General features: G+C 63.9%; 37 protein-coding genes, 2 tRNA genes, 3 rRNA genes and 1 other RNA gene (2 of these 43 cut by a window edge). 14 read left to right on the top strand and 29 right to left on the bottom strand.

Features of this window, described 5'->3' with window-relative positions; genetic code table 11:
* The 7 genes from HLH45_RS04105 to HLH45_RS04135 form a co-directional block, all read right to left on the bottom strand.
* A protein-coding gene (locus HLH45_RS04105; protein WP_033478784.1) for an endo-1,4-beta-xylanase crosses the window boundary here: on the bottom strand, positions 1-485 show its 5' portion. The gene continues 700 nt to the left of window position 1, outside the view; only the first 485 of its 1,185 coding nucleotides appear in the window; the start codon lies at positions 483-485; its stop codon lies beyond the left edge, outside the window.
* 47 nt (positions 486-532) lie between these two features.
* Positions 533-3,304, bottom strand: a complete 2,772-nt coding sequence (gene galB, locus HLH45_RS04110; protein ID WP_008573843.1) for a beta-galactosidase GalB — start codon at positions 3,302-3,304, stop codon at positions 533-535.
* Positions 3,305-3,388: 84 nt separating this feature from the next.
* Positions 3,389-4,807 carry a glucuronate isomerase gene (gene uxaC, locus HLH45_RS04115; protein ID WP_008573841.1) on the bottom strand — a complete coding sequence of 473 codons (1,419 nt, stop codon included), beginning with the start codon at positions 4,805-4,807 and terminating at the stop codon, positions 3,389-3,391.
* A 40-nt stretch (positions 4,808-4,847) separates the two neighbouring features.
* Positions 4,848-5,825, bottom strand: coding sequence for an endo-1,4-beta-xylanase (locus tag HLH45_RS04120; protein WP_008573839.1), 978 nt, complete (start codon positions 5,823-5,825; stop codon positions 4,848-4,850).
* Positions 5,826-5,925: 100 nt separating this feature from the next.
* Positions 5,926-6,318 (bottom strand): hypothetical protein, encoded by a 393-nt coding sequence (locus HLH45_RS04125; protein WP_046932438.1) that lies wholly within the window; start codon positions 6,316-6,318, stop codon positions 5,926-5,928.
* Positions 6,315-7,307, bottom strand: coding sequence for an endo-1,4-beta-xylanase (locus HLH45_RS04130; RefSeq protein WP_008573837.1), 993 nt, complete (start codon positions 7,305-7,307; stop codon positions 6,315-6,317). The genes HLH45_RS04125 and HLH45_RS04130 overlap by 4 nt, the downstream gene beginning before the upstream one ends.
* A gap of 9 nt (positions 7,308-7,316) precedes the next feature.
* A complete protein-coding gene (locus HLH45_RS04135) occupies positions 7,317-8,630 on the bottom strand; it encodes an MFS transporter (protein WP_008573835.1) in 1,314 nt (437 codons plus the stop codon).
* Between the two features lie 460 nt (positions 8,631-9,090).
* On the opposite strand from HLH45_RS04135, the gene HLH45_RS04140 reads away from it, so the two are divergent.
* The 4 genes from HLH45_RS04140 (at position 9,091) to HLH45_RS04155 (ending at position 15,548) form a co-directional block, all read left to right on the top strand.
* The gene (locus tag HLH45_RS04140) at positions 9,091-12,024 is read left to right on the top strand and encodes a TonB-dependent receptor (protein ID WP_029820792.1); all 2,934 of its coding nucleotides are present in this window, start codon (positions 9,091-9,093) and stop codon (positions 12,022-12,024) included.
* Between the two features lie 98 nt (positions 12,025-12,122).
* On the top strand, positions 12,123-13,610 hold the full coding sequence (locus HLH45_RS04145; protein ID WP_008573831.1) for an MFS transporter: 1,488 nt from the start codon (positions 12,123-12,125) through the stop codon (positions 13,608-13,610).
* A gap of 32 nt (positions 13,611-13,642) precedes the next feature.
* Positions 13,643-14,677, top strand: coding sequence for a glycoside hydrolase family 43 protein (locus tag HLH45_RS04150; protein WP_008573829.1), 1,035 nt, complete (start codon positions 13,643-13,645; stop codon positions 14,675-14,677).
* Between the two features lie 337 nt (positions 14,678-15,014).
* Complete coding sequence (locus tag HLH45_RS04155) at positions 15,015-15,548, top strand: lipocalin family protein (protein ID WP_031424925.1); 534 nt, start codon at positions 15,015-15,017, stop codon at positions 15,546-15,548.
* 58 nt (positions 15,549-15,606) lie between these two features.
* On the opposite strand, the gene HLH45_RS04160 is transcribed toward HLH45_RS04155, so the two are convergent.
* The 3 genes from HLH45_RS04160 to HLH45_RS04170 all read right to left on the bottom strand — a co-directional run bounded on the left by HLH45_RS04160 (position 15,607) and on the right by HLH45_RS04170 (position 17,203).
* Complete coding sequence (locus tag HLH45_RS04160; RefSeq protein WP_008573825.1) at positions 15,607-15,960, bottom strand: ribonuclease E inhibitor RraB; 354 nt, start codon at positions 15,958-15,960, stop codon at positions 15,607-15,609.
* A 277-nt stretch (positions 15,961-16,237) separates the two neighbouring features.
* On the bottom strand, positions 16,238-16,474 hold the full coding sequence (locus tag HLH45_RS04165; RefSeq protein WP_008573824.1) for a DUF5076 domain-containing protein: 237 nt from the start codon (positions 16,472-16,474) through the stop codon (positions 16,238-16,240).
* Positions 16,475-16,630: 156 nt separating this feature from the next.
* Entirely contained in the window at positions 16,631-17,203 is a 573-nt protein-coding gene (locus tag HLH45_RS04170; RefSeq protein ID WP_008573822.1) for a hypothetical protein, read from the bottom strand.
* A gap of 152 nt (positions 17,204-17,355) precedes the next feature.
* On the opposite strand from HLH45_RS04170, the gene HLH45_RS04175 reads away from it, so the two are divergent.
* Positions 17,356-17,559, top strand: a complete 204-nt coding sequence (locus HLH45_RS04175; RefSeq protein WP_008573820.1) for a YdcH family protein — start codon at positions 17,356-17,358, stop codon at positions 17,557-17,559.
* 626 nt (positions 17,560-18,185) lie between these two features.
* Here the strand turns inward: HLH45_RS04175 and HLH45_RS04180 are convergent.
* Complete coding sequence (locus HLH45_RS04180) at positions 18,186-19,166, bottom strand: zinc-binding dehydrogenase (protein WP_008573818.1); 981 nt, start codon at positions 19,164-19,166, stop codon at positions 18,186-18,188.
* 260 nt (positions 19,167-19,426) lie between these two features.
* Here HLH45_RS04180 and HLH45_RS04185 point away from each other — a divergent pair.
* A non-coding RNA gene (locus HLH45_RS04185) (sX9 sRNA) lies at positions 19,427-19,502 on the top strand.
* Positions 19,503-19,506: 4 nt separating this feature from the next.
* On the opposite strand, the gene plsB is transcribed toward HLH45_RS04185, so the two are convergent.
* Positions 19,507-22,173 carry a glycerol-3-phosphate 1-O-acyltransferase PlsB gene (gene plsB, locus HLH45_RS04190; RefSeq protein WP_011349118.1) on the bottom strand — a complete coding sequence of 889 codons (2,667 nt, stop codon included), beginning with the start codon at positions 22,171-22,173 and terminating at the stop codon, positions 19,507-19,509.
* The gene (locus HLH45_RS04195) at positions 22,173-23,144 is read right to left on the bottom strand and encodes a hypothetical protein (RefSeq protein ID WP_008571907.1); all 972 of its coding nucleotides are present in this window, start codon (positions 23,142-23,144) and stop codon (positions 22,173-22,175) included. The genes plsB and HLH45_RS04195 overlap by 1 nt, the downstream gene beginning before the upstream one ends.
* Before the next feature lie 409 nt (positions 23,145-23,553).
* Here HLH45_RS04195 and HLH45_RS04200 point away from each other — a divergent pair, with 409 nt between their 5' ends.
* The 4 genes from HLH45_RS04200 to HLH45_RS04215 all read left to right on the top strand — a co-directional run bounded on the left by HLH45_RS04200 (position 23,554) and on the right by HLH45_RS04215 (position 32,790).
* Positions 23,554-24,606: a LacI family DNA-binding transcriptional regulator gene (locus HLH45_RS04200; RefSeq protein ID WP_008571910.1), complete on the top strand. Its 1,053-nt coding sequence runs from the start codon at positions 23,554-23,556 to the stop codon at positions 24,604-24,606.
* 167 nt (positions 24,607-24,773) lie between these two features.
* Positions 24,774-27,812, top strand: coding sequence for a TonB-dependent receptor (locus tag HLH45_RS04205; RefSeq protein WP_008571911.1), 3,039 nt, complete (start codon positions 24,774-24,776; stop codon positions 27,810-27,812).
* Between the two features lie 316 nt (positions 27,813-28,128).
* Positions 28,129-31,164: a TonB-dependent receptor domain-containing protein gene (locus tag HLH45_RS04210; RefSeq protein WP_008571912.1), complete on the top strand. Its 3,036-nt coding sequence runs from the start codon at positions 28,129-28,131 to the stop codon at positions 31,162-31,164.
* Between the two features lie 105 nt (positions 31,165-31,269).
* On the top strand, positions 31,270-32,790 hold the full coding sequence (locus HLH45_RS04215) for a tryptophan halogenase family protein (RefSeq protein WP_008571913.1): 1,521 nt from the start codon (positions 31,270-31,272) through the stop codon (positions 32,788-32,790).
* 409 nt (positions 32,791-33,199) lie between these two features.
* Here the strand turns inward: HLH45_RS04215 and pyrF are convergent, their stop codons facing one another.
* Together pyrF and HLH45_RS04225 are read right to left on the bottom strand one after the other, a co-directional pair.
* Positions 33,200-33,931, bottom strand: coding sequence for an orotidine-5'-phosphate decarboxylase (gene pyrF / locus HLH45_RS04220; RefSeq protein WP_008571914.1), 732 nt, complete (start codon positions 33,929-33,931; stop codon positions 33,200-33,202).
* Entirely contained in the window at positions 33,928-34,887 is a 960-nt protein-coding gene (locus tag HLH45_RS04225; RefSeq protein ID WP_029820805.1) for a 5'-nucleotidase, lipoprotein e(P4) family, read from the bottom strand. Before HLH45_RS04225 ends, pyrF begins: the two co-directional genes overlap by 4 nt.
* A 331-nt stretch (positions 34,888-35,218) precedes the next feature.
* Here HLH45_RS04225 and HLH45_RS04230 point away from each other — a divergent pair, with 331 nt between their 5' ends.
* The gene (locus HLH45_RS04230; protein ID WP_014091506.1) at positions 35,219-35,887 is read left to right on the top strand and encodes a YceH family protein; all 669 of its coding nucleotides are present in this window, start codon (positions 35,219-35,221) and stop codon (positions 35,885-35,887) included.
* A 277-nt stretch (positions 35,888-36,164) separates the two neighbouring features.
* Here HLH45_RS04230 and HLH45_RS04235 read toward each other — a convergent pair whose 3' ends face one another.
* The 3 genes from HLH45_RS04235 to rep all read right to left on the bottom strand — a co-directional run bounded on the left by HLH45_RS04235 (position 36,165) and on the right by rep (position 40,309).
* A complete protein-coding gene (locus tag HLH45_RS04235) occupies positions 36,165-37,199 on the bottom strand; it encodes a DUF4272 domain-containing protein (RefSeq protein ID WP_008571918.1) in 1,035 nt (344 codons plus the stop codon).
* A 51-nt stretch (positions 37,200-37,250) separates the two neighbouring features.
* Positions 37,251-37,787: a GNAT family N-acetyltransferase gene (locus tag HLH45_RS04240; protein WP_008571919.1), complete on the bottom strand. Its 537-nt coding sequence runs from the start codon at positions 37,785-37,787 to the stop codon at positions 37,251-37,253.
* Positions 37,788-38,332: 545 nt separating this feature from the next.
* Complete coding sequence (rep, locus tag HLH45_RS04245; RefSeq protein ID WP_007971162.1) at positions 38,333-40,309, bottom strand: DNA helicase Rep; 1,977 nt, start codon at positions 40,307-40,309, stop codon at positions 38,333-38,335.
* Between the two features lie 205 nt (positions 40,310-40,514).
* Here rep and HLH45_RS04250 point away from each other — a divergent pair, with 205 nt between their 5' ends.
* Together HLH45_RS04250 and HLH45_RS04255 are read left to right on the top strand one after the other, a co-directional pair.
* On the top strand, positions 40,515-41,144 hold the full coding sequence (locus HLH45_RS04250; RefSeq protein WP_008571920.1) for a thymidine kinase: 630 nt from the start codon (positions 40,515-40,517) through the stop codon (positions 41,142-41,144).
* A gap of 427 nt (positions 41,145-41,571) precedes the next feature.
* Positions 41,572-42,816: a GAF domain-containing sensor histidine kinase gene (locus HLH45_RS04255; RefSeq protein ID WP_008571921.1), complete on the top strand. Its 1,245-nt coding sequence runs from the start codon at positions 41,572-41,574 to the stop codon at positions 42,814-42,816.
* A gap of 130 nt (positions 42,817-42,946) precedes the next feature.
* Here HLH45_RS04255 and HLH45_RS04260 read toward each other — a convergent pair whose 3' ends face one another.
* From HLH45_RS04260 to HLH45_RS04295, 8 genes are all read right to left on the bottom strand, one after another.
* Positions 42,947-44,548, bottom strand: coding sequence for an OpgD/OpgG family glucan biosynthesis protein (locus tag HLH45_RS04260; RefSeq protein WP_033478583.1), 1,602 nt, complete (start codon positions 44,546-44,548; stop codon positions 42,947-42,949).
* Between the two features lie 68 nt (positions 44,549-44,616).
* Complete coding sequence (locus HLH45_RS04265; protein WP_267884179.1) at positions 44,617-45,639, bottom strand: DUF4380 domain-containing protein; 1,023 nt, start codon at positions 45,637-45,639, stop codon at positions 44,617-44,619.
* A 650-nt stretch (positions 45,640-46,289) separates the two neighbouring features.
* Positions 46,290-47,105: a bifunctional DNA-formamidopyrimidine glycosylase/DNA-(apurinic or apyrimidinic site) lyase gene (gene mutM / locus HLH45_RS04270; RefSeq protein WP_008571924.1), complete on the bottom strand. Its 816-nt coding sequence runs from the start codon at positions 47,103-47,105 to the stop codon at positions 46,290-46,292.
* 737 nt (positions 47,106-47,842) lie between these two features.
* Positions 47,843-47,957 (bottom strand): 5S ribosomal RNA (gene rrf, locus HLH45_RS04275).
* A 127-nt stretch (positions 47,958-48,084) separates the two neighbouring features.
* Positions 48,085-50,965 (bottom strand): 23S ribosomal RNA (locus tag HLH45_RS04280).
* Positions 50,966-51,192: 227 nt separating this feature from the next.
* Positions 51,193-51,269 (bottom strand) — tRNA-Ile (locus HLH45_RS04285).
* Between the two features lie 18 nt (positions 51,270-51,287).
* Positions 51,288-51,363 (bottom strand) — tRNA-Ala (locus tag HLH45_RS04290).
* A gap of 95 nt (positions 51,364-51,458) precedes the next feature.
* Positions 51,459-53,005 (bottom strand): 16S ribosomal RNA (locus tag HLH45_RS04295).
* Together the 16S, 23S and 5S rRNA genes with 2 tRNA genes alongside form the textbook arrangement of a ribosomal RNA operon.
* A 776-nt stretch (positions 53,006-53,781) precedes the next feature.
* Between HLH45_RS04295 and HLH45_RS04300 the strand changes: the two genes are divergently transcribed.
* Positions 53,782-54,963, top strand: a complete 1,182-nt coding sequence (locus HLH45_RS04300; RefSeq protein WP_033478882.1) for a benzoate/H(+) symporter BenE family transporter — start codon at positions 53,782-53,784, stop codon at positions 54,961-54,963.
* Between the two features lie 74 nt (positions 54,964-55,037).
* Here the strand turns inward: HLH45_RS04300 and bphP are convergent, their stop codons facing one another.
* The 3 genes from bphP to HLH45_RS04315 all read right to left on the bottom strand — a co-directional run.
* Positions 55,038-56,942: a bacteriophytochrome BphP gene (gene bphP / locus HLH45_RS04305; protein ID WP_033478880.1), complete on the bottom strand. Its 1,905-nt coding sequence runs from the start codon at positions 56,940-56,942 to the stop codon at positions 55,038-55,040.
* Positions 56,939-57,532, bottom strand: a complete 594-nt coding sequence (locus HLH45_RS04310) for a biliverdin-producing heme oxygenase (protein ID WP_008573226.1) — start codon at positions 57,530-57,532, stop codon at positions 56,939-56,941. Before HLH45_RS04310 ends, bphP begins: the two co-directional genes overlap by 4 nt.
* Positions 57,533-57,631: 99 nt before the next feature.
* Positions 57,632-57,671 carry the 3' portion of a TCR/Tet family MFS transporter gene (locus tag HLH45_RS04315; RefSeq protein ID WP_008573228.1) on the bottom strand. It continues 1,226 nt past the right edge of the window, so only the last 40 of its 1,266 coding nucleotides appear in the window; its start codon lies off the right edge, out of view; its stop codon occupies positions 57,632-57,634.

Raw genomic sequence — 57,671 nt, forward strand, 5'->3', positions numbered from 1 at the left:
GCTTGCACCTTGCCCGTGTAACGCCCGGCCACCGCCGCGATATGCGCACGCATGCGTTCCAGCTGCTGTGCCGGCGTATTGGGCCGACCATCGGCGGTAGTGAAGAACCACTCCGGTGTCTGGTTGTGCCAGACCAGGGTGTGACCGACCACGAACTGCCGATTGCGCTGTGCGTAGGCCACGAATGCATCGGCTGCACTGAAATCCTGCACCCCACGACGCGGCGCCACCACTTCGGCCTTCATCACGTTTTCCGCGGTCACCGCATTGAAGTGACAGGCCGCCAACGCAGCGGAGGCTGCGTCCTTGCCGGAGACGATATCGGCATTGACGGCAGTCCCCAGCAGAAACCCTTGCGCATACGCCTGCTTGAGCGAGGTGCCGGGCGTCCCGCATGCGGCCAAGGCCTGCAGCGTGCACACTGCACTGAGGCCGGCGATCAGCAATCCCAGGCGTTTGGTGAGGTTGGCGCGGTTGATGTGCATGGGCAGGTCCGTTGAGAGGTCACAGGTTTCGATTGCACTGGATCGCATCACTGCACCGCCACCTGGGTCTGTGCGGCTTGCAACGTGTCCGATTCCACATGCACGGTGATCGTGCCACGCGCCCCGGCCTTGGCACGCACGATCGCCAGGCACAGCCCATTGAAGGCATGACGTTGCGACGCAGCGAACGTTTCCAGATTGGTGGGGTCGCCGTTGTCGGTGGCCACCAACTCGCCAGGGCCTTCGATGCGGAAGCGCAGGCGGTCGCCCGCGGTCGGTGCGGGACGTCCGTCGCGATCGAGCAGGCGCACGGTGATGAAGCTCAGGTCTTGTCCGTCGCCGCGGATACTGCCCCGATCCGGCGTCAGCTGTATGCGCGCGGCGCGGCCTGCCGTCTGCACGCGCTCGCTGGCCCACGGCTTGCCGTCCTTGTACGCCTGCACCCGCAATTCGCCCGGCTGGTACACCACCGCGTCCCAGCGTAGCCGGTACTGCCGTGGCGCCTTGCGCTTGCGCCCCTGCGAAACGCCGTTGACGAAGAGTTCGGCCTCGTCGCCGGAGGTGAACACATGCACGGGCGTGACCTGTCCTTCGCGCCCTGGCCAGCTCCAATGCGGCAGCAGATGCGCCACCGGCAGTTCCGGACGCCAGCGCGACTGATAGAGCCAGTAACGGTCCTTCGGGAAGCCGGCCAGATCGAAGATGCCCGAGTAGGAACTGCGCGAGCTGTAATACGGGGTGGGCTCGCCCAGGTAATCGAACCCGGTCCAGACGAACTCACCGGCCACGTAAGGGTGTTGATCCAACGCAGCGAACACCTTGTCCGCGCTGGAGCCAAAGTCCACCGCATGCAGTTCGTACGCGCTGACCTGATGCGCCACCGAATCGCCGCCACGGCCATCGCGTACCGGTGCGCTGTTGTCCGCAGTGACCGGAAACAGGTACACGCCACGACTGCTCAGTGCCGAGGCAGTCTCGCTGCTGACAATGGCCTTGTGTGGAAACCGTGCATGGAACGCGGGGTATTGCGGCGGTTTACGGATGCGCTCGGTACCCTCGAACTCGGCTGCATCGCGGATGCCTTCGCCCTGGTAATTGAGGCTGACGACATCCAGCGCAGCGGGCAGCGGCATCTCGGGCGAGGCGTAGTTCATCGCCACCGTGGCCGGGCGCGTCGGGTCTTCTGCATGCACGATGGCGCGCAGCGTGCGCGCAATCGCCGCGCCCTGTTGGCCGGTGTATTGCTCGCCAACCTCGTTGCCCACGCTCCACAGCATCACCGAGGGGTGGTTGCGGTCGCGGCGCAGCATCGCGCGCAGATCGGCGGCATGCCACTGCGGAAACACCAGATGAAAGTCCAGCGGGGTCTTCTTCATCTCCCAACTGTCGAACACCTCATCCACCACCAGCAGACCCATGCGGTCGGTCAGATCGAGCAATTCGGGCGCAGGCGGGTTATGGCTCATGCGGATGGCGTTGGCGCCCATCTGCTGCAGCAATTGCAACTGTCGCTCGGCGGCGCGCCTGTTGAACGCTGCACCGAGCGCGCCCAGGTCGTGATGATTGTTCACCCCGCGGATCGGCACGTGCTCGCCGTTGACCAGTAGGCCCTTGTCGGCGTCGAACACGATGCTGCGAATGCCGAAGCGGGTTTCGTAGCGGTCCACCACGCGTCCCTGTTGGTCGACCTCGGTGACGGCCACATAGCGATGCGGGTGCTGCGTGGGTGGAGGCCCCCACAGGCGCGGGGCATCGATCCGGGTGCTGCCTTGCACCTGCGCCGTGCCGCCGGCAGGGACGCTGATGGGCTGCGCTGGAATGCGCGCGACCGCTTCGCCACTGGGCCGGTCGCTTGCATCGTCGAGCAGATAAATCGCTGTGCGCACCTGCGCCTGGGTTGCGCCGCGGGCGGCGTTGTCCAAGGTGACGGTCAGCTGCACCTGCGCCGCATCGGCCGAGACGTGCGGCGTGGTCAGCTGCGTGCCCCAGTGCGCGATATGCAACGGCGCCGCTTTGGTCAGCCACACGTTGCGATACAGCCCGCCGCCCGGATACCAACGCGCCGACTCGGGCGGGTTATCCAGGCGAATGACCAGTTGATTGCGCTTGCCTGCAATCACATACGGCGTCAGATCCACGCGCCAGGAGCTGTAACCGTACGGCCAGCCGCCGACAAGCTTGCCGTTGAGCCAGACCGTGGCGTAAGACATCGCACCATCGAGATCCAGAAACATCGCGCGGCCGCGATCGCTGGCCGGGATGTCCAGGCTCTTGCGATACCAGCCGATGCCCCAGCTCGGCAACCGACCCATGCCACCGTAAGGCCCATCTGCCAGGAACGGCCCGGCAATGGCCCAGTCATGCGGCAGGTCCACGGTTTCCCATGCGCTGTCGTCGAAGTGCGGCTGCACATACGCCACCGTGCTGCCCGGATTGCCTGGAGGGCGTATGTGCCGTTGGGCCGGGTCTGCGATCAAACCGTTGGCGGTGGGCAGGATCCACGGCTTGAGCACGCGCACGGCGGGCGCATCGATGAGCTGCGCTTGTTCCGGCTGCGCATCGGCCACCCTGCCATCGCTGCTGCGCACCACCTGCGGGCGCACATCGTAGTCCAGGATTTCCTGGTTTGCGGGCGGGTCGCCACGATGAAAGCGCCACTGCGCATCCAGCGAAATACGTTCGCGCGAGGCGTCGCTGGCAGCGTGCGGTGCTGCGATGATGGGCCATGCACTGCAGAGCCAGAAAAGCCCCGTGCAGGCACGTACTGCATAACCTGCGCGCAGCGCTCGTGTGACGTTGTGCTTGGCGTGTGCACGCATCAGTTCACCGATCCTGCCGCTGCGAAGGATGCAGTGGCGCCGCGTGCGCACGCCTCGGCACTGCCGCCCTCCGTTTACGCCACCTCACAAGTTGTACGCTTGCTTGGGTAGGCGGTAGGCCAGGTCGATTGCCACCTCGGTTGCCTCGTCCTCTTCCAGCCGGTGCTCGGCAACGAGTTTGGCCAGGAAGGCGCTGTCCACGCGCCGCGCCACATCGTGCCGCGCGGGAATGGACAGGAATGCGCGGGTATCGTCGTTGAAGCCCACGGTGTTGTAGAAGCCGGCGCTGGCCAGGGTCTGCTCGCGAAAGCGCCACATGCCCTCCGGCGCATCATGGAACCACCACGCCGGGCCGAGCAGCAGGGAGGGGTAATGCCCGGCCAATGGCGCCAGCTCGCGGCTGTAGCTGGTTTCGTCCAGGGTGAACACGATCAGGCGCAGGCGCGGGTCGTTGCCATGCCGATCCAGCAGGGGCTTCAACGCATGCACGTAGTCGGTGCGCATCGGAATGTCGGCGCCCTTGTCGCGTCCGTACTGCCCGAACAGCTGCCGATTGTGATTGCGGAAGCAGCCCGGATGCAGCTGCATCACCAGGCCGTCGTCAAGGCTCATCGCCGCCATTTCGGTCAGCACCTGCGCGCGAAACAGTTCCGCCTGCTCCGGCGTGGCCGCACCGCGCACCACCGTATCGAACAGGCGCTGCGCTTCGGCTGGTGACAGATCGGCGGTCGCGGCGCTGGGGTGCCCGTGATCGGTCGAGGTGGCGCCATGCGCGGCAAAGAACGCACGCCGTTGCCGATGCGCACGCAGGTAGCCATCCCAGGTGAGCACGTCCTCACCGGTGAGCGCGCCGAACTGCTGCAGCGCGCCGGCAAACTGCTCGTGCTCCGGGTCCACGACCGGGTCAGGGCGATACGCCGTCACCACCCGTCCCTGCCAACCGCTGGCGGCAATGGCCGCATGGTGCTGCAGCCGATCCAGCGGCGATTCGGTGGTGGCGATCACCTCGATATTGAAGCGCTCGAACAGCGCACGCGGCAGGAATGCCGGCGTTCGCAGCGCGGCGGTGATGTGGTCGTAATAGTGATCGGCGGTGCCGGCATCGAGACGGATACGCAAATCGAAGACATCATGGAACACATGATTGAGCCATAGCGCCGACGGCGTGCCGCGCAACAACGTGTAGTGCTCGGCAAACACGCGCCATGCCGCACGCGGGTCGACTGCTGCGCGGGTTCCATCTGCGCGCGGGATGCCCAGGGCATCGAGGTCGATGCCCTGGCTGTACAACATGCGGAATACATAATGGTCCGGCACCAACAACAGTTCGGTGGCGTTGGCAAACGGTGCATTGGTGGCGAACCAGGCCGGGTCGGTGTGGCCATGCGGGCTGATGATCGGCAGCGTTGCAACCTGTGCGTACAGGCGGCGGGCGATCGCGCGCGTGCCGGGATCGGCCGGCAGCAAACGATCGGGATGCAAGGACAACACGGAAGAACGCATGATCGATATCAGCCCTATGGACAATGAGAAGGAAGCCCGGTCAGGGCCTGCTGGCAACGTAGCTGCGTAGCCAGGTCAAGGCCGGGCGTTCGCTGCCGTCGTAATTGATCAGATACGCACCTTCATTTTCACGCCATAGACCGTGACGGAAACCCCACACGTTCACGCCACGCACGGCCGGATGCTCCCAGAACATCGGGAAGAAACGCTGCCAGGCTGCCAACTGCTGAGCGTCGGTACGCCCATCCAGGTCGAACTCGGTGATGTAGATCGGCAGTCCGGTGGACGCCAACAGGTCGAGGTTGGCGCGCTGCACCGAAACTGAGGGGCCGTTGCTCGACAGGTGCCCCTGGATGCCGATCGCATCGATCAGGTGTTCTTGCTGCAGCAGCTGGATGGTGTGCAGATACTGCCTGGCTTGGTCGTTGTACTCGGTGACGTTGTAGTCGTTGATCATCAACTTGGTATGGGGGAAATACTTGCGTGCCAGGCGGAATGCCTCAAGCACCCAGTCCACGCCGGTCGCCCCGGTGCCGCCCAGTGCCCGCAGATAGTTGCCCGTATCGCTGCGGCGATTGTCCGGCTGGTTGTGGCCCGGCAGCGTCTCGTTGGCCACCTGCATCAAGTCGATGTCGGGGTAGCGCTGCGCAATCGCGGCAAACCAGTGCTCGATCGCCGCAAGCTGCTCGTTTGGCGGCAGGTTGCGCACCCACGTCGGCTGCTGGGCACCCCAGAGCCCGACATGGAACTGGAATTGCATGTGGTTGCGCTTGGCCAACTGGTAAGCCTCGTCGAGCGGGCCCCAGTTCATCTGGCCGCGCACGGGCTCGACGCTGCCCCATTTGCCCGCATTTTCGGGCACGTCGGCGTTCCAGTAGTTGGTGAAGCCCTGCGCTTGCTGTGGGCTGTAGGCGCTGCCCAGGACGCGCTGCTTGCCGGCAGCGATGGGCCCGGCAACAGCGGACGCATACGCGCCCAGCAACAGCACAAGCGTGAGCGGGTAACGGAGTTTCAACATGTTGGCATCCTCGATAAGTGAGCAAAGCAGTCACGGAAAGGACAGGTGCGCTGACGTGCGTCGGATCGACGCCAAAGTGCGCAGGCACCTGGAACCGCGTCTAGGCCGGTTGCTCCACTCGCGCCGGCTGCGTCGTGGCACCAGGCGGTGCACCACCGCCAGCGCCAGAATGTAGGCCGCACCCACCGTAAAAAAATTTCGATATGTAGCCGCCGATGGCCTGCAAAACGAAACCAATGAACGGTGTGATCAGGATGGCGCCGAGGCTGTCCATTCTTGCGACTGCAGGACAAGCAAGCAGGTCAGCAAGCAGGTCAGCAAGCAGCGTAAAAGGACATGCCGACCCGCCTTGGTGTGCGGCAGTGGTCAGCGCGGTCAGCGCGGCTATTTGCCACACGGCGCATGCAGCCAACACGATGACGTGCGCGCATCGGCATAAGGTCAGGACACCAGACAAAGGTCTGTGAGCGCGGCGCGCATCAATAATTGTCATGGCGCAGGTGCACCGGGATGGGCTGCAACGTAGTCGCGCAGCCACGCGAGCGCCGGACGTTCGGTGCGGTCGGCGCGGATCAGGTAGGCAGCTTCCTTGTCGCGCCACAAGCCGGGCCGAAAGCCCCACAGGGTGATGCCATGCACTGCCGGGTGGTCCCAGAACACCGGAAACACCCGCTTGTAGTCGGCCAGTTGCTGCGCATCGGTCGGCCCGTCCAGATCGAACTCGGTGACGTAGATCGGTAGGCCCGTGGCAGCCAACGCATCCAGATTGTCGCGATGCACCGACATCGCCACCTCCGGCATGGTCTCGAAGGCATGCTCCTGCACCCCGATCGCATCGACCAGGTTCTCACGCTGCAGCAGCCGCACGATCTGCAAATACTTCTGCGTGGCCTGCGCGCTATTGGTGATGCTGTAGTCGTTGATCATCAACTTGGTGTTGGGAAAATGCTGGCGCGCAAGCCGAAACGATTGCAGTACCCATTCCCAGCCGCTGTCGCCGTTACCCCCCAGCGCCTGCAGATAATTGCCGCCGCCGATATCGGCCTTGCTGGGCGGGTCGTTGAGTGGCTCGTTCACCACCTCCAGCAGCGCGATCTCCGGGTAGCGCTGCGCGACGGCGGCAAACCATTGCTCGATCTCGCGGCGCTGCTCGGCCGGCCGCAAGGTCTTGATCCATTCCGGCTGCTGGTTGCCCCACACCATGACATGCATCTGGAATGGCATCTGATTGGCCTGGGCAAACCGGTATGCCGCATCCAGCGTGCTCCAGTCCATCTGGTCGCGCACCGCCTCCACACTGCCCCATTTGCCTCCGTTTTCCGGGGTGAGCTTGTTCCAGTACTGCGCAAACCCCGGCGCCTGCTGCGCGCCGTACGCACTTCCGAGGAATTTGGACGCCGCCGCTGCCAGCGGTGCCGCGTGGGTTGGCGCGGCCATGCCCGCCGCCATCAATAACCCCAGTGCTACTGCGCGCATATGCATAGGCTCACCTCAGGACGATGTCGGCGCTGGATCGACAGGCAACTGCGCCGGCTCCAGCCGCGGCACCAGCGTGTGCACGACGACCAAGGCCAGCAGGTAGGCAGAGCCTGCCATCAGAAATACCGGCACATAGCTGCCGGTGGCTTGCAACAGAAAGCCGATGAAGGTGGCGATCAGCATGCCGCCCACCGCACCGGCAAAGCCGCCGATGCCCACCACCGTGGCAACCGCGTGGCGCGGAAACATGTCCGAAGGCAGCGTAAACAGATTCGCCGACCAGCCCTGATGGGCGGCGGTGGCCAGCCCGATCAGCGCGACCGCCAGCCACAGGTTGTCGGCGCGTGCGGCAAAGACGATGGGCACGACGGAAATCGCGCAGATCAGCATCGCGGTCTTGCGTGCGCGATTGACGCTCCAGCCACGTGCGATGAAACGCCCGGCCACCCAACCACCGGCAATGCTGCCGATGTCGGCCAGCACGAAGATCACGATCAAGGGCACGCCCAATTGCAGCAGGCTCAGGCCATATTCGGCGTGCAGGAACTTCGGCAGCCAGAACAGGAAGAACCACCAGATCGGGTCGGTGATGAACTTGCCCAGCACAAACGCCCAGGCTTGCCGATGCTGCAGCACCTGTAACCACGACAGGCGGCGCTGCACCGGCTCATGCGCATCGCTGCGGATGTGCGCCAGTTCTGCAGCAGACAACCGGGGTTGCTGCTCGGGCGGGTGATAGCTGAACCACCACACCGCCAACCAGGTTGCACTGAGCACGCCGGTGAACAGGAATGCCGCCTGCCAGCCCCAGGCGGTGGCAATCAACGGCACCAACAATGGGGCAAAAATGGCCCCGATATTGGAGCCGGAATTGAAGATGCCGGTGGCCAGCGCGCGCTCACGGCGCGGGAACCATTCGGCCACCGTCTTGAGCGCTGCAGGAAAATTGCCCGATTCGCCAAGGCCCAGGAAAAACCGCGCAATCGCAAACCCCACCACGCTGGTGGCCAAGGCATGCCCCATCGCCGCCAGGCTCCACAGGCCGATCGCCAGCGCATAGCCGAGCCGAGTGCCGAAGCGGTCGATTACCGCACCGCTGCACAGCAAGCCCAGCGCATACGCCGCCTGGAATGCGGTGACGATATAGCCGTACTGGATTTCGTTCCAACCGATCTGCGTCTGCAGAAACGGCGCCAGCACGCCCAGTACCTGGCGGTCCACATAGTTGATGGTGGTGGCCGCGAGCAGCAGGGCGCAGACCCGCCAGCGCACCCGGCCGAGCCTTGCCGTTGCGGCCCCCGGGGCCGCGGCGGGCACCTCGCTCATGCGCGTGGCCTATGCGGGCGCGCCAGCGCGCCAGCTTCCTGCGCGGATTGCCCGACGTGGTGCAAGCGTGCACCCATCAGGTGCCGGCCGGGACCGTCGCTGCCGTGTTCTTCGGTTCGATTCATCGACCACTGCACCTGCACGAAGGTGGCCTTGCGCCACGGATGATAGCGCTACCATTAACACGGCATCGCGATAAATCCATCGCGCAGTGCAACACTGCGCCCCCGTACGCAAGCGCGTCCGGCGCGACGGCGTGGGTTGGCCGGCGGCCTGCCGGCGCGTGCACGCATCTATGCTGCCCTGCAGCGTGATGTTCCGATTTTGTTAGCGCTAACATCAAATGCACTGATCGTCCGTCTCCCCCATCGCACCATCGTCGCGCCGCGCAACGGCAGCGGCACTCCCTGCGCAGGGGCGATGCGTGGGACATCTGCTACCTGTTAGGGAAGGGATTACGGTGAAGAACAGCTACGCACGAACCGCGTTGTCCTGCGCGTTGGGATCCATCCTGCTGGGCATGTCCAGCACCGCCGCCTGGGCACAGTCCGCCGATGCCCAGAGCACGGCGCAAACCCCGCCAACCACTGCCGGCAATAACGATGCGGTGACCCAGCTGGATACCGTCACCGTGTCCGGCTACCGACGCAGCATCCAGTTCTCCACCGACGCCAAGCGCGATTCGGTCGGCTTTGCCGACACGGTGTTTGCCGAAGACATCGGCAAGTTTCCGGACATGAATATCGCCGAGTCGCTCAACCGCATTCCCGGCGTGCAGCTGGCGCGCGACGTCAACGGCGAAGGTCTCAATATCGCCATCCGCGGCCTGGGCACCAGCTTCACCAAGACCACGCTCAACGGCGCCAGCATCGCCACTGCTTCGATCGGCCTGAATGCGCAGAACCAGAACCGCGAAGTCGATCTGAATCTGTTCCCCACCGAATTTTTCACCCAGCTCACGGTGAGCAAGACACCCACCGCGAGCATGCTCGAAGGCGGCGTTTCCGGTGTGGTGGACATGCGCAGCGCGCGCCCGTTCGACCGCCCCGGCGTGCACTTCACTTATCAGGCGCAGGCCGACTGGAACAGCACCAGCGAAAAAACCACCCCACGCGGCGCTTTCATGGGCAGCTGGACCAATGAAGCAGGCACCTTCGGTGCACTGTTCGGCGTGGCGTCGGTCCGCAGCAAACTCGGCGTGCGCGGTTTCGAGAGCGTGGGCTGGACCAACCCCGGCCTCACCTACACCCAGTGCGGTCTCGCGCCGCCGGCAGGAACGCCAGCCACCAACCAACCGGCGGCGTGCAACGTCAATGGCGGCGGCAACTGGCGCATTCCAGACACTGTGCCCGCCACTGCCGGCAGCGGCCTCACCACCGGCGAGACCATCGACGCCGCCTGGCTGCTGGCGCGCAACCCGGGCCTGAGCATCGACCAGATCAGCGACGCGCTGATCCCGCGTCTGGGCCGCAGCGTCTACATGAGTGGCGATCGCGACCGCGATGCGTCGGTCATGTCGCTGGAATGGCGCCCTTCCGACAGCATGCATTTTTACCTGGACACGCTGTACTCCGAAGCCGAGCGCACCACCGAGCGGATCAGCATGAATCTGATCGGCCGCAACGGCAACATGATTCCGCTCGGCATGCAGCTGGATCAGAACAACGTGGTGACCAGCGCCACCTTCGCCAACGCGCAGTACTTTTTGGAAGCGCGCCCGTACCACGAAAACGTCAAGTTCTGGAGCGTCAATCCCGGTGCGGAACTGCTGTTTGGCGCCGAGCAGGACATCAAGCTCAATGTGCAGGCCAATGCCACCCGTAGCTGGCTCGCACGCGAATCGCCCAGCATCCTGGTCACCTCGCCGTTCACCACCGTGGACTACCGCAACGAAGGCGGCGACCGCCCCAGCATCACCAGCCCGCTCGATCTCAACGACCCCAACCTGGGCTGGGGCTGGACGGGTGGCCGGGTCAATATCCAGAACGAAAAGCGCCAGACCGAAACGCGCGGCGCGCGCGCCGATCTGCAGTTCGGTGAGGACAAGCGCAACGTCAAGATCGGCGCGTCCTACGACATGGCCGAGCGCACCATCCGTGGCTTCGACAACAGCACCGCCTGGGAACAGGTGGTGTGTCGCGGCAATGGCGGCAACGTGTGCAACGGCGGCGCCGGCTCGGCAATCCCGAACGCGGCCCTGGCCAGCTATCTGAAACCCGGCCCAGGCGGTTTCATCACTGCCGACTTCTCCCGCTTCCTGGCCGACACCAACTACTACGCGCTGCGCGATGCCGCACCGGAGAGCAACTCGGCCAACACCGGCGCTTCGACCGGCGGCATCCGCGAAAAAAATCTGGGCTTCTACATCGAGACCAATGCGGAAGCCGATGTCTGGAACCGCACCATGCGCTTCAACGCCGGCGTGCGCTATGTGACCACCGACCAGACCATTACCGGCCCGGTCACCATCAATGGCGTCCGCAGCGTGCAGGTGCTGGATTCGGATTACAAGGAAACCCTGCCCTCGTTCAACGTGGCATGGGACGTGGCCGACAAGGTGGTCATGCGCCTGTCCAGCTCGCGCACGCTGACCCGCCCCGATCCCAGCGCGATGCTGCCCAACACCAACTTCAGCGACCCTTCCGCGCAGACCGCCACGCAGGGCAATCCGAACCTCAAGCCGTATCTGTCGACCAATGTGGATTTCGGCGGCGAGTGGTACACCGGCGGCGAAGGCTATGTGGGCCTGACCCTGTTCAACAAGCGCATCACCGGCTTCACCGTCAACGGCATCCGCCGCATTCCGTTCAACGACCTGGGCGTGAACTACGACACGCTATTGCCGATCCAGCAGGCCGGCCTGGCCCAGCGCGGCGGCCCCAATGCGGCCACCGTGGATGTGCAGACGCAGGTCAATGCCGATGGTGTGCTCAATATCCGCGGCACCGAGGCCATCTGGGTGCAGCCGCTGGACAAGCTGTTCGACGGCCTGGGTTTCAGCCTCAACTACACCCACGTCAACCAGCAGTCCGAAGGCGAAGGCGTGCCGGCGGTGGCCGTCGGTGTCGCACCCAACCTCTGGAACGGCACCGTCTACTGGGAAAAGGACGCAGCCTCGATCCGCCTGTCCTACACCTGGAACGACGACATGGTGATCTCCGGCGCCAACCAGAACGGCATTCCGTATGCGCGCCTCAACGCCGACGCGCGCGGCCAGCTCGATATGTCGGCGAGCTACGCACTGGATTGGCTGCCGTCCAAGCCGCAGATCACGCTCAACGTCACCAATATCACCAACGAGCCGTTGCGCACGACCTTCGCTTGGCCCAACGCCACCTACGACCTGTATGAGCCCGGGCGCACCGTCATGCTCGGCATCCGCGGTACCTTTTGAGTGTTGTCGTCATCGGTCGCCGTTCCTCCCAGCGGCGACCGATGGCGCAATGCGCGCCGCGGCGTTTTCCGCAGCATTCTTCGAGTCCGCCCCACCTCATGAACGATCGGTCACAGCAGCTCTCCTTGCGCGAAAAGATCGGCTACAGCCTGGGCGACCTGGCTGCCAATCTGATCTTCCAGACGCTGGTCACTTTCCTGGCGTTCTTCTACACCGATGTGTTCCGCATACCTGCCAGCGTGGCAGCGACGCTGATCTTTGTGGTCGGCATGCTGGGCGCGTTCGTGTTTACACCGGTCATCGGTATCTTGGCCGATCGCACGCGCACCCGCTGGGGCAAGTTCCGCCCGTGGATCCTGTGGACCGCACTGCCTTTCGGGGCGTTGTCGCTGGCCGCCTTCAATACGCCCACGCTCGGCGAGCAGGGCAAGATCGCCTACGCCTTTGCCACCTACACCTTGCTGATGCTGGTGTACGTCGCCAACAACCTGCCGTATTCGGCTTTGAGCGGCGTGCTCACCGGCAGCATGGAGCAGCGCAACAGCTTGTCGGCGTATCGCTTTCTGGCGGTGACCTTTGCGCAGTTCATCATCCAGGTGCTGTTACTGCCGTTGGTCTTGATCCTGGGCAATGGCGACAAGGCGCAGGGTTTTCGCAACACCATGGCGCTGTTCGCGGCGATCGGCACGCTGTGCTTTCTGATCACCTTCTTCACCACGCGCGAGCGGGTGCTGCCGATCAGCGAACAACGCAACAGCGTGCGCCAGGACCTGACCGATCTGGTCCGCAACAAGCCCTGGCTGGTGATGCTGGCGCTCACCATCCTGGTCTTCATCAATCTGGCGATGAAGGGCGGGATGTACATCTACTACTTCAAGTACTACCTCGACGCGAATGCGTTGACGCAGTTTCTCGACCACGCCGGGTTCAACCGCTTCATCGCCGGCATCAACAGCGTCCTGACTGGCGCCGGCATGAGCGCGTTGCAGTGGCCACAGGACGCGCCGACTTCCGCATTTAGCGTGTTCAGCGCCGGCGGCATCCTGGCGATGATCGTGGGCATCGGTTTTTCCAAACGCCTGGCCGACCGCTTTGGCAAGCGCAATGTCTTCGGCGGCGCGCTGCTGATCTCCACGCTGTTCCTGCTGGCGTTCTATCTGTACCCACCGAATGCGATCGGCTGGGTGTTCGCTTCCTACGTCCTGCACGGGTATTTCTACGGCATCACCATCCCGTTGCTGTGGGCCATGATCGCCGATGTGGCCGATTACTCGGAGTGGAAGAACCACCGCCGCGCCACCGCCATCATCTTCTCGGCGATGTTGTGCGGCTTGAAGATCGGACTGAGCGTAGGCGGCGCACTGGTCGCCGGCATCCTGGCGTTTTATGGCTATGACGCAGCACTGCCGCAGCAAGGCGCGGCCGTCACCAACGGCATCCGCCTGTCCATCAGCGTGTACGCCTCGCTTCCGTTCCTGCTCGGCACTGCATTGCTGGCGCTGTACGAAATCGACAAGGCGCTGGAAACCCGCATCGAGCACGAACTGGGCATGCGCCGACAGGCCGCCCCGTTCGCCACTGTCTGACCTCCCCTCCCACTTCATGCACAGGTACGCGCATGTCCGATGAACTGCAAGCCGCTAATCTGCAGGCGCTGGCGCGCACCGCCATTTCCGCACCGCTGGTCACCCACCTCTACACCGCCGACCCGTCCGCACATGTATTCGACGGTGCGCTGTATATCTATCCCTCGCACGACCTCGATGCCGGCGTGGCCTTCAGCGACGACGGCTCGCATTTCGACATGGCCGACTACCACGTGTTGCGCATGGCGCATCCAGGTGCGGCGGTGGAAGACCTCGGGCAAGTGCTGCATGTGCGCGATGTGCCCTGGGCGCAGCGGCAGATGTGGGCACCGGATGCGGCACAACGCAACGGCAAGACTTATCTGTACTTCCCCGCAAAACGCGCCGACGGCATATTCCAGATCGGCGTGGCGGTGGGCGATCGCCCCGAAGGCCCGTTCGTCGCCGAGCCGCAGCCCATCGCCGGAACCTACTCGATTGACCCGGCCGTACTCGCCGCCGACGACGGCGCGCATTACCTGTACTTCGGCGGCATCTGGGGCGGCCAGCTGCAGCACTACCGCGATAATGTCTACGCGCAGACGCATCAGGAACCGGTGGGCGAGGCACCCGCACTTGGCCCGCGCGTGGCGCGCCTGCACGCGCACATGACCGAACTGGCCGAACCCAGCCGCGAAGTCGTCATCCTCGACGAACACGGCGCCCCGCTGCGCGCAGACGACCACGCCCGCCGCTTCTTCGAAGGTCCCTGGGTCCACCAACATGCAGGTCGGTACTACCTGTCGTATTCCACCGGCGACACCCACCAGATCTGCTACGCCACCAGCGATTCACCCTACGGCCCGTTCAACTACCAGGGCGTGCTGCTCGCACCGGTGGTCGGCTGGACCACGCATCACTCCATCTGCTTGTTCCAGGAGCAGTGGTATCTGTTCTATCACGACAGCGTGCTTTCGGGCGGCCAGACGCATCTGCGCAGCATCAAGATGGCACCGCTGGAACATGCTGCAGATGGAACGATCGCGACGATTTATCCGTATGGGGAAGACGCGGTATCGCCTTGGTGAGTGCCGTTGGGCAACCGCCCGCCGGGATCCATCGAGTCGGTGATCGCTGGGCAGCTGACGGTGGAAGAAACGTCCTTTCAGCTCGATGCTTCAGCGCACCTTGTCGTCATCACGGCGGCTGAGGGTTGAACAATACTCACGGCATAAATTGCGCGTTTCCGGCGTTTGAGTGGCTCTTTATTTGGCTCTTGAACGCAGATGACTCGGCAAACGGCACCGGCATGTCGCACGCACCAAGGCCAGTCTTGCCCCAGGCTGGAACTACATCGCATGGGCTCGCATCCAGACGTAGTGCAGCTACGTATTGCTGAGACGTGCCCTCTTAGGTAGAAATGCCATGCGACGTAGTTCGATGCTGTTGTTACTCACGCTCGCGGTCCACGGCAGTGCTGGCGCAAGCGATTCACGCGCTGCCCTGCCCCGCGCAGACACCGTTGATGTGCCGCGCTTCATGGGCGACTGGTATGTGATTGCGCATATTCCGACCCGGCCCGAGCGCAGCGCCTACGACGCGGTGGAGAGCTACGCGCTGCGACCGGATGGTCGCATCCAGACCACCTTCACCTTTCGCAAGGGCAGCTTCCAGGCGCCGCTCAAATCGATGCATCCGATCGGCCAGGTGGCGAAGGAAGGCAATGGCGCGCTCTGGCGCATGCAGTTCTTCTGGCCGTTCAAGGCCGAGTACGTGATCGCCTGGCGGGACGCAGCCTATACGCAGACCATCGTGGCGCGCAGCAAGCGCGACTACGTCTGGTACATGGCGCGCACCCCGGAGGTCTCCGATGCCGACTATCAGCAAGCGGTCGAGCGTATCGCGGCGATGGGCTATGACGTGACGCAGCTGCGACGTGTGCCGCAGTCAGCGCGCTGATGCGGAAGCGCTGATAGGAGAATCTGCACGCCGTGCAGTCCTCGAACCGGTCGAGCGCTCAGGCGTCCTTCGCGTCCCCGAAGAATTCCCATCCATCGTTCAAGCCGTCCAAGGGCTTGGCCTCGGCTGCCAGGTCTTCCTCGAACGCCGAAATCGCCTTGTACAACGGCACCATGGTCGGATACACCGTCACATCCATGGGAAACGCCGTATTTTCCGGGTAATGACAGCAGCGGACTTTCTGCTCGAAGCGAAGCATCTTCACCGAGAACTCCAGCGCCGATTCCTTGCTGGGGAAGACCACCGAAAAAGCGATTTCCCGCGGCTTTGAAAGGTCGACACCTTGCTGTGCGATATGCCAGAGCGTGTCGCCGTTATCGTCTTTGGGATACAGAATCAGATCTCGCTGCATGACACTCTCATCAGGACGCTCTCATCAGGTGTTGGTCGGGAAGGCCAGTGACGCCAGGATCTTCGCCCTTGGGCGAGAAAGCCAGCGTCGATGGTATCCAAAAGGCAGCACGGCGATGCGTCCGTGCCCGGCGCACTGCTAACCGAGTCATCGCAGTCAATAGAGGCTTGCCCGGGACGCGCGATCGCGCAACGAGGGCCTTGCACGGCGCCGCTAGTGCTCGACTGGCAGCGCTCCCTCTTGCCGACCGCTCGGGTCGGCAACGCGTCGCAAGAAGTCATCCAGCATCAGCGTGCGACATTGCGCGAGCGGCATGCCATCGCGCTGTGCGTACATCCGCGAAGCATTGCTCGAATAGATCCACAAGCAGTTCGCCGAAGTCCTCTGCACCGCCACCCAGATCGCGATTGATGCTCACGTGCAGCTGTTCATTCGCGGCCCATAGACGCAGCAGTTCGAAGGCCTCCGGATCGGCCAGTGCGTCGGGCGGGATAATCAATTCACCATCGTGCATGTCTTCCCTCGTCGGGGTCGCACGTTCAATGAACCCGCGCGGTGTCGTCGATGCCTTGCATTCGCCAGCGCGCACGCACGCGACATCAGTGATCAGCAACCGTGGGGCGATGACAGGTGCCGGCTCACGCCGGCGCCTGCTGCTCCGCTGAGTGCCTCACGGCACCCAGATCAAATTCATCACCTGCGGATCGGCGGTCACCTTGACCAGCTTGCCGCTGGGGCCGAACTGCACCTGGTACTCGGAGAAGCTGTCGCGCCAGTAGCGCCACAGCGAGGCGTCCAGGTTGGGGTTTTCGCTGCTGATCGGGTAGCCGACCGCCATCAGCACCTGTTCGCGGGTCATGCCGCCGGTGAGCTTGCCATCGTTGATCGCCTGGCGAATCTTGGGCGGGAAGGTAGCGAGCTTGAGCTTGGGGTCGGTGGTGACGACATACCGGGCGGCAAAGGCGGTGTTGTCCAGGTCGCGGCTGTAATCGTTGCCGATGGACTGCTTTTCGCCGGCGATCTTGAGGTTGACGCGGTTGCGGCCGAAGCCGGTGACGCTCACCGGGGTGCCGACCGGGAGCATGCGCTTGCCGTCTTCGGCGTAGTTGCTGTCGCTGATCCAGCTGCCGTCGGTGCGCAGGTTGCAGCACAGAAAGCCGTCGTACTTGGCGACATCGGCGGCGCTGGCCAGGTTGGCGGCGGCGAACAGGCCCAGGGCCAGCAGGGAAGGATGCAGACGCATCGAAAGACTCCTTTCTCGACGGCCGTAGCCGCGCGGCAATGATGGACGGGGCGCGCCGCCGTTTCCCCGCGGCGCGCGGGCATTGTCGCAGCCCCGGGCCGCTTGGCAAGCGTGGGTGACGCGCGCAGCCCGGGGTTGTGTATGCTCGGGGGGTGGAAACCTTGTCAACCGCCGAGATCGTCGAGCAGATCGCCGAGTTGCGACGCGCCCACCGCGCGTTGGACGAGGAGATTCAGCGCGTGCCCGCGAACCTGGACGACGAGCTGCAGATGAAGCGCTTGAAGAAGCGCAAGCTGCACATCAAGGACTGCATCACGCGGCTGGAGATGGAGTTGGTGCCCGACGAGCCGGCGTGATGGCTGGTTGGCGGTAGCTTGCGTCAGCTGCAGAAACGGTCCCTCAACCAGAGCCCGTGCTTGCGACGCGGGCACCCGAAGGCACGCGCGCCAGGGGCGCACCAGCCATGCCTTCTCGCCCCGACGTGAGGAAAGGCTTTGATCTGTGCTGTTGGGATGAGGCTCTGTAAAGCGCTGGTTCGCGGCTTCCTTATTTCGCCGAAGCAGGCTCTAGCGCTTCGCGTCGAGACATTCCTTCTCGTACCTGGAGAAGCTCACTGCATCGCAGCCGGAACTGCACGTCTCCTGCATCGAACCGGCTAAACCCATCGCGCCGATAAGCTCCCTTCTCCCACCGGGAGAAGGTGCCCCGAAGGGGCGGATGAGGGTACGAGTGCTGAACGTTGTCAACGGCCAAGTCGCTCTACTCTGATTGCGCAGCGCTAACTGCGAAAGACCGCTGGCTGCAACGGATCAATACCCACATCGGCCACACGACACATACAACCGCGCGGCGCACGAAAGATCAGTGCTCGCTAGGAGCCGCTCTGAGAGTTCCACCGCGCAAGCGACACTGCCATCCAGCCAGCGCGGGCGACCTGCCACTCCGTCCCCGCGCTGGCGCTGTTTCGATCGGCGCACCCCGCTCAACCGGCGCGCAGCAGGATCTTGCCACCTCGCCCCGGTTCGGCACTGGCCGCTGCCGCCTTGGCCGCGTCTTCCAGATCGAACACCGCTTCCACCGGCAGCGCCAGGCTGCCGTCGAGCGCGGCCTTCAACAGCTCGCCGATCATGCGGCGCTTGTCCTCGGACTTGGTGGCGGCCATGACCTTGCTGCCCCAGAAGCCGCGCACGGTGGCCTGCTTGAAGATCACATCGCCGCTGGCAATCTCCAGCGGTTCGCCGGTCATCGAGCCGAACGAGATCAACTCGCCGCCCTCGGCGAGCAGCCCCATCAGCTCGCCTGCCGCCTTGCCGGCCACCGAGTCGATCGCGCGCACGATCGGTGCATCGCCGGCCAGCGCGCGCACGCGGTCTTGCCAACCGTCCTGCGCGGTCGACACCGCATTCCCGATCCCCAGTGCCTTGAGTTCGTCCACGCCGGCATCGCGACGCACCAGATTGATCACGTTGATGCCGCGTGCCGCAGCCAGCATGGCCACAGTCTTGCCGACCGCGCCGTTGGCGGTGTTCTGCACAATCCAGTCGCCTTTGTCGACATTCAGGAACTCGATCAGCATCAACGCGCTCAGCGGCATGGCGATGAGCTGGCAGCCGCGGTCGTCATCCAGTGCGTCGGGCAGCGGGACCACGCCGGTTGCGTCGGCCAGAAAGTAGTCGGCCCAGCTCTCGTGCACGCCGGCGGCGACGACACGCTGGCCGACCTGCAGGCCCTGCACGCCTTCGCCCAGCGCATCGATCACGCCAGACCCTTCGCTGCCGCCGATCGCCGGCAGCGTGGGCTTGTAGCCGTAGTTGCCGCGCACCGTCCACAGGTCATGGTTGTGGATGGGCGAACGCCGCATCGCGATGCGGACCTGGCCCTTGCCGGGTTGCGGTGTGGGCCGTTCGCCGAGTTCGAGCACCTTGGCCGGGTCGCCGAACTGGGTGTGGATGGCTGCGCGCATGCAAGTCTCCTGTCGGCGGCGCCCGTGGTGCAACGCAGCCGATCACAGTGAAAGATGCTGCGATGCTAACGGGAACGCTGCAAGCGCCCGATGAAGCGAACGGAACCGCTGTGTGAAGGCGGCCGGCGCCCCGCCCACCGCCACCTCGCCACGCGCCCGACGCGCCCTGCAAGACGTGAAGGCATTCGCCAACGGCTTAGAGCATCCAACAAAACGACTGTGCAGCCGCCAGGCGGGCGCGGCCGGTGCCCGGTATCGGCATGTACCACGCGTACGCTCCGGTTCCTGCCCGCCGCCCACACCCACCTGACGACTGCTCGCCACGTCTTGTCAGTCGCTTTTACTGCGGCGGCACAGCCACGTCCGGCTTGGCCGCTGCCGGGCTGACGCGTTCGATGGTATGGCGCAGTTCGCGGCCGAGAATGAACTTGGCGTCCTTGGCCCAGGCATCCAGGCGCTCGTCGAACATCAGCTTGCTGTTGTCGTCCGGCCACACCAGGCGCAACTCGCGCAATTTCTGGATGAAGCCGCGGAACAGGGTCTTGTCGAAGAACTCCGGCGCGGCCGGTGCATACAGCAGGCTCAGACGCTGCGCGGCCTGCTGGCACAGGCTTTCCAGTTCGCCGGCACCGAGCACGCCCGGGCCGTTCTTCACCAGCACCGAAATGGCGATGTAATAGCGCTCGAACGCTTGTTGCAGCGAATGGCCGATCGCGCGCAGGCGGAACACTTCGTCGGTCTGCCCGGTGTTGCGGGTCAGGATGCCGCCGTCGTCGTCGGTGACGTTGAGCAGCAGGCCTTCGCGCACGAACATGTCGATGGTCTGTTCGATGCGTTCGGCAAAGCGGTCTTCGCTCCACGGCAGGAACAACTCGGCCTGCAGGAACGGATACACCGTGCGGCCCAGGCGCAACAGACCGGCGCGGCTCATGCGGCGGTTGTTCTGGAAGCAGCACGCCACCCACGAAGAAGCGGTGAACAGGTGCAGCACGTTGTTGCGGAAGTAGCTCAGCAGCACCGCGGTATCGCCGCTGACGCTGAGCACATCGCCCAGCGGGTGCGACACGCGCGTGAGCACGTTGATCTCTTCGGCGTGGGTGATGATGCGCGCCGGCGTGTGCGGGGTGACGGTGACGCGGTCCGAGTACGGCATTTCGGCCAGCAGCTTCTTGCACAACTCGATCTGCGCGATCAGGTCGGCCTCGCCCATCGCGTGCTTGGGCGTGGACAGCAGGGCCAGCGCCAGCAGGTTGATCGGATTGACGTCGGCGGCGCAGTTGATGCGGGTCTGGATCTGCGTAGACAGCATGTCCACCGCGGGCGCCAGCCAGGTGGGTTTTTCGTCTTCCGGCAGCGGCTGGCCGTCCCAATCGGGCGCGTGCCTGGCCAGCACGTCGTTGAGCGCGATCGGCTCGCCGAAGTTCACCACCACCTGGCCGTAGTTCTGCTTGAGCACCTTGGGGATGGACCACAGCAGGCCCCAGATGGATTCCTTTTCCTTCGGCCGGCCGGTGAGCTCGTCCAGGTAGCTGTTGCCTTCCATCAACTTTTCGTAGCCGATGTATACCGGCTGGAACAGCACCGGCTTGCGCGGCTGGCGCAGATACGCGCGCAGCGTCATCGCGATCATGCCGCCCTTGGGCTGCAGCAGACGCCCGGTGCGCGAACGCCCGCCTTCGACGAAATATTCGATGGAATAGCCGCCGGCCACCAGTTGGGCGACGTATTCGCTGAGCACGGCCGAATACAGCGCATTGCCCTTGATCGAGCGGCGGATGAAGAACGCGCCGCCCTTGCGCAGCAACGTGCCGACCACCGGCAGGTTGAGGTTGATGCCGGCCACGATGTGCGGCGGCACGATGCCGCGTTCGTACAGCAGGTAGCTCAGCAACAGGTAGTCCATGTGGCTGCGGTGGCTGGGTACGTACACCACTTCATGCCCGGGCGCGGCCTGCTTGAGCTTGTCCAGGTGATGCACCAGCACGCCGGCGTAGATGCGGTTCCACACGTGGGTCAGCAGGAAGCTGGCCGAGCGGACCACCGGGCTGGAATAGTCGGCGGCGATTTCCCACGCATAGGCATGCGCCTTGCGCCAGGCATCGACCGGCTTGGAATTGTCGCGCTTGGCCTGGATGGCGATGGCTTCGCGTACCGACTCGGCGGCCAGCACCTGGTCCACCAGCAAACGGCGGGTAGACAAGTCCGGGCCGATCACCGCTTCGCGGATGCGCCGGAAGTGCGTGCGCAACACGCGCTGCAACTTGCGCAAGGTGCGCTCGGGCGGCAGCCCTTCGGCCATGGTCTGGCGCAACGAAATCGGCGGGGCGAAGCGCACGATGGTGGTGCGGCCGTTGAGCAAGACCGACAGCAGGCGGCGGAAGCGGCCGACCAGCGCCCAGTTTTCCGAGAACAGCACCGCAAACCAGCCGCTCTGCTTGTCCGGCGCGCGGCCGACGAAGATCGATACCGGCACCAGATGCACGTCCAGGTCGGCGCGCACGCGGTGCGCCTGCAGCAACTTGGCCAGCGAATCGGAGTGGGTCTTGCCGCCGCGCTGCTCGGGAATCAGCGAATTGCTGCTGCTGCGCCGTGAGAGCGCCAGGTAGGCCCGCTTGCGCTCCAGCGGGTCGCCCGGCAACGGCACCAGCGGCGACGGCAGGCCGACTTCGCGACAGGCCTTGTCCAAAATCAGCGCATTGGACATGCCGTAGTCTTCCAGCACGTACACCACCGGGCGGCCGTCGTCGTAGCGACCGGGCTGGTCCGGCTCGATGGTCAGGCTCAGCCAGGGGTCGGCCAGGCGGCCGAGCAGGCGCGCCCACCACGGGCGCTTGGCGCTGCGCGCCGCGGCAACGCCGGGGGCGATCGATGGCGCAACCGCCGGCGGCACCGGCTCGGCGAGCGGCAAGGCCGCCGTCGTGGCGCCGGTGTCGGCTGCGGCAGTGCTGGGCGGGCTGGGCTGGCCGTCCGGGAACGGCAGGGGATTTTGTTCTGGCATCACGGTCATTATCGCCCAGCCGGGCGTTGCCCGGTGTCGGCAGCCTTCGCCGGCGCGACCGCTGCGGTGTCGGGCACTGCAGTGGCGCTGGGTAAGGGCGCGGCCTGGGCATCGAGCAGCGCCTGCACTTCGTTCTGGGTCTGCAGCTGGTACCAGTGGCCCTCGCGCTTGATCAGCGCGACGTTCAGATCGATATCGTGGGCGGCCAGCGGATAGCGCAGCCGTACCTGGGCGGTGTCGGCATCCTGCTTGATCAAGCCGGTCCGCAGCGCGTCCAGGCTGCTGTCGATCGACAGGTCGTAGCGCTCCAGCACCTTCTTGCAGGTTTCCCAGAACGGCCCGAGCCGGCGCAGGCTTTCCTCCATGCCCAGCCGCTGCAGGTCGGCATCGGAGGTGATGCCGGTGGCACGGGCGGCGGTCGCCAGGTCGGCGATGCTGGCCTTGGCGCGTGGGCGATCGGCCAGCGGCGCAGTGGCGGCCCACGCGCTCAAGGCGTCGACCAACTGCACGTAATGGGCGCGCTGCTCGGGCTGGTAGTCGTTGCGGCTACGCAGGTATTGCACGCCGAACTGGCCCAGCGATTGCGCCGCCTGCGCGATGCCCTGGGCCTGGCCGGCCAGCTGCGCATCGAAGGCCTGCTGCAGGCGGCGTTCGGCATCGGGCGCCGACAACGACCCGAGCAGCGCGCCGACTTCATTGGGCAGCGGCAGTTCGGTCAGCGGCCAACGGCTGACACCGCTGCGCCACGCCGCCTCCAGCTGGGTGTATTGCGCAGGCGTCACCCGGATACGCGCATACGCCACCAGATCATTGCGCCGCAACGGCAGGGTCATCGCCTGCATCGCCGCGGCCGGCTCGGCCTTGGCGCCGGGCAGTGCGGGCGCGGTCTGGTTGCGCTGGCAGCCGCTCACGCACAGCGCGGCCAGCAGCAGCCACGCGGCGAAGTGGAACCGCCCTGCACGGACGGTAGGTAGCGACATGCGCACAATGTTCCCCTGATCGATCGGCGCATCTTGCTGTCTGGAGGCATTGGCGGCAAGGCGGGTGCAAACCGTGCGCCACGGTATGGTAGGTAGATGTTACGTTTTCGTAGTTCCTGGCACGTTGCCGGCCAGTGTCCGACATTGGCCGCTGATGTCTTATTCGGACAAACTTGTCCAGCGATCGGGCTTCAGCCCTTGCGCCACTTGCGTTTGGCCCAATGCTGCGGCGCATCATGTAAGCGCTTGCAGTTCCTGCTAGCGTGCGCTGCATCTCGCTTGGGGGTCTCCATCAGATGGGGCTGATGTCATTCATGTGCCTGTGTGACACGGGCGCTCGGTGCCAGCAGGCCGTGCGCCTCACCCTGGCGCGCGGTGCCACGCGCGTTGACCTGGAGAACGCCACAGCATGAGTCGGCCACGGTCCGAAGGCGGCAGCGTCACCATCAAGGACGTTGCGCGCGAAGCGCAGGTGTCGGTGGCGACGGTCTCGCGCACCATGAACGGGCATCAGCACGTGGCCGAGTCGGTACGCGAGCGGGTCTTGCAGGTGGCGCGTGCGCTCAATTACATCCCGCACCACGCCGCGCGCAGCCTGAGCAGCCGGCGCACCCACACCATCGGGGTGGTGCTGCCGGACCTGCATGGCGAGTTCTTTTCCGAATTGATCCGCGGCATCGACCAGGTGGCGCGCGAGCAGGGCTATCACCTGCTGGTGTCCAGCTCGCACGGCGACCCGCAGGCGCAGCGCCGTGCACTGGAGCGCCTGCCCGGGCGCGTGGACGGCGTGGTGGTGATGTCGCCGTCGCTGGGCGATTCGGGCGTGCATGAAGACGCGCTGCCCGGTGGCCTGCCGGCGGTGCTGCTCAACTGCGCCGGCAGCGCCAGCCAGCGCCCGGTGCTCAATGTGGACAACTACGGCGGCGCGCGGGTCATGACCCGGCATCTGCGCGACAGTGGCCACCGCCGCATCGCCTTCATCGCCGGGCCGGACGACAACTTCGATGCGCATGAGCGCCTGCGCGGGTATCGCGACGAACTGGCGCTGGACCCGGCCGCACAGCCCTGGGTCTTGCCCGGCAATTTCGACGAAGAATCCGGTTACCGCGCCGGCCAGGCGCTGGCCCGGGACACGCGGCCCGACGCCGTGTTCGCCGCCAACGACATGATGGCCTTGGGCTGCCTGTTCGCGCTCGGCCACGCCGGGCTGAAGGTGCCGCAGGACATTGCGCTGGCCGGATTCGACGATGTGCCGATGGCGCGCTACGTGCTGCCTGCGCTGACCACGATGCGGGTGGATATCGCCGGCCTGGGCGCGCGCGCGTTGCAGTTGTTGCTGGGCCAGCAGTTGGTCGATGCGCCTGCACCGCCTTCCGACGCTGCGCCGCCGGCGTTTTCGCAGATGGTTCCGGAACTGATCGTGCGTGCGTCCAGCGCCGCCCGCAGCACATCGGGCCATTGACGTCTATGTACCCCGTCGCATCTTCACGAATTCTTTACGGTTTCTTATGTTTTTTATAACTCTATCGTTGCCGCTACCGCTGCTCGTTCGTCCTTGAAACAACGCGTCACCCTGCGCCACGCCGACCACGCTGCCGGTACGCGCCTGACCCCTGGGAGGGGGAAGTCATGAAGACCTACCGTACCGTCTCCACCCTGCCGGCGCGCAGCCTGCTGTGCTGCGCCCTTGCCGCTTCGTTGCTGGCCGCCAGCCCGGCCATGGCCCAGTCCAGCAATGCCACCCTGCGCGGGCAAGTCGCCGCGTCCCAGGCAGGCACCACGGTGACCGCCACCAATGTCGCCACGGGCACCACGCGACGCGTGGCGACCGGGCCGGACGGCAGCTATGCCCTGGTTGGCCTGCCGCCGGGCACCTACAAGGTGGATGCCGGCCCGGGTACCGAGAAGACGGTGACCTTGTCGGTGGCCTCGTCGGTGAGCCTGAATCTGGGCAGTGGCGGCGAGGCGACGACGCCCGCCGATGGCACCGCCACTACCCTGGACACGGTCAAGGTCACCGCCACCTCGCTGCAGGAGGTCAAGACCTCCGAAGTGGGCACCAATGTGTCGCTCAAGCAGATCAACACGGTGCCGCAGCTGACGCGCAACTTCCTGGAGTTCGCCGACACCGTGCCCGGCATGCAGTTCGAGACCGACCCCAACGGCAACAGCCGCATCCGCGGTGGCGCGCAGGCCAGCTCGGCGGTCAACGTCTACATCGACGGCGTGGGCCAGAAGAGCTATCTGTTCGGCGGCGTCTCCGGCCAGGAGCAGAGCGCGGGCAACCCGTTCCCGCAGCTGGCGATCGGCGAATACAAGGTCATCACCTCCAACTACAAGGCCGAGTTCGACCAGGTGGGATCGGCGGCGATCGTGGCCTCCACCAAGTCTGGCGGCAACGAGTTCCACGGCGAGATCTTCGGGCGCACCACCAATACCGACTTCCGCGCGCGTCAGGCCGACGAGCGCGCCGGTGCGCCCAATGCCGACGGCAGCAAGCGCCAGACCCACCAGGACGAATACGGCATGGCCTTCAGCGGGCCGATCGTCAAGGACAAGGCGCATTTCTTCGTCAGCTACGAAGGCAAGGGCTTCGAGGTGTCGGCCAACCCGGTCTCGGTGCCGGACAGCTTCAGCGCCCTGAGCGACGACCTGCCGGCCGGCGTGCAGAGCCGCCTGGGTTCGGTCACCCGTCCGTTCAAGGAAGATCTGTACTTCGGCAAGATCGACTGGGACGTGGGCGAGAACGATCGCCTGGAGTTGACCGCCAAGTACCGCGACGAAAAGAGCCGCGACGACGTGGGCGACCGCAACACCGCCATCGCCGGCAAGAACAACCTCAACACCGAAGAGCGCTATGACCTGCGCTGGCAGCATTTCGGCGAACGTTACGTCAACGAGGCGCGTGTCTCCTACGAGGACGTGCTGTTCAACCCCAATGCCTTCACCCTGGGCAACCAGAACATCTATACCCGCGGCGTTGCCGAAGACGATGTGCTGATCCGCGACAACGCCACCAGCGGCCTGGCGATCCAGCGCAAGGGACAGAAAGGCCCGAGCTTCCAGAACGACCTGACCTTCAACAGCATCGACTGGCACGGCAGCCACGTCATCAAGATGGGCGTGAAGTACAAGGAGGTGGAGCTGACCCAGAGCGAAAACTCGACGGTCAATCCTTCTTTCTATTACGCGGTGGCCGATGGCCTGGGAACCTCGGCAATTCCGTACCAGGTGAAGTTCAACCTGCCGTTTGCCGGTGCGGCGCCCTCGGTGACGACCAAGAGCAAGCAGCTGGGCCTGTACATCCAGGACGATTGGGACGTCAACGACAAGCTGCAATTGAACCTGGGCGTGCGCTGGGATGGCGAGAAGATTCCATCCTACCTGGACAACGTGACCCCGCCGGAAGTGGTGGCGGCCTTGAACGGCCCCGGCACCGACCCGACGGTGAGCGCCACCTACGCCGAGCAACTGGCCAAGGGCGGCGTCAACATCAACGACTACATCAGCACCGGCAATAACCGCAAGCAGGACAACAACAACTTCGCGCCGCGCCTGGGCTTTTCCTACGATTTCCGTGGCGACGAATCGCTGGTGTTGTTCGGCGGTGCCGGACGCAGCTACGACCGCAACCTGTTCGACATCCTGGGGCTGGAGCAGGTCAAGTCGGCGCTGGCGCAGTACACGCTCCGCTTCGCCGAGGCCGCGCCCGGCTGCACGCCGGCGCCGGGTACCTGCGTCAACTGGAACCCGGCCTACCTCAGCGACCCGGCAAGCCTCGGCGGTCTGGTCAATTCGGGTGTGCGCAACGGTGAGATCGACCTGCTCAACAACGATCTGAAGACGCCTTATTCCGACCAGTATTCGCTGGGCCTGCGCACGCGGCTGGGCGAGTGGAACACCTCGGCCACGGTGTCCTACATTCACAGCAAGGACGGTCTGATCCTGACCTTGGGCAACCGCTATCCCAATGGCGATTTCTTCCAGAATGGCGGCCAGCCGTGGAACGAGAATCCGCCGGGCTTCGGTTCGCTGCTGATCGGCAATAACGGCGTGGAAACCAAGACCGGACAGCTGCTGCTGTCGGCCGACAAGCCCTATACCCAGGAAAGCGGCTGGGGGCTGACGGCGGCCTACACGTTCTCGCGCGCACGCGGCAACCGCGGCAACGACGAGCGCTACGGGTTCGATGCGGCCACCATCGCCGACTACCCGTTCCTGGATCTGAACGCAGTGCCGCGCCACCGCCTGGTGCTGACCGGCATCTACGATTTGTTCTGGGGCATCAGCGCCTCGGCCAAGCTGACCCTGGCCACGGTGCCGCCGCGCAATGAGGCGGTGTCCTACGACCAGTACGGCGGCCAGCCGTCGGAGAACATCCGCATCGTCTCGGTGGATGCACCGGGCGGCAAGTTCATCGCCGGCGGCGACATCTTCGGCACGCGCCAGCTGGATCTGTCGCTGTCCAAGGACATGCATGTCACCGAGGCGTTGACCGTGCAGGTGCGCGGGGATCTGATCAATGCGCTCAACTTCCGCAACTACGATCAGTACGCCATCGACTGGGGCCAGGACGGCGTCTACAACCCGCGTGCCAGCATCAACCAGTACGGGGCGCTGTCCACCTCGCCGCGGACGCTGTTCCTGAGCGCACGCATCATCTGGTAAGTCGCTAGCATCGCCGCAGTCGCCAGCACAGGGGTGCCGCCTGTGCTGGCCATCGTGCACGGCACGCACCCTGGTGCATCGTTGGTCTTGCATTGCCCGGTGATTGCCACGGCACTGCATCGTCCACGCGTCGTCATTGCCTCACCCGTCTCGACCCGTGCCTGAAGGAGCAAGCACCCGTCACCGCAGACCCTTGTTGTTCTTGCAGCCCTTGCGGCTGCTGTTGCCTGTTGTCCCTGTGTTCCACACCAAAGCACCAACCCAACGCGCCAGTCACTGCACTGCGTCGCGCTTTACCCCTGGGAGGGGGAAAGTCATGAAGAATCACCGCACCGTCTCCACCCTGCCGGCGCGCAGCCTGTTGTGCTGCGCCCTGGCCGCCTCGTTGTTCGCCACCACTCCGGCCATGGCCCAGTCCAGCAACGCCACCTTGCGCGGCCAGGTCGCTTCCGCGCAGAGCGGCAGCGAAGTCGTCGTCACCAACCTCGCCACCGGCTCGGTGCGACGCGCGCCGGTCAATGCGAACGGCAACTACACCATCGTCGGGCTGCAGCCGGGCACCTACAAGGTCGAATCCAACGGCATCAGCCGCACGGTGACCCTGTCGGTGGCCTCCAGCGCCATCGTCGATCTGGGCACCGAGACGGCCGCGGCGCCTGCCGGTGATGCGACCACGCTGGATACGGTGACGGTCAGCGCGCCGATGATTCGCGACGTCAAGACCTCGGAAGTGGGCAACACCATCAGCGCGCGCCAGATCCAGCAGTTGCCGCAGGCCACGCGTAACTTCCTGGAGTTTGCCGATACCGTGCCGGGCATGGTGTTTCAGGTCGATGGCAACGGCAACACCAAGCTGCGCGGCGGTGCATCCAATGCCAGCGCCGGCAATCTGTATATCGACGGCGTAGGCCAGAAGAGCTACGTGCGTAGCGGCGGCGTCGCCGGTCAAAGCGATACGCAGGGCAATCCGTTCCCGCAGCTGGCGATCGGCGAATACAAGGTCATTACCTCCAACTACAAGGCCGAGTACGGCCAGATCAGTGGCGCGGCGATTACCGCGGCCACCAAGTCCGGCACCAACGAATTCCACGGCGAAGCGTTCTATCGCTATACCGATCAGGACCTGCGCGACAAGCGGCCCGACGAAGAAGCCAATGGCAAGATCGACTCGCAGACCAAGGAATACGGCTTCGCACTTGGCGGGCCGATCATCCAGGACCGCATGCATTTCTTCGTTGCCTACGAAGGCAAGGAAAACGTGGCGCCCAAGAGCGTGCAGCCGAGCTCGGAGGCGGCGGCCTTCGTCAGCCAGTTGCCGGCCAACCTGGCCAGCCAATATGGCCCGGCCAACATGCCGTTCGAAGAAGACCTGTTGTTCGGCAAGATCGACTTCGAGCCCACCGATCGCGATCGCATCGAATTGAGCACGATCTACCGCGACGAGACGCAGACTGCCAACGTCGGCGGTACCAACACGCTCGCGCAGGCCACTGACAAGATCAACAAGGACAAGCGCACCAACCTGCGTTGGCAGCACAGTGCCGACAACTGGTTCAACGAGGTCATCGTCGGCACCGAAAATTCGGAGAACAACCCGACCCCGCGCACCCTGGGCAATGGCATCGTCTACACCTATTTCCAGCCACGTGCCGGCTCCACCGATATCGATGAGCGCACGTTCCTCACCACCGGTTCGGCTGGCGGCAAGAACGCGCAGCGCAAGAGCCAGAAAGGCTGGTTCATCCAGAACGATCTGACCTTCACCAGCTTCCAGTGGCATGGCGAACACACCATCAAGATGGGTGTGAACTACAAGGACATCGAGCTCACCTCGCAGGATGCGGCGGCGTTGAATCCGCAGTTCAGCTATCGCGTCAGCAATGGCAGCATTGACTCAACGCCGTACCGCGTGGACTTCATTGCGCCCTACACCACGCCAGGCCAGCGCGCCACGGTGGTCTCGCCGTCCAAGCAGTACGGTATCTATCTGCAGGACGACTGGGCCGCCACCGACAAGTTGATGATCAACATCGGTGTGCGCTGGGATTACGAAGACACCCCGGCCTACACCAACTTCGTCACCTCGCAGGCGTTCGTCGATGCGCTGTATGCCAACGACGCAGAAAATCCCGGCCAGCCGTGGGCAAACCGTCTGCTGCCCAGCGGCATCAACGTGGCCGACTACATCAGCACCGGCAACAACCGCAAGAACTTCAAGGATGCCTGGGCGCCGCGCTTCGGTTTTTCGTATGACATCTTCGGCGACGAAGCCGCCATTGTGCATGGCGGTGCCGCGCGCTCGTACGACCGCAACCTGTTCGAACAGTTGGCGCTGGAAACCAGCAAGGCGGCGCTGTCGCCGGTGGCGGTGTATTTCGAAAACCCGGCCACCGGCACGTGCTATCGCGCCGACCGCACCTGCGTAGCGTTCGACCCGCGCTATCTCAACGGCATCGATCAGCTCAACACCATTCCCGGTGTCGCCGGCAGCGCCGAGCTCTTCATGTTCAACAACAAGCTCAAGACGCCGTACAGCGACCAGTACAGCATCGGTATCACCAACCAGGTGGGCGACTGGCTGACCGATGTGACCTTCCAGCGCATCCTGAGCTACGACGGTTTCGCGATGGGCTTGATCAACCGCTATCCGGATGGCTCCTACTTCCAGAACGGCAACGTGCCGTGGGGCGAGCCGGTGCCGGGCTATCAGAACACCATCCTGGGCAGCAACGGCCTGGAACAACGCAACAGCCAGGTGCTGTTGTCGGCCGACAAGCCGTACACCAAGGAATCCGGTTGGGGCCTGACCTTGTCCTACACCCACACCAGCGCGCGCCAGAACCGCAACATCGACGAGCCTTACGGCTTCGATAAGGCCACCATCCGCGGCTATCCGTTCGTGAAGTCCGATGCCGTGGCCGCACATCGCTTTGTCGCTTCCGGTTCGATCGATGGTCCGTGGGGCGTGACCTTCGGTGCCAAGCTGGTGTTGGCCACGCCCGAGCCGATCAACACGATCGCCTGCTTCGGCTTCACCGATCCCGATGGCGCCACCTGCCAGCAGGTCGGCGTCACCCCGCCGGGTAGCGGTAAGTTCCTGGTCGGCGGCGATATCTGGGGCTACCGCACGGTGGACTTCCAGGCCACCAAGGAGTTCACCGTGGCCGGCGACTTCAAGCTCAACGCACGTGTGAACCTGCTCAACGCGTTCAACTTCAAGAACTACAGCGCTTACGCCTACAACGGCTTCGGCAGCAATGGTCAGTTCGCTCCGGACATCGCCATCAACACCAGTGGCGAGATCAACTACGTGCCGCGCAGCGTGGTGCTGGAGATCGGCGCCAAGTTCTGATGCGCGCATTGCCACATGCGCCGGCACGGGCATGTGGTATTTCGAACGGGGCCGGCTGGCCCCGTTCGTGTGTCCGTCCGCTGTCTTGCTCAGGAATGCATCGACATGATTCCCGCTCCACTTCGCAACATCGTCATTGTCGGCGGCGGCACCGCCGGCTGGATGGCGGCCGCCGCGTTTGCGCGCGTGCTCGGGCCCACTTTCAAGGTGCAGCTGATCGAGTCCGACCAGCTGGGCACCGTCGGGGTGGGCGAAGCCACCGTGCCGCACATCAAGGCCTTCAACAACCTGCTCGGCATCGATGAGGCCGAGTTCGTGCGCCAGACCCAGGGCAGCTTCAAACTCGGTATCGAGTTCGTCGACTGGCAACGCCCGGGAACCGCGTACATGCATGGCTTCGGCACCCAGATCGGGCACCCGCTGGGGCTATTGCCGTTTCACCAATACTGGATCAAGCAACACGCACGCGGCAGAGCGCAGCCGTTGGGCGCGTACACGCTCAATACCGTGGCGGCTGCGCGCGGCAAGTTCATGACCTCCGCCGGCGATGTGCCGGCCAACTCGCCGCTGGCCAACATCGCCTACGCGTACCACTTCGACGCCACGCAATACGCGCACTTTCTGCGCCGGTATTCGCAGCAGCGCGGCGTGACCCGCATCGAAGGGTTGGTCGAGCAGGTGCAGCTGCATCCGGAAAGCGGCCATGTGCAATCGCTGCAGCTGGCGTCCGGACAGACGGTGCACGGCGACTTGTTCATCGATTGCTCCGGCTTCCGTGGGCTTTTGATCGAAGAGGCGCTGCACACCGGCTATCACGACTTCACCCACTGGCTGCCGTGCGATCGCGCGCTGGCAGTGCCCTGCGAAAAGGTGGGCCCGCCCACGCCATACACACGCTCCACTGCGCGCGCAGCCGGCTGGCAATGGCGCATTCCGCTGCAGCACCGCACCGGCAACGGCTATGTGTACTGCAGCGCGCACATCAGCGACGACGAAGCGGCCGCCACGTTGCTGGCCAATCTGGACGGCAAGCCGCTGGCCGACCCGCGCCCGCTGCGCTTCACCACCGGGCGGCGCAAGCAGTGCTGGAACCGCAATGTCGTCGCACTGGGCCTGGCCAGCGGATTTCTGGAGCCACTGGAATCGACCAGCATCCATCTGATCCAGTCCGGCATTTCCAAGTTGCTGGAGCTGTTTCCGCGCGAGGGCATCAGCCCGGTGCTGGTGCAGCGCTACAACGACCGGCTTGCATTCGAGTTCGACCGCATCCGCGACTTTCTGCTGCTGCACTACCACGCCACCGAGCGCGACGACAGCGCGTTCTGGCGGCATTGCCGCCACATGCCGATCACCCCGGAGCTGCAGACCACGCTGGACCTGTTCCGCGACAGCGGGCGCTTCTATCGCAATGCCGAAGAAATGTTTGCCGAAATCAGCTGGGTGCAGGTACTGGTGGGCCAGGGCATCCTGCCGCAGGGATATCACCCGCTGGTGGACCAGGTGCCCGACCGCGACGCCGAAGGCTTTCTGGCCAGCGTGGCGCAGACCATCAGCCACTGCGTGGATGTGATGCCAAGCCACCAGCAATTCATCGACCGCTACTGCAAGGCGGCTGCGTTACCGTAAGTGCCTTGGTTTGCACTGCGGCTGGAACTGATGCTGAAGGTGGTGGCAGTTGCGCATGACCGATAACGAACGCAGGGATCCAAGCGTGCGCTAACGGCGCGCTTCGCGCGTGCGTCCAGGCGATGCATGCTCGCCTGGTGCCGCGGGTAACGCGCGATCTATGCCACCACGCAGCCAGCCACTGATGTCGGTCGCCACGACACGCGAACGTGACGGCCAAAAAAAAGGATCGGACACAAGGCCCGATCCCTTCGAAAACCGGGACAAGCCCGGTGGACAATGAGTGGCACAGCTTCCGACTGACATCGGACGCTGGCATGTTAACGAGACTTTCACATTAAAGCAATGCTTTAATTGTTGCCGCCTAAGCTATTGATTTATTTGGAAGCTGGCCGCTGCTTCGGCCCGATCAGTTTCCGTTCTGCGGCAGTGCCGCGCGGATCTCGTCCTGGATGGCGGTGGCAGCGGCTGCAGGGTCGCTCGCCTGGCGGATCGGGCGGCCAACGACGATCGCGTCGGCACCGTCGGTAAATGCCTGCGCCACGCCGACCGTGCGTTGCTGGTCGTCGCCGACCGGGCCGCCGGGGCGGATGCCGGGGCAGACGATCGAAAAGTCCGGGCCAGTGGCGCGGCGGATCGGGCCGGCTTCCTGCCCCGAAGCGATCACGCCATCGATCCCGGCGGCCTGCGCAGCCAGCGCGCGTTCCACCACCACGTCCACCGGTTCACGGTCGATGCCCATTGCCGCCAAGTCCAGGCGGCCCATCGACGTCAGTACCGTGACCGCCAGCAGGCGCATGTCGCCGTGATTGGCCTCGGCGGCGGCCTGCAGCATGCCGGCGTGCCAGCCGTGCACCGTGCAATAACTCACCGGCCACTGCGCCAGGCGGCGAATCGTGCCGGCCACGGTGGCGGGAATGTCGAAGAACTTGAGGTCCACGAACACGCGCTTGTCGCGCTTGGCCAGCGCATCGAGCACGTGGAAGTACTCGCCCGATGCCAGCAGCTCCATGCCGATCTTGTAGAACGACACCGAATCGCCGAGCCGGTCCACCCAGGCGATCGCTTCATCGTGGCCGGGCACATCCAGCGCGAAGATCAGCCGCTCATGCGCGGCCAGCGGCAAGGGCGCGCGGCTCATCGGGCCACCTCCAGCGCAGCGCGCTTGGCGTCGTGGCGCTTTTGCCAGGGTTGCGCGTAGTCGTTGTTGAACTGCGCCGGCTCCCAGCCGCCGTAGCTGGGGTTGGGCAGCATCCACCAGCGTTCGCCGAACCAGTCGTGGTACTGCTGCAGCAAGGCGCCACGCGCCTGGCCGGTGTTGGCGGTGACCTGCACGAAGTCGCCCAGCTGGTCGCCGAACTGCATCAGCACGCGGTACTTCTGTCCGGCCAGCTGGCGGCGGCAGTTCTTTTCGCTGCCGTTCTGCTCGCAGCCGGGCACCACCGTGCCCAGGCCGAGAAAGACGCTGTCATCGGCCACCGGCAGGCCCACGCTGCGCAGATTGGCCAAGGTGGCGTCCTTCAGGTGCACCGCGCGGTTGGAAATGTAGATCAGGGTGATGCCGCGGGCATTGGCGGCCTTGGCGAAATCCACCACGCCGGGAATGGCAGTGGCCTTCTTCTCGGCCACCCACTGGTCCCAGCTCAGCTCGTCGTATTCCTTGCCATCGCGCAGCAGCCGCGCCTGGTAGGGCGAGTTGTCAAGCACAGTCTCGTCCACATCCAGCACCACCGCCGGCTTCAGGCCGGTGGCGGCATTGCCGCGTTCCTCCGGCACCAACGCGTCCCAGTTGGATTGCTTGAGTGCAGCGTCCAGTTTGTCGGCCGCAGCGCGATAGGTCTGCTCGGCCACGGCACGGTATTCCTCCGAGCGCTGCATCCACAGCACCGCATTGAGGTTGTCGTCGCCGGCCGGTGCAGTGGTGGACGACGTTGCGGCCTTGCTGGCCGCAGCGCTGGCGTCGGCATTGGCAGTTGCGGTGGCTTCCTGCGCGTGCGGGGCTGGCTGCGTGTCGGCGGGCTTGCAGGCGCCCAGGGCCAGCGCGGTGCAGGCGATGAAGGACAACGGAGCGTAAAGCGAGGGGCGCATGGCATCCACCGGGACAGGGTCGACAATAAAGCGTGCGATTTTAGCCGGTTCGCGCCGTACCGCCCGCGCTGGCCGATGGCGCCGCCATCGAAATGACAGGGGCGCACGGATGACGGTCGCCGCAATACCGGTCGTCCAACCGCGTGGCTGCATCGGTCTTCCACACGATGGCGAATATGTGCCGTGCCCGTTCCTGGATGCCCACGCCCGTTGCCGGCGCACGACGCTGACATGCGCGACACCGTCGATGGCGTCGGCCACCTTGCATAGCGTCGCAGCGGAAGAACGCCGGCAGCGGATCGGCATATCCTTGTGCGCTGATCGCCTCCCGGAGTCATCCATGACAGAGACCTCGCCCCCGCCCGTCCTCGATACCGCCCAGGCCCGCGTGCTGGGATGCCTGATCGAAAAGGAGGCCACCACGCCGGACGCGTACCCGCTCACCGTCAACGCTGCGCAGGTGGCCGCCAACCAGAAAACCGCGCGCGAGCCGGTGCTGAATCTGCAGACTGGCGTGGTGCACCACGCGCTGCGCCAGCTGGAAACCCTGGGCCTGGTGCGCCAGCAGTTTTCTTCGCGTGCCGAGCGTTACGAGCACCGCCTGGGCAGCGTGCTGGATCTGACCCGCCAGCAAGTCGCACTGATCGGCCTGCTGCTGTTGCGCGGCCCGCAGACGCTGGGCGAGCTGTACGCACGTAGCGAGCGCCTGGCGCGTTTCAACGATGCCGACGACGTGCGCCATCACCTGGAGCGGCTGATCCAGCGCGGCCTGGCCGCACAACTGCCGCGCGCCAGCGGTCAGCGCGAAGACCGTTACATGCATCTGCTCAGCGGCGAGCTGGATGTGGAGGCGCTGCAGGCCGCTGCCGCGCGTGCGGCACCGAGCGCGCGCAGTGGCAGCGACAGCAGCGACCTGGACGCGCGGATGCAGGCGCTGGAAGCAACGGTCGCCGAACTGCAGGAGGCGCTTGCCGCGGTACAGGCGCGGCTGGACGCAGCTGGCGCCTGATCTGTGCGCGGCACCCACCGACGGCCGTAGCGGCAGCGCGGCAGGTGTGCGGCAGCATCGACGTCAGCTGCCTTGGGTGACCCGGCAGTTGCCGGATCGCCCGATACGCACCACGGCACGCAGAGGCATGCGGCATCGCCTGCAAGACCCGCACGGTCTTGTCGCCCGGCCGCACGATGTCAGTGTGTGCGCGTGTTGGATGGATGCACCGGCCAGTCCTGCCGCGTCGGTGCAAGCGCTGCCCGCGCACGAACGTCGGGGTCGGGGCACGCCAGCGTCAGGTCGGCGTGTCCACCTCGTCCCACTCGGCATCTTCAAAGTGCAGTAGCCAATTGAGCGCGTAATGCCGCTCATACACCACGCCCGGCACGATGCCGGCGGGGACCGGCTGACCGGATTGGCCGGCCTGGCGGACCGCCCAGTGCAGGCGCAGGTGGCGGTCCAGCGTGTCCAGCAGCTCGGCGAGCGGGCGTCGCGCCGGCGTCGGGCGCTCGGCAGCTTGTGCGTTGTCCAGCGCGCGCTGTGCAACCAGGGGTACATCGCACAGCGCGTTGGGGTCCGGCAGCGTGTCGGCCAGCCCCAAGGCCCATTGCAGCACGGCCAGGCTTTCGTAACGCCAGCCGAAGTTGGCCAGCGCCTGCGCATCCGGCGCTGGCTGGGCGAAGAAGGCGCGCTCCTGCGGCGACAGCGCATCTGCCACGCCGGGAAGACGCGTCTCCACCTCGTCCAGCGACGGCGGCGTATCGCCAGCGGCCATGATCTCTGCACGCAGCGCCACCGCAAACAACGCCAGCATGCGTCGACTGACGACTGCCGCATCGCGCACGCGCGCTTCGGCCTCGCCGGGCACCGGCGGCAGGCTGGGCGGCACGCGGATGCCTTGCGCGGCCAGCACGGAAAGTTGCTGCGCGCGCCGCTGCAACGCATCGGGCGGATACGGTACCTGCGCATCGTCGTCGATGGCCGGCTCGCCCTGGCTGATCAGCACCCGCCCCTGCGGGTCGCGCACGCTGCCATCGGCCAGGAAACACACCGCATTGGCGTGCTCGGCCCACTGCGCCAGCGCGCCGACGTCCGCATCGTCCACCTCGAAGCTGAAGTGCTGCCGCACCCGCTGCACATGCCGCATCAGGTGATAGCGCGCCTGGGTCATCTGGCCATCGCCGGCCTGATTCACATAGCCGACAAAGCCGTGCAGATGCGCGGCCAGTTCCGGGTCGGCGTGGTCGCGATGCTGCACGGCAGTCTGCGGCAGGAAGTCCGGCCACAGGGGCGTGCGTAGCGTGGAATAGGCGTTGACCAACAGTGCCATGCAGGCCTCCCTGTGCGGTGGAAAACAGCCGGCAGGGTGACGCAGCGCTGCTCAGCTGTCCACGCCACCAGGGCCGAGGTCGATCGTGTAGTACGCCACGGCCTCGGTGCCGGGACTCAGCACCCGCAGGCTCTCATAGCGCAGCCCCAGTGCTTCCAGCGCGCGGATCGACTCCGCATTGCCTGGCGAGACGATCGCGCACACCTGCGTCAATCCCAGTACCTGGCGTGCATGCTCCAGCACCGCGCGCCCGGCTTCGGTCACGTAGCCCTTGCCGCGATACGCGGGCAACAGCGCAAAACCGATATGCGGCACCGGCAAGGTCTCGCGGCACAACAGGCCCAAGGTGCCCATGAAGGTGCCTGCCTCGCGCGTTTCCAGCGCCCAGTGCGCGAAACCGTGTTGTTGCTGATGCGCCTGCGCCCATTCGCGCACATGCTCGCGCGCCTGCTCGCGGGTGCGGATACTGCGGTCGTTGATGCCGGCGATGAACGCAGGATCGTTGACCAGCGCCAGCATCGCCTCGGCATCGCGCTCGGGATCGAGCAGACGCAAGCGCACGCGTGCGGTTTCGAGGATGACGGTCACGGCGCACTCCGTTGGCGGGAACCTCAGACTGCCGTGCGGCAGTGGCACTGACAAGACTGACGACTGCACGCATGGCCACGCTGCAGTACCCGCACGGTTGGCGATATCACTCCGTTGGGCTGGTGCAACTGGCGTGCGCCACCGGCGCGTTGACCGCTCGCTTGGCTGGCCAGCAACGCTTCAGCCTTGGGCCGTGCCAGCGACGGCGCGGGCGATCATGCCGGGCCTGCATGCCAGGCTGTTCCACGTCTGTTGCAGGTCGCGTGCTGCAGCGCGTAGTACGCACGTCGAGCGGCAAGACTGCGCATCGATGCGCACCTGACCGCCAGCGCATCACGGCCGAGACGTTCACGATGCGCTCCATCCTTGCGCACGCGTGCCGCGCAGGGCAGCCGGCCCGGGAGGCTCAGCGTCAGGCACGCCTGGCAACCGATGTGTGCCACGCACTCACCCGCAGTGCCTCCGGCAGGCGCCCAGCGCCGTCTTGCCTGCCAGGCTCACCTGTTGATGCACGTGGCGCAGCTGCCCGCGCGGCTCAGGAAAACTCAGTCGAACAATGCCTGGATCGCAGCCAATCCCGCACTGGCGCGTTCCTTCTTGCGCTCGGCGTCGGCCACCGGGTCGGCACCATCGCGCTGCAGTTCTTCGGCCGGAATCTCATCGAAAAACCGGCTCGGCTTCAGTCGCACATGCTCACCGAACTTGCGCGTCAGCTTGCTGTGACTCATCCACAGCTGCTCCTTGGCGCGGGTGATGCCCACGTACAGCAGGCGGCGCTCTTCCTGCAGATTGCCTTCTTCCAGGCTCACTTCGTGCGGCAGCACGCCGTCCTCGCAGCCGACGATGAAGACATAGCGGAATTCCAGTCCCTTGGACGCATGCATGGTCATCATGCGCACCTGGTTGCCGCCATCGTCCTTGTCGTTGCGCGACAGCAACGCCAACTGCGCAGCCAGATCGCTGGCGCTTGCACCGCGCGGACCACCTTCGAACCACTCGGCCAGCTCGTCCAGATTGCGCTTGCGCCGCTGGAAGCCGGTCTCGTCTTTCGATTGATTGCGCAGGTCGTTGAGCAAACCGGACTTGTCGGCCAGCAGGCGCACCAGCTCGCCGGCCGGCATGCTGGACGAGTGCTCGCGCATATCGCGCAGGATGTCGGTAAACGCACTCAAACCGTTGGCTGCGCGTGGCGGTAAATGCTGCAAGGCGCCCATCGACTCGGCTGCGCGCGACATCGGTACCGACTTGGCGCTGGCAAGTTCGGCAAGACGCGCCAGCGAGGTCGCACCGACTTCGCGCTTGGGCGACTGCACGGCACGCAAGAACGCCGCGTCGTCATCCGGGTTGACGATCAACCGCAACCACGACAGCAAGTCCTTGACCTCCTGCCGCTCCAGAAACGCGGTACCACCGGTGAGGTGATACGGCACGCGCAACAGCTGCAGCGCTTTTTCCAGCGGCCGCGATTGAAAATTGCCACGGAACAGAATGCAGAAGTCGCTCCACGGCACCTGCTTGGCGGTACCCAGGAACGAGATCTCCGCGGCGACCTTTTCGGCTTCGTGCTCGCTGTCGCGGCATTCCCACACGCGGATGCGCTCGCCGTCGGCCTGGTCGCTCCACAAGGTCTTCAAATGCTCGTGCGGGTTGTGCGCGATCAACGCGTTGGCCGCACGCAGCACACGATTGGAGCAGCGGTAGTTCTGTTCCAGCTTGATGATTTCCAGAGCCGGATAATCGCGCGCCATCTGCTGCAGGTTTTCCGGATTGGCGCCGCGCCAGGCATAGATGCTCTGGTCGTCGTCGCCCACGCAGGTGAAGTTGCCGCGCGGCCCGGCCAGCATCTTCAGCAGCCGGTACTGCGCATCGTTGGTGTCCTGGCACTCGTCCACCAGCAGGTAGCCGATGCGCTCGCGCCAGCCCATCACGATGTCTTCGTTGGCTTCCAGGATCTGCACCGGCAGACGGATCAGGTCGTCGAAGTCCACTGCGTTGAAGGTGGTCAGCCGCGCCTGGTAGCGCTCGTACAAGCTGGCCGCTTCCTTTTCGCGGGTGCTGCGTGCGGCCGCCATCGCCTGCTCCGGCGACAGGCCGGCATTCTTCGCGCGCGAGATCAGGTTCTTGGCATCTTCGATCGCATCGGGCTTGGCACCATGCATCAGGTCCTTGATCTGCGCGGCGGCATCGTCCGAATCGAAGATCGAAAAGCCGCGCTTCAAACCGGCGGCGGCGTGCTCGATCTGCAGAAACTTCAGGCCCAGTGCGTGGAAGGTGCAGATCGTCAGGCCGTCGGCACCGTCGCCGCGAATGCGTTTGGCCACACGCTCGCGCATTTCCTTGGCGGATTTGTTGGTGAAGGTGATCGCGGCGATCCGCTTGGCCGGATAGCGGCCGATGGCGATCAGATGCGCGATCTTTTCCACGATCACGCGCGTCTTGCCGCTGCCGGCGCCGGCCAGCACCAACAGGGGACCTTCGCAGTGCAGCACGGCGGCGCTTTGCGGGGGATTGAGACCGTACATAGAGGCTTCCGACAGAGCGCGCCATTGTACCGGGGCTGCCTACGGCTGGCCGACGCGATGGATTCATGTCTCCAGTGCGGCTAGCCCTGCCCACAACCGGAGGCTGCTCCCACACGCTCGACGGCAGGCGTCGACCCCGCCCGACCGCGCCAGCGCAGCACACACAGGCGCCGCATCCTGCTGCCTGGCCCGGTAAAATCGCCCGATGGCCAAGCTCTATTTCTACTATTCGGCGATGAATGCCGGCAAGACCACCACCTTGCTGCAATCGGCGCACAACTACCGCGAGCGCGGCATGCGCACGCTGATCCTCACGCCCAAGCTCGACCACCGCGCCGGCAGCGGCGTGGTCGCCTCGCGGATCGGCTTGCGCGCGGACGGGCGTATCTTCGAGCGCGACACCGAGTTGCAGCAGCTGGTCGAACGCGACATCCACAACGACGGCGCGTTGCATTGCGTGCTGGTGGACGAAGCGCAATTCCTCGGCCGCGCGCAGGTCTGGCAGTTGAGCGAGGTGGTCGACCGGCTGCGGATTCCGGTGCTGTGTTACGGCTTGCGTACCGATTTTCGTGGCGAGTTGTTCGAGGGCAGCCAGTTCCTGCTGGCCTGGGCCGACGAGCTGGAAGAAATCAAGACCATCTGCCACAGCGGCAGCAAGGCCACCATGACCGTCCGCGTGGATGCACACGGGCACGCGGTGCAGGACGGCCCGCAGGTGGAGATCGGCGGCAACGAGCGCTATGTGTCGGTCAGCCGGGCCGAGTTCAAGAAGATCATGCGTGGCGAAGGCCGCATCGATCCGCTGCAGATCGCCTTGCCGCTGCCCGTCGCCTAGCGCCGGGGCCTGGTAACGCACTCGCGGCCATCCGCGCTGCCGTGGTGCATCCAGGACAGCACTGCCCGGAGCAGCGTGTGCGCGCATCCTCGTTCGCGCTGCGGTATTGCGCTGGAAGCAGGGGTTTGCACATCGCCGTTGGTCGTTCGCCAACACCAAACGCTCACCGCCGCACTGGCGCCAGCGGCTACAACCACACATCAGCACACGGTGCGGCACCGCGTTCGTCGACAGCCAGCCGCGACCGCCGGCCACGCTCTATACGCTTTGCAGGCGTTGCTAAACCCGTGCGGGCATGCGGTCACGCCGGCGTCGCGGGCGCCGTCAGACAGGCGTATCGTGGCGCCTGTGAGACAGCGGCGCACCACGCAACCGGGCGCAACCGCGGTCCTGTAAACTGGCAAGCGTCCACTCTTTGGAGGCACTCATGGATCCACTGCCTCCCGCCTTGCGCGCCGATATCGCGCGTGTTGGCCGGCTCTCCTCGGTCGCCGACGTGTTGAGCGTGCTCACCCGCCTGACCGGGATGGGATTTGCCGCCGTCGCCCGCGTCACCGACGCGCGCTGGATCACCTGCCAGGTGCACGATGCACTGTCCTTTGGCCTGCGTCCGGGCGACGAACTTCCGCTGGCCACCACGTTTTGCGACAGCGTACGGGTAAAAGGCAATGCGGTGTGGTTCGGGCACGCATCGGATGACCCGGTCTACCGCGATCATCCCTCGCCGCGGCTCTACGGCTTCGAGAGCTACGTCTCGGTGCCGATCAGGTTCGACGATGGCAGCGTGTTCGGCACCTTGTGCGCGCTGGATCCGCAGCCGCGCGTCATGGACGCACCGCTGGTGGAAAAGGTCGAACTGCTCGCACAGTTGCTGGCCGCACAGATCCAGGCCGAGCAACGCGCCGAAGAAAGCGCGCTGGAATCGCGGCGCGCCCGCAGCGAACTGGGCCGTGTTGGCGCCTCGGCGCGCTTGCGCGAAGAATTCATCGGCATTCTCGGGCACGACCTGCGCAACCCATTGCAGTCCATGCATGCGGTGGTGGATATGCTGTCCATCGACCAACTCGACCATCGCTACGGCAGCTCCATCCGCTCGCTGCAGCGTAGCCTGCGGCGCATGGAAGAACTGATCGATTTCGCCTGCGATTTCGCTCGCGGCATCGAACTCGATTGGTTGCAGCTGGACTACGGCGACGGGAGCGACCTGCTCGATGCACTCTCCCAGGTCGTGGACGAAACCCGCGCCGCCTACCCCAACCAGGTGCTGTCCACGCATGTGGCCATCGACGAGCCGGTGCACGGCGATGCGATCCGGCTGGCGCAGATGTTCGGCAGCCTGATGATCAACGCCGTCGTGCAAGGGCCGCAAAGTTCGCTGATCAAGGCGGTCGCGGTCACCGAACATGGCCGGCTACGCATCGAAGTCTGCAATCTGGATGGGATCGATCCACGGCGGCTGGATGTGCTGCACGCTTCCACCCATGTGCATACCGGCGGACGTGCGCTACCGGATGTCGATCTGGGCCTGCATATGGCAGCGCAGATCGCAAAGGCCCATCAAGGCGAATTACGCATCATCAGCGGCAAGGACGGCACCTGCTTCCGCGTGGAGCTGGCCTGCACACGTCCGCGCGGACGACTGCACCTGGTCGGCACCTCGGCGCCGGCCTGAGTGCCTCACGCAGCGACGATCGTCCGCAAACACGTCCGCCAACAGATGGCGCTCCAACCGCATGCTGCATGCCGCAGCTGGCCCCCCGATGCCCGCAACAAGCGTCGCCGGCCGCCCCGCCCGGCGCTTCTCAGTAAATCTTGCGCTCGCTCGGCGGCGGCGGCGTCCACTGGTACAACCAGGTTTCGGTGAGCGGTTTGCCATTGGCGCGCAGATACAGGCGGATATCGATCTGCTGGGTGCCCTCGTCCGGCGGCACCAGGTCGAACATCGCCCGATAGCCCTTGAGCTCGTGCAGCGGGCGCGCCGACACGATTTCAGTGGTGCCGCGCGACACCTGCAACACCGCCTCCACCTTGGCCTTTGGGTCCTTCGCCAGCGCGGCCAGTTCGCCGCCGGCAAAATCCACCGCAAAGCGCCAGGAGAAATGGCTGCGTTTTTGCCCGACGATGCCGCCGAGGCCGGTTCGGGTCGCCACGCAATGCGCCAACGGCGAGCTGGCCGGCGGCTGCGCGCCCCAGTACAGCCGGTAGCCCATCAGCAGTTCCTGCCCCGGCTGCGGCTTGGCTTGCGGGTTCCAGAACGCCACGATGTTGTCGAAGGTCTCGTCCACGGTCGGAATCTCGACCAGCTGCACCGAGCCCTTGCCCCAACCACTCTTGGGTTCCACCCACAGGCACGGGCGCTTTTCGTAAAACACGCCATCGTCCTGGTAATGGTCGAAGTTGCGGTCGCGCTGCAGCAGCCCGAACCCACGCGGGTTCTCGTCGACGAACATGTTGAAACGCAGATGCGGCGGGTTGCATAACGGGCGCCAGATCCATTCGCCGCCGCCGGTCCACATCGCCAGGCCATCGGTGTCGTGAATTTCCGGACGCCAATCCCAGTCCATCCGGTTATCGTTTTCGCCGACCTGGTACATGCTGGTGCACGGGCCGATACCCAGCCGCTCGATCGCCTTGCGTGGGTACAGCGCGCTGTCGATATCCATCAGCAGCACATCGCCATTGGTGATGGCGAAGCGGTACGCGCCGGCAACGCTGGGCGAATCCAGCAAGCCGTACACCACCACCGTGTCCGAATCGTCGGCCGGCTGCTCCAGGTAATAGGCGATGAAATCCGGAAACTCTTCCGGCCCGCCGGTACCGGTATCGATGGCCAGCCCGCGTGCCGACTGCCCATACTGGCCTTCCTTGCCGACCGCACGGAAATAGCTTGCACCCAGGAATGCCGAGAAGTCGCGTTCGGTGTCCTTGCGTGTGTTGAGCCGGAAACCGGCAAAGCCCAGATCCTTTGGCAATTGCTTGCCGCCCAGCCCGCTGCGGCCGTAATCGAATGCCGCCGGGTCGTAGGCCAGTTGCTGTGCCTTGCCATCGACGATGTCGTAAATGTGCACCGGGGTATGGAAATACAGTCCCAGGTGGAAGAACTTGGCCTGGAATTTGCCGTTGCCATCGGCCCACAACGCGTGGTCCTGGCGGTAGCGGATGGACTGATACTGATCCCAGTTCAGCGCCTCAAGCGGCCCCGGCAATACCTGCTTGTGACTTTTGTAAGGCGCCTTCGCCAGCGCGCGCGCCTGCCCTTTCAACCAGGCGTAGTCGAAGGGTTGCGGTTGCCCGAGTCGACGCAGGCCAACGGCCTTGGCCGCCAGCGCCCACTGCGGCAACGTCGGCAAACCGAGCGCGGCCAATGCGGCAGCAGCATTCTTCAGGAAGTGGCGTCGTTGCATGCGCATCGATCTGGTCAGGGAATGGGCGACATCATAGCCACAGCCCGGCATCGACGTGAATGCGCATCTCAGCGAGGCGCAGGCGACGCATCGCACGCATTGGCCAGCGCCAGCGCGTTGGCGTGGCTGCAAAGGAACCGCCGCTGCGCCTGTTCCTCATCCGGCCCGGTATAGCGCAGCAGCGTCCACTGCTCCTGTGCCTGCATTTGCGCACCTGGCGCAAGCTGCCGATACGGCGCGTGCACCTCCATTTCCAGCAATCCCTGTTCCGGATGCCGGGGTGGCGCATCCAGATACAACTCCACCTGGCCTTGCTCGGGATGGATCGCCGACAGCGGTTGATGCGCGAAGCGAATCACCAAGACCTGCCCGCCTGCGAACCCGGCCATCCATCCTGCCGACGGCTGCAGCAATAGCTTGCCGCGCTGGATCAATTGGTCTGGACGCGTATCGGCGCGCAGCGCGAGCAGGCCGCGCTCATGCTGATAGCGCGGCGCAATCGTGCCGGGCTCGCGCGGCGGCTGCAGCCGGATATCCGCAGCAGCGGCAACGGGCACAAACACCCGCGTCGTTGCCGCAACCCGCGTATTGAACCAAAGATCCCAGGCAATTGGCTGCGCGCGGATATTGCGTGCGCTGGCCTGGATGTCGACGGTGTCCGCACGCGCTGCAGAACGTTTGATCTGCTTGCGCAATTGCACCCCGGTCAGCGGGCTGGGCACCCCTTCAAATTCCACCATGTCATGACGACGTATGCTGACGCGCGTCTGCGCCAGGGACAGATACGGATCCGGCGGCCACACCGCGGCCGCCGCCTGACGCTCGTGGTTGAGCTGCTGGTGCAACCACCACTGACTCTGCGGCCCGACCCACACATCATGGCCGAAATAGGGAATATCCCCCGCAGTGGCCGACACCTCGGGCGCAGGCTGTTGCTCCACTGCCGCACCGACCTTCAACACGTTGGGCTGGCCGCGCAGATGGAACGACAGCACGCGCCCGCCAAATGCCGGCGTGACGCTCAGCTCTATCGCGTTGGTCTTCAAGTGGAGACGCTCTACGGCAGCTGCCGCGCTCGAAGAGGGCGTCATCGCGCCGGTCGACGGCATCGCTACCAGCGCACATGCACCGATAAGGATCAGAGGAATGACAAGCTGTCGGGGGCTGGACATACAGCGCTTCCACATGAGGACTTCACGATTGTGGCCCGCCGCCTACCTGGACACCAGGACACCGCTGCTCGCGGCTGCTTGCTGCACCTCCGCTGCAGCTCAGGTGCGATGTCGCACTATGTTTGCCTGGAGAACTGGCCACGTTGGGCGCTGAGCACTCTCGACGGACTCGAGCAGAAGAGGGTTTCCGTGCGGTCGGCACCTGCGCCCGGACATGCATGCAGGTTGGAGCGCACGCCCGATGCCGGTATCCAGAGCGAGCGTAACGATCGCGAGAATTCTTGCAGCTAGCTGGCCGCTTTACGGGTGCGGTACAGCGATCGATTCAGTAGTCTCGGGCGGCCCGACCGCATGCGTCGCAACCAGCCAGTGCATGCCGAAAGCTACGGTGCCCAAGAGAGCCGCGTCGACCGTCACAGCATTGCGCAGAGCAGACGCGTGTAGCACGCCCGCAGGCGAGCCATATGGAGAGTTGCTCGGAGTCGCTTTGTTGTGACTTGCGCGGCAACGATCGTGACACGATCGCGAGAGTACCAGTGCTCAAACACCGCGTCGGCGCGATATCGCGCTTATCGCTGACAGCTCCCGCACCACACCGTGGCGCGTTGACCAATCGTCGCGTGCTTCAACACCCGCCCACATTGCTTGCAGGCCTCGCCTTCGCGCCCGTACACAGAGAGTTCCTGCTCGAAATAGCCAGGCGCACCATCCGGGCTGATGAAGTCGCGCAAGGTAGTCCCGCCGCGTTGGATGGCATACGCCAGGATGTCTTTCACTGCGTCAGCCAGACGCCGATACCGCGCCAGCGACACTTTTCCCGCCTCGCGCAGCGGACTGATTCCCGCCCGATGCAGGCTTTCGGCAGCGTAGATATTTCCAACCCCGACAACCACGGCCTGATCCATCAAAAAGGTTTTGACGGCGGCACGCCGCCCTTGTGCCAGTGCGTGGAGATAATCGCCAGTAAATGCGTCCGATAATGGTTCTGGACCAAGCGCAGCGAGCAACTCATGGGTTTGTGTGCCGGATTGCCACAGCAGGCAGCCAAAGCGACGCGGATCGTTGAAGCGCAGCACGCGCCCGTTCTGCAGACTGATATCCACATGGTCATGCGCCCGCGGCAGGGTGTCGCCTGGCAGCACCCGCAGACTTCCGGACATCCCCAGATGCAACAGCGCGCTGCCGCCCGCATCTGTATCGATCAACAGATATTTCGCGCGTCGGCGCACGTTGGTAATGGTAGCGCCGGGGAGCAAGCGCTCGATCTGCTCGGGAATCGGCCAGCGCAAATCGGGCCGACGCAGGATCACGCCATGGATCCGCTGCCCAACCAGATGCGGCGACAGGCCACGCAACGTCGTTTCGACCTCGGGCAACTCGGGCATCAGCGCATCCAACAAGCGCCGGTCACATACCGGCAAGGCAGCTAATGGGGTCGAAACACTCAAATGCAATCAATGCGACGCTGCCGGCGTGCCATCGCTGGTCTATCCCTGCCTTGCCCGCCTGATAGAAGCGCTACTTCCACGTCATACCGTGAACTGAAGATATCGGATCACGATTCGTTTCGACGTGACCTGCTGATCTTTCGCAGCGGCGGCCCTTGCGTTTCTGGCTCGCATCTACGCGTTCTTCGACTGCACCGCGTGGAGCCGATCAATGGCGCAGCGATGTAATGCTGAGCCCTGCGTTGGCGATCCAGTTTCTGGGACTGGATATGTGAAACGTCCTCCTTGCGTCTTGTCTCACCAAGGATGTGGGGCCCATCACTGATGCCGTGATCGATCCGCTCCAGGCCGTTCTTTGTAGCTAGGATATGCGCACTAGGACGTCGGCCGAGCGAGGCTGTCATGGGCGATGTCTGTTATCGGCTCCAGCGAGTGCCGCACCGTGCATCTGGCATTGGCCAGGCAGGTTATTTGGCCAACAGATGGATCGCGCCCTTTTCTCCAAGAGATGAGCGCGTGGCTTGTGTGGCGAGCGGTACTGCACGCACAGCACGACATCGGTACCGGTCGGCAAGCGGGGCGGAATGCAAGGCGCATTTACGCGCGGCGCAGCCCAGCGCTTGCGCAAAAAAGAAACCCTCAGTCCGTTTGGACTGAGGGTTTCGGGGTAAAGCCCCTGGCGATGACCTACTCTCGCATGGCTTGAGCCACACTACCATCGGCGCAGCTGCGTTTCACTTCCGAGTTCGGGATGGGATCGGGTGGTTCCACAGCGCTAATTTCACCAGGGAGACGGTTGGAGCGTCGCCATCCAAGAAACGGATCAAGGCGCCCAGTCTCGCAGAGTTAACTTGTGACGTAGCTTGCATTTGATGATCTACCAACGTTCGTTGGGACCAAGGCAACTTGAGGTTATATGGTCAAGCCGCACGGATCATTAGTATCAGTTAGCTCAATACATTGCTGTACTTACACACCTGACCTATCAACCACGTAGTCTACATGGTTCCTTTAGGGGGCTTGTGCCCCGGGAAGTCTCATCTTGAGGCGCGCTTCCCGCTTAGATGCTTTCAGCGGTTATCGCTTCCGAACATAGCTACCCGGCAATGCCACTGGCGTGACAACCGGAACACCAGAGGTTCGTCCACTCCGGTCCTCTCGTACTAGGAGCAGCCCCTCTCAAACTTCCAACGCCCATGGCAGATAGGGACCGAACTGTCTCACGACGTTCTGAACCCAGCTCGCGTACCACTTTAAATGGCGAACAGCCATACCCTTGGGACCGACTACAGCCCCAGGATGTGATGAGCCGACATCGAGGTGCCAAACACCGCCGTCGATATGAACTCTTGGGCGGTATCAGCCTGTTATCCCCGGAGTACCTTTTATCCGTTGAGCGATGGCCCTTCCATACAGAACCACCGGATCACTAAGACCTACTTTCGTACCTGCTTGATCCGTCGATCTTGCAGTCAAGCACGCTTATGCCTTTGCACACAGTGCGCGATGTCCGACCGCGCTGAGCGTACCTTCGTGCTCCTCCGTTACTCTTTAGGAGGAGACCGCCCCAGTCAAACTACCCACCATACACGGTCCCTGATCCGGATAACGGACCTAGGTTAGAACGTCAAGCACGACAGGGTGGTATTTCAAGGATGGCTCCACTGCAGCTAGCGCCACAGTTTCATAGCCTCCCACCTATCCTACACAGACGAACTCAACGTTCAGTGTAAAGCTATAGTAAAGGTTCACGGGGTCTTTCCGTCTTGCCACGGGAACGCTGCATCTTCACAGCGATTTCAATTTCACTGAGTCTCGGGTGGAGACAGCGCCGCTGTCGTTACGCCATTCGTGCAGGTCGGAACTTACCCGACAAGGAATTTCGCTACCTTAGGACCGTTATAGTTACGGCCGCCGTTTACTGGGGCTTCGATCAAGAGCTTCGCCTTGCGGCTGACCCCATCAATTAACCTTCCAGCACCGGGCAGGCGTCACACCCTATACGTCCACTTTCGTGTTTGCAGAGTGCTGTGTTTTTGATAAACAGTCGCAGCGGCCTGGTTTCTGCGACCCTCTTCAGCTATAGCTCGCACGAGCCACCAAAAAGGGTGCACCTTCTCCCGAAGTTACGGTGCCATGTTGCCTAGTTCCTTCACCCGAGTTCTCTCAAGCGCCTGAGAATTCTCATCCTACCCACCTGTGTCGGTTTACGGTACGGTCTTCGTGAGCTGAAGCTTAGGAGCTTTTCCTGGAAGCGTGGTATCAGTGACTTCGCCATAAAGGCTCGTCTCGGTGCTCGGTCTTAAAGGATCCCGGATTTGCCAAAGATCCAAACCTACCGCCTTTCCCCGGGACAACCAACGCCCGGTACACCTAACCTTCTCCGTCCCTCCATCGCACTCACGCGAGGTGCAGGAATATTAACCTGCTTCCCATCGACTACGGCTTTCGCCCTCGCCTTAGGGACCGACTAACCCTGCGTCGATTAACGTTGCGCAAGGAAACCTTGGGCTTTCGGCGTGCGGGCTTTTCACCCGCATTATCGTTACTCATGTCAGCATTCGCACTTCCGATACCTCCAGCAGACTTCTCAATCCACCTTCGCAGGCTTACGGAACGCTCCTCTACCGCGCATAAAACAAGTTTTATGCACCCCAAGCTTCGGTTCACTGCTTAGCCCCGTTAAATCTTCCGCGCAGACCGACTCGACCAGTGAGCTATTACGCTTTCTTTAAAGGGTGGCTGCTTCTAAGCCAACCTCCTGGCTGTCTATGCCTTTCCACATCGTTTTCCACTTAGCAGTGAATTTGGGACCTTAGCTGTGGGTCTGGGTTGTTTCCCTTTTCACGACGGACGTTAGCACCCGCCGTGTGTCTCCCATACAGTCCGTCTCGGTATTCGGAGTTTGCAATGGTTTGGTAAGTCGCGATGACCCCCTAGCCATAACAGTGCTCTACCCCCGAGAGGATACATATGAGGCGCTACCTAAATAGCTTTCGAGGAGAACCAGCTATCTCCGGGTTCGATTAGCTTTTCACTCCTAATCACAGCTCATCCCCGTCTTTTGCAACAGACGTGGGTTCGGGCCTCCAGTACCTGTTACGGCACCTTCACCCTGGCCATGACTAGATCACCCGGTTTCGGGTCTACTGCCCGCGACTATGCGCCCTTATCAGACTCGGTTTCCCTTCGCCTCCCCTATACGGTTAAGCTTGCCACGAACAGTAAGTCGCTGACCCATTATACAAAAGGTACGCAGTCACTCTTGCGAGCTCCTACTGCTTGTACGCACACGGTTTCAGGATCTATTTCACTCCCCTCTCCGGGGTTCTTTTCACCTTTCCCTCACGGTACTGGTTCACTATCGGTCGGTCAGGAGTATTTAGCCTTGGAGGATGGTCCCCCCATATTCAGACAGGGTTTCACGTGCCCCGCCCTACTCGTCTTCACTGGAGTGGCCCTTTTAAATACAGGGCTATCACCTTCTATGGCCAATCTTTCCAGATTGTTTTTCTAAAGCCATTCCAGCTTAAGGGCTGCTCCCCGTTCGCTCGTCACTACTTAGGGAATCTCGGTTGATTTCTTTTCCTCCGGTTACTTAGATATTTCAGTTCACCGGGTTCGCTTCCAGCAGCTATGAATTCACTGCAGGATACTGCCGAAGCAGTGGGTTTCCCCATTCGGATATTGCCGGATCAAAGCTTGTTGCCAGCTCCCCGACACTTTTCGCAGGCTACCACGTCCTTCATCGCCTCTGACCGCCTAGGCATCCACCGTGTGCGCTTATTCGCTTGACCATATAACCCCAAGTTGCCTCAGGGTCATATGCCGTGTTGTGTGGGGTACAAAGCCACCAACGCGAACATACGACTCAATTATTTAGGGACTCGAAGTCCCCGCCTTAGCCTCAACGACACGTTTAGATAGATATCTCAAACGCTCGCTACGTCACAAGTTATAAAAGAACATGTCTCAGCCTCAACGCTGAGCCATATAAATTCTTAAGTGTGCACTACATTCAGAGTGGTGGGTCTGGGAGGACTCGAACCACCGACCTCACCCTTATCAGGGGTGCGCTCTAACCACCTGAGCTACAGACCCAAAGTCGTTTCACTCAAATGGTGGAGCCTGTCGGGATCGAACCGACGACCCCCTGCTTGCAAAGCAGGTGCTCTCCCAGCTGAGCTAAGGCCCCATGATGGGACTTTCGCATACCGGCCTGTGCCGATACGCATCTCTGAATGCAGGTAATTTGTGAGGACGCCCGACAGGACGATGACGTCATGCTCAAAAGGAGGTGATCCAGCCGCACCTTCCGATACGGCTACCTTGTTACGACTTCACCCCAGTCATCGGCCACACCGTGGCAAGCGCCCTCCCGAAGGTTAAGCTACCTGCTTCTGGTGCAACAAACTCCCATGGTGTGACGGGCGGTGTGTACAAGGCCCGGGAACGTATTCACCGCAGCAATGCTGATCTGCGATTACTAGCGATTCCGACTTCATGGAGTCGAGTTGCAGACTCCAATCCGGACTGAGATAGGGTTTCTGGGATTGGCTTGCCCTCGCGGGTTTGCAGCCCTCTGTCCCTACCATTGTAGTACGTGTGTAGCCCTGGTCGTAAGGGCCATGATGACTTGACGTCATCCCCACCTTCCTCCGGTTTGTCACCGGCGGTCTCCTTAGAGTTCCCACCATTACGTGCTGGCAACTAAGGACAAGGGTTGCGCTCGTTGCGGGACTTAACCCAACATCTCACGACACGAGCTGACGACAGCCATGCAGCACCTGTCTCACGGTTCCCGAAGGCACCAATCCATCTCTGGAAAGTTCCGTGGATGTCAAGACCAGGTAAGGTTCTTCGCGTTGCATCGAATTAAACCACATACTCCACCGCTTGTGCGGGCCCCCGTCAATTCCTTTGAGTTTCAGTCTTGCGACCGTACTCCCCAGGCGGCGAACTTAACGCGTTAGCTTCGATACTGCGTGCCAAATTGCACCCAACATCCAGTTCGCATCGTTTAGGGCGTGGACTACCAGGGTATCTAATCCTGTTTGCTCCCCACGCTTTCGTGCCTCAGTGTCAGTGTTGGTCCAGGTAGCCGCCTTCGCCACGGATGTTCCTCCCGATCTCTACGCATTTCACTGCTACACCGGGAATTCCGCTACCCTCTACCACACTCTAGTGATCCAGTATCCACTGCAATTCCCAGGTTGAGCCCAGGGCTTTCACAACAGACTTAAACCACCACCTACGCACGCTTTACGCCCAGTAATTCCGAGTAACGCTTGCACCCTTCGTATTACCGCGGCTGCTGGCACGAAGTTAGCCGGTGCTTATTCTTTGGGTACCGTCAGAACAATCGGGTATTAACCGACTGCTTTTCTTTCCCAACAAAAGGGCTTTACAACCCGAAGGCCTTCTTCACCCACGCGGCATGGCTGGATCAGGCTTGCGCCCATTGTCCAATATTCCCCACTGCTGCCTCCCGTAGGAGTCTGGACCGTGTCTCAGTTCCAGTGTGGCTGATCATCCTCTCAGACCAGCTACGGATCGTCGCCTTGGTGGGCCTTTACCCCGCCAACTAGCTAATCCGACATCGGCTCATTCAACCGCGCGAAGCCCGAAGGTCCTCCGCTTTCACCCGTAGGTCGTATGCGGTATTAGCGTAAGTTTCCCTACGTTATCCCCCACGAAAGAGTAGATTCCGATGTATTCCTCACCCGTCCGCCACTCGCCACCCATAAGAGCAAGCTCTTACTGTGCTGCCGTTCGACTTGCATGTGTTAGGCCTGCCGCCAGCGTTCACTCTGAGCCAGGATCAAACTCTTCACTTAAAATTACATGCCCGAAGGCAAATACTTTAGCTGCAGAAGTCCAACCACTGGCAACTTATCGCTTGCAAAGCAATTAATATGTTGCTTGATTAAACGTCTGCAAGATGGACAATCATCCTTCCTGCAGGCGTCCGCACAAATTACCTGCGCACACTGTCAAAGAACATGGGGAAGTGGCCTCAGCGCCGTTCCCGTCAGCTTCGTTGTTTCCGTCGAAGCGAGCCGCCCATTATAGCGGACTTTTTCTTGCCGTCAACACCTCATTTCGAGGCGGTTGACGCTGCTTCGTTTGAACCCGAAGGTTTTCTGCGAAGCGAGCCGGCCATATTAGCAGGCTTTTCACCCTCGTCAACCCCTCGTGAAGAGGAAGTTGCCGCCGCTGCACCTCAATCCGCCGTAGCGTCTTTCCGTGTAGCGAGCCGCCCATCATAGCCGGCTTTTTCGTTTCGTCAACACCTTGTGATGTTTCCGATTCGCCTCGTTCGTTGTTGCGATGCTTCGAGAAGCGCCGCTGTCCTGAGCGAGGCCGCGCAGTTTATCGAGACCACGCAGAAGTGCAAGCACTTTTTGACACTGGCATGACATCGACCTGTATCCACCCGGATACGGCACGCGATTGCGCACTCTCACCACGTCCCGCACGCATGCAGGCTGCAGGCTGCAGGCTGCAGGCTGCAGGCTGCAGGCTCATTGATCGACACCCGGAGGCGTAACGGTGCGGTATCGATCGCGGGTTGGCTCGATGAAAATGCATGTACCAGACAGAGAGCGCCCTCATGCCCGCTTCCCGCAATCTGCTTCGCGATCTATCCCTGCCCGCGATTGCCGCCGGGTTTGTCACCGTGCTGGTGGGGTTCGCCAGCTCTGCGGTGATCGTATTTGAGGCCGCGCGCCATCTGGGCGCCGACCAGGCGCAAATTGCATCGTGGATGTGGGCACTGGGCATTGGCATGGGCGTGACGTGTATCGGCTTGTCGCTGCGCTACCGCGTGCCGGTGGTCACGGCCTGGTCCACGCCGGGCGCAGCGATGCTGATCGGCAGTGCGGCCGGAGTGCCGTTGGGCGAAGCGGTCGGTGCATTTGTGGTGGCCGCGGTGCTGGGGATGGTGGCCGGGTTTTCGGGATTGTTCGAACGCGCGATCCGGCGGATTCCGGTCTCGCTTGCCTCCGGGATGCTGGCCGGCGTGTTGTTGCGCTTCGGCCTGGACATCTTTGTGGCGATGCAGAGCCAGCTGTTGCTGGCGCTGGCGATGTTGGCGACCTACCTGGGCGGGCGGCGCTGGTTCGCGCGCTATGCGGTGATTGCGACCTTGTTGGTGGGTATTGCGATGGCTGCCAGCGGCGGGCTGCTGCAGTTGGAGGCGGTGCAGTTGCAACTGGCCCACCCGGTGCTGGTAGTGCCGTCGCTATCGTGGGCGGCGCTGTTCGGCCTGGCGATTCCGTTGTTCGTGGTGACCATGGCCTCGCAGAACGTGCCGGGCGTGGCAGTGATCCGGGCGTCCGGCTATGCGGTGCCGATCTCACCGACGGTCGGCTGGATCGGTGCGGTCAATGCGGTGCTGGCCCCGTTCGGTGGCTTTGCATTGAATCTGGCGGCGATTACGGCGGCGATCTGCATGGGTCGCGAAGCGCATGAGGATCCAGCGCGGCGCTACACCGCTGCGGTCAGCGCCGGCGTGTTCTACCTGCTGGTCGGGTTGTTCGGTGCGACCGTGGCAGCGGTGTTTGCGGCCTTCCCGCGTGAACTGGTGATGGCCATTGCCGGGATCGCGCTGCTAGGCACCATCGGCAATAGCCTGGCGGCGGCATTGCGCGAGGACAGCGAACGCGAAGCGGCGTTGATCACCTTTCTGGTCACCGCCTCCGGGCTGACGCTGGTCGGGATCGGCGCGGCGTTCTGGGGCCTGGTGGCCGGAACGATCACATTGCTGGCATTGCGGACGAAGCCAGCGCCTTAGCGTGCGTGCCCGCTGATGGAGCACCAAGTGCGGCAGACGCATGCGCTGGCCGCCTGCCGGTGATCGCAGCGCTCTTACTCCGGGTCGCGCAACTGCAGCAGCCAGTGCGCAGTGACGCCGCTGGGGCTGGGCAAGGGTTCGAGATGGAACTGGCGATACACCGGTGCACCATCGCGGGTGCGCAGCGGCAAGGTGACATAGGCGGCGCGACCCAGGCGTAGCGCCTCTTCGAACAGTTCGACCTTGCCACGTGCGGCATCGTCGGCCAGCAAAGCGAGGATGTCGCAACCGATCAACTCGGCCACTTCGGTCTGGCTGAGTTCGGCGAACGCCGGGTTGACGAACATCAGCCGGTGCGCAGCGGCGTTGGCGCCACGTTCGATGATGGCCACCCCGTCGCGCAGCCGCGACAGCGAGGCTTCGAGCAGGGTGAAATCCTGCTGGAAGCGCTTGCGTTCCATCAGTTCGATCAGCACGCGCAGGCTGCGCGCCGACTCCAGATGCAGCGGCGACCAGCGCCGTGCGCGGCCGCGCACGGTCTGCTGCCACAGATCGAAACTCTTGCGTGGCGACAGCCGCGAATTGGGGATGTCCTGCAGCTTGGCCAGCTGCGGGTTGCCGGCCCATTTGACCTGCTGCACCTGCTCGCGGCGGGTCCACAACAGGGCGCTACGCGATTGCGGCATCAGCGGCACGAAGATGAAGCCGGCGGCCAGCGGAGCGAGGTCGGCCAGCTCAGGGAACACCTCGCCGATGGCGTCCACATGCAGGGCACCGACCGCATCCTCGCGCAGGGCGTCGTGATGCTCGGATTCGATGTGGTCGCGGATGCGGCGCAACGCCTCTGCATCCGGCACGCTGCCATGACGGCTGATTTCGTTGCCGTGGAAGATTGCCACGCCATCGGCGTCGACCACGTCCATCAGGTCCGGGGCCATGTCGGCGAGCATGTCCACGGTCAGGTGCTCGGCGTCGTTGAAGTCGGTGATCAGCTTTTCGCGGATGGTGAGCAGCACCGACTCCAGCCGCGCCCGCCCCACCGCCTGTAGCGCGCCGATGCGCCCGGCCAGCGCGCGGGTCACCGCATCGGTGGCATCGCGCATGGCATGGCTGGTGAAGTGCGGGCTGTAGTGGTGACAGGAAATCAGCCCCCAGAGCGCATCGTTGACCACGATCGAGGACACCAGGGTGGCGCTGACGCCCATGTTGGCCAGGTATTCCAAGTGCACCGGCGAGACGCTGCGCAGGCTGACATCGCTCAGATCCACCGGGGTGCCCAGGCGCGGATGCAAGGTGGGCTGGATCGGCGACGGCTGGTACCGCACATCGGCGATCTGGCGCACGCGGTTGCGCAGGTACAGCGCGCGTGCCTGCGCCGGGATGTCGCTGGCCGGGTAATGCAGGCCCAGATAGGCTTCCAGTTCGGGCTGGCGCGCTTCGGCGATGACGTCGCCATTCCACTCTTCGTCGAAGCGATAGACCATCACCCGGTCGAAGCCGATCATGCTGCGCAGGCCCTTGGCCGCGCGCACCGCCGCTTCGTTGATGCCCGCATCGCGCTCGATGCTGCGCAACAGCGGCAGCGCTTCGCGCAGGGTGACATCCATCAGGCGCGCGTCGCGCGGCTCGATTTCAATCAGCCATTGCTCCGGATATAGATGCCAGGCGGCCACCCAGGGATGATCGGTCGGCGCGCTGCGCTGCGGGAAGCGCACATCGGCGTGCAGCAGGTGCTGCGGTTGATCGTCTACTGCAAATGGTTGCGCATCGGGCAGTTCCAGCACCTGGGTGTACGGCATGCCCAGCAGGGCATCCATCGGCACGCCGAGCAGATCGGCGGCGGTGCTGCTGGCCTGCACGATGCGGCCATCGGCCGGTTCGATCACCAGCAACACGCCGTAAGGCTGGATCAGGCCGGGAATATGGATCGGTTCCCGCGCGCAGACATCCATGTCCAGAGGTTCGGTGGACTGATTCACGGCTGTGGCTCCGCTGCGAGGCAGGTATGGAAGTGGGCGAACATGGCCTGCGCGCCGTCGATGGCGGCGTCGCGTGCGGATGGGGTGGCCAGGCGTCGGTCCAGCGCTGCCTGGAAGCGGCGCCAGCCGGCCGGGTCGTCGTCGGCCATCTCGAAATAGCGCAGGGCGCCGGCCAGCGCGGGCTGCTGCTTGCGCACGCTGCGTGCGATCACCCGTCCACCGAGCTGCGAGCCTTCGATGACGTACAACATGCCCCAGCGCGCGGCATCGTCGGCAGTGGCGGGCAGTGCGGCCGGCAGATCCGGTTGCTGGCCGAGCGCGCGCAGGTCATCGCGCAGTGCCGGCACCCGACGGCGGTAATGCCAGCCGTTGCCGACCAGGGTGGCCAGCCAGTTGCCGAGTTGCGCTTCGAAGCCGCTCAGCAAGGCATGGTGGCGGCGCAGGATCTGCACATAGGCGGCCGAATCGACCCGCCCCTGCGCTAACGCCTGCATCAGCGGCACTGCTTCGACCAGGCGATGGGCATCCTGGGTGGCGTGGCGCAGTGCGAGCGCAGCCGATGGCGGAACTGCCAGGACGTCGGAAACCATAGGAGCTCAAAGCGGTGCCGCGGCACGAAGGACACCAGCCTAGCAGTGCCTGCGCAAATCAGAAAAAGCAGACGCGAGCGCAAGCTGAATAGGTTGGCTTCACGGCTGCGCCGCGGGGCTGGTGCCGGCGCCGCGCGCA

The organism is Xanthomonas euvesicatoria, assembly GCF_013112235.1.
In the GTDB taxonomy this organism is placed as follows: domain Bacteria; phylum Pseudomonadota; class Gammaproteobacteria; order Xanthomonadales; family Xanthomonadaceae; genus Xanthomonas; species Xanthomonas euvesicatoria.

Bases quoted from the DNA above. Each gene is read 5' to 3' on its own strand.
- HLH45_RS04155 (WP_031424925.1), top strand. From the start codon at position 15,015: ATGCGACGTAGTTCGATGCTGTTGTTACTCACGCTCGCGGTCCACGGC.
- HLH45_RS04145 (WP_008573831.1), top strand. From the start codon at position 12,123: ATGAACGATCGGTCACAGCAGCTCTCCTTGCGCGAAAAGATCGGCTAC.
- HLH45_RS04250 (WP_008571920.1), top strand. From the start codon at position 40,515: ATGGCCAAGCTCTATTTCTACTATTCGGCGATGAATGCCGGCAAGACC.
- rep (WP_007971162.1), bottom strand. From the start codon at position 40,309: ATGTACGGTCTCAATCCCCCGCAAAGCGCCGCCGTGCTGCACTGCGAA.
- HLH45_RS04300 (WP_033478882.1), top strand. From the start codon at position 53,782: ATGCCCGCTTCCCGCAATCTGCTTCGCGATCTATCCCTGCCCGCGATT.
- HLH45_RS04310 (WP_008573226.1), bottom strand. From the start codon at position 57,532: ATGGTTTCCGACGTCCTGGCAGTTCCGCCATCGGCTGCGCTCGCACTG.
- pyrF (WP_008571914.1), bottom strand. From the start codon at position 33,931: ATGAGCCGCGCGCCCTTGCCGCTGGCCGCGCATGAGCGGCTGATCTTC.
- HLH45_RS04205 (WP_008571911.1), top strand. From the start codon at position 24,774: ATGAAGACCTACCGTACCGTCTCCACCCTGCCGGCGCGCAGCCTGCTG.
- HLH45_RS04160 (WP_008573825.1), bottom strand. From the start codon at position 15,960: ATGCAGCGAGATCTGATTCTGTATCCCAAAGACGATAACGGCGACACG.
- HLH45_RS04150 (WP_008573829.1), top strand. From the start codon at position 13,643: ATGTCCGATGAACTGCAAGCCGCTAATCTGCAGGCGCTGGCGCGCACC.
- galB (WP_008573843.1), bottom strand. From the start codon at position 3,304: ATGCGTGCACACGCCAAGCACAACGTCACACGAGCGCTGCGCGCAGGT.
- uxaC (WP_008573841.1), bottom strand. From the start codon at position 4,807: ATGCGTTCTTCCGTGTTGTCCTTGCATCCCGATCGTTTGCTGCCGGCC.
- HLH45_RS04265 (WP_267884179.1), bottom strand. From the start codon at position 45,639: ATGACGCCCTCTTCGAGCGCGGCAGCTGCCGTAGAGCGTCTCCACTTG.
- mutM (WP_008571924.1), bottom strand. From the start codon at position 47,105: ATGCCCGAGTTGCCCGAGGTCGAAACGACGTTGCGTGGCCTGTCGCCG.
- HLH45_RS04235 (WP_008571918.1), bottom strand. From the start codon at position 37,199: ATGGCACTGTTGGTCAACGCCTATTCCACGCTACGCACGCCCCTGTGG.
- HLH45_RS04210 (WP_008571912.1), top strand. From the start codon at position 28,129: ATGAAGAATCACCGCACCGTCTCCACCCTGCCGGCGCGCAGCCTGTTG.
- plsB (WP_011349118.1), bottom strand. From the start codon at position 22,173: ATGACCGTGATGCCAGAACAAAATCCCCTGCCGTTCCCGGACGGCCAG.
- HLH45_RS04170 (WP_008573822.1), bottom strand. From the start codon at position 17,203: ATGCGTCTGCATCCTTCCCTGCTGGCCCTGGGCCTGTTCGCCGCCGCC.
- HLH45_RS04255 (WP_008571921.1), top strand. From the start codon at position 41,572: ATGGATCCACTGCCTCCCGCCTTGCGCGCCGATATCGCGCGTGTTGGC.
- HLH45_RS04260 (WP_033478583.1), bottom strand. From the start codon at position 44,548: ATGCAACGACGCCACTTCCTGAAGAATGCTGCTGCCGCATTGGCCGCG.
- HLH45_RS04125 (WP_046932438.1), bottom strand. From the start codon at position 6,318: ATGACAATTATTGATGCGCGCCGCGCTCACAGACCTTTGTCTGGTGTC.
- HLH45_RS04215 (WP_008571913.1), top strand. From the start codon at position 31,270: ATGATTCCCGCTCCACTTCGCAACATCGTCATTGTCGGCGGCGGCACC.
- HLH45_RS04230 (WP_014091506.1), top strand. From the start codon at position 35,219: ATGACAGAGACCTCGCCCCCGCCCGTCCTCGATACCGCCCAGGCCCGC.
- HLH45_RS04200 (WP_008571910.1), top strand. From the start codon at position 23,554: ATGAGTCGGCCACGGTCCGAAGGCGGCAGCGTCACCATCAAGGACGTT.
- HLH45_RS04195 (WP_008571907.1), bottom strand. From the start codon at position 23,144: ATGTCGCTACCTACCGTCCGTGCAGGGCGGTTCCACTTCGCCGCGTGG.
- HLH45_RS04120 (WP_008573839.1), bottom strand. From the start codon at position 5,825: ATGTTGAAACTCCGTTACCCGCTCACGCTTGTGCTGTTGCTGGGCGCG.
- HLH45_RS04130 (WP_008573837.1), bottom strand. From the start codon at position 7,307: ATGCATATGCGCGCAGTAGCACTGGGGTTATTGATGGCGGCGGGCATG.
- HLH45_RS04180 (WP_008573818.1), bottom strand. From the start codon at position 19,166: ATGCGCGCAGCCATCCACACCCAGTTCGGCGACCCGGCCAAGGTGCTC.
- HLH45_RS04165 (WP_008573824.1), bottom strand. From the start codon at position 16,474: ATGCACGATGGTGAATTGATTATCCCGCCCGACGCACTGGCCGATCCG.
- HLH45_RS04135 (WP_008573835.1), bottom strand. From the start codon at position 8,630: ATGAGCGAGGTGCCCGCCGCGGCCCCGGGGGCCGCAACGGCAAGGCTC.